The following is a 57,671-nucleotide window of genomic DNA, read 5'->3' on the forward strand; positions in this document are numbered from 1 at the left end:
CGCACGCATGAATCGGGGAACAATGCTTTTCAAACAAAAGAAAAGTATGTATCGCATTTTATCATAAAACAAAAGAAAAGCGGTAATGAAAAGTATGTATAGTTATGTGACAATTATTATGTACAGTTTCGAACGATTTAACGCTTTTCATTTTATAAAACAAGGCACGATCAAATCGCGCCTTGTTATCAACTTTATCAAAGATCATGATGTTCCTGTAACTATATTATGCAACATCTTTTCTATTTTCTACAAGAAAATCGACCGCTTTTTTAATTTTTAAATCTTCTTTTATTCCTTCTGTTGAACCGAGTGCTCTCTTAACGCTTTCAACTGGCATATTGTACATGTCAGCCATTTTTTGCAGCTCTTCATTTACTTCTTCTTCTGTCACATCAATGTTTTCAGCTTTCGCAATTGCTTCTAATGTTAAGTTATATTTCACGCGCTTTTCAGCGTCTTTTCTCATTTGTTCACGCAATTCTTCTTCGCTTTGGCCAGAGAATTGGTAATACAGTTCTAAGTTCAAGCCTTGCAATTGCAAGCGTTGTTGAAATTCATTCATCATTCTTTCAAGTTCATTGTCAATCATCACTTGCGGAATGTCCACTTCAACATTTTCTGCAGCTTTTTCAACAAGTTCATCACGAAGTTTATTTTCAGCTTGTGTGTTCTTTTGCTCTTCTAAACGCTCTCTAATTTTCGCCTTTAATTCTTCAAGTGTTTCAACCTCATCGTTTACATCTTTTGCAAATTCATCATCCAATGCAGGGAGTTCTTTCGTTTTGATTTCATGAATTTTCACTTTAAAGACAGCCGGTTTTCCAGCAAGCTTTTCCTCATGATATTCTTCAGGGAACGTTACTTCTACATCCTTTTCTTCGCCTGCTTCAAGCCCGATCAACTGATCTTCAAAACCAGGGATAAATGTGCCGGAGCCGACTTCCAAAGAATAATTCTCAGCTTTTCCGCCTTCAAACGCTTCGCCGTCAACAAAACCTTCGAAGTCGAGGACGACTGTATCTCCCTCTTCCACTTTTCCTTCTTCTTTCACAACCAATTCAGCATGCCGTTCTTGAAGCTGTTTTAATTCGTTTTCCACATCTTCATCCGTAACGGTTGTATCTTCTTTTTGGACATCCAAACCTTTATATTCGCCAAGTTTCACTTCTGGTTTGACCGTTACTTTAGCCGTAAAAATAAGCGGTTTATCTTTTTCAATTTGTTCAATATCAATTTCAGGACGGTCTACCGGTTCAATTCCAGCTTCTTCAACCGCTTTTGGATAAACTTCTGGAAGCAAAATATCAAGCGCATCTTGATATAGCGCCTCAACACCGAATCTCTTTTCAAAAATAGGGCGCGGCACTCTTCCTTTGCGGAATCCTGGAACGGCTACATTTTTTACAACTTTTTTAAATGCTCGATCCAGCGCTTCTTTAAATGTTTGTGCATCTACTTCAACGGTTAAGACTCCTTCGTTTTTCTCTAATTTTTCCCATTTAACTGACATTTGTTTCCCTCCAACAATCTATAAATATTATTCGTGAGTACACGATAAAAATTTTTTATATGCCTTGTCCGTAAAGAAACAAGCCATAAAATAAATATGTCAAAAAAGGATAACCGCACCAATAGCAAGAAAGGTGCATACAAAAAATATACATTTTACAACCATTTTATTATACCATAGGATACAATCCTTTCAATAGGACTCTACCATCTAATGTTTGAAATTTCTTCAATTTGTCTAATTTTATCGCAAACTGAAATAAACTCAGCACTTTTTATGTTGTAAATCCGCTCAACTTCCGTCAGCTTGATGACGATCCCAAAAATTTCGTAGCCAACGTAATGAAGCGCTGCTGCCCAAATATTTGCATTTTCCGGTTTAGGATGAAAAGGATACATGACATATAAATGACGAATCCATATATCTTTTACAGCTTCGAAAAGGGTTGGATTTTCATTTCCTAAAAAATCGTCCAAAAGATTGAGCACTTTTTTGGCAAACGTCATTTCTAATAAATCTTGAAGATGGATAGGATTTACAGCGGTAGTTTCCCCGAATTTCTCAACGGTCATTATTCGTGCTATTTCATGATCTCGCAATATTTGCAGCAGCATTGTTTTCACAACCGGATGGACCGTTTTTGACTGAAGCATCTCTTCAATCGTATGTAAATTTTTTTTAACATTATTATTATTTTTGATCGAATGTATGTAGGAAATTTGCTTGTCCAGCCTGCTGAAAAGATCATCGTCATTCGGTTCTGGACTGATTTGCTCTTCGCTCATCCTCCGGCTAAAATGAAGCAGCTTGTAAAACTGTTCTGCATGTGCTGCCGGAAGTTTATTTTCTTCCAAAACCGCTTCAATCGTCGTTTTTACCTCATCATATTGTCCAAGCTGTACTAAAATCGTTAAATACATCTGCAATATTTCAAAATAATTTCCTTTTGCTTCGTGAAGCATTTTTTTACAAATTTGTTTTGCTTCCTGATATTCTCCAAGCTCCATTAAGCATAAAGCAATTCCTATTTCAATATCAGGGTGATTTGAATTCCAAGATCTCGCCTCTAAAAAAAGGTCGAGCGCTTGTTCAAATTGTTTATTATGTAACGCATTCATTCCTTTTTCAATCAATCGTTCTTTAAGTCGGGGAAAGGGAATGATTTTTCCATTCGCTTTTTTCATTGTAGAAAACCTCTTTATGATTTTGCTACAAGTTTACCAGCTGGGCAACGAGAAAACAAGAATCAAAAGAAAAAGCGGAGGATGCAATATCATCATCCCCACGCTTTTGCCTTTTGTTCAAATTGGCTGATCTGCTCTTCATATAATAATGTAAATCCTATTTCGTCGCGTCCATTTAAAAGCATTTCCTTCCAATGCTCATTAATGTCAAAATGAAACTCAAATCCTTCTTGATCAAATACTTTTTGCTGTTCTAAATCAATCGTACATTCGTACACATTTCCTTCCGCTTTTTTGAGCAATGTTTCAAACACTTCTTCATTGACCCGTATCGGCAGGATTCCGTTTTTTAAACAGTTTTGATAAAAAATATCTGCGAAGCTAGGCGCGATAATTGCGCGGAAACCAAAGTCTGCTAAAGCCCATGGAGCATGCTCTCTTGATGAACCGCAACCGAAATTTTCGCCAGCCAGCAAAATTTGTGCGCCTTTGTAGACTGGCTGATTTAACTCGAATTGTGGATTTTCCTCACCATTATCTAAATATCTCCAATCAAAAAAAGCAAATCTTCCATAACCTGTCCGTTCAATTCGTTTTAAAAATTGTTTCGGAATGATTTGGTCCGTATCCACATTTGTTCTATTTAATACTGCAATATGGCTAGTTAATGTTGTAAAAGGCTGCATGCTGCTTCTTCCCTCCTCATTTTACTGCTTCAAGCTTCTCTGTCCGAATATCAACAAACTTACCATAAATTGCTGCCACTGCTGCCATTGCAGGACTCACTAAGTGAGTTCTTGCCCCTTTCCCTTGACGTCCTTCAAAGTTGCGGTTGGAAGTAGACGCACATCGTTTTCCAGGAGGCACGACATCGTTATTCATGCTTAAACACATGCTGCATCCAGAATCTCTCCATTCAAAACCAGCATTGATGAAAATTTCATGCAATCCTTCTTGTTCTGCTGCTTGTTTTACTTTTTGGGAGCCTGGAACTACGATCGCTTTCACATTTGGAGCAACCTTTCGTCCTTTAATTACATTCGCCGCTGCACGCAAATCAGTTAGTCTTGAGTTTGTACATGATCCAATGAATACATAATCGATTTCAATGTCTTGAATGTTCGTTCCCGGTTCAAGTCCCATGTACTCATACGCCCGTTTGAAGGAAGCAGCTTCATTTTCATTGCGTGCATCCTCAAGTGTCGGAATCGAATGGTCAACAGGCAGCACCATGCTTGGATTTGTACCCCAGGTAACCATCGGTGCGATGTCTTCCCCGCGGATTTCAATTGGTTTTATCAAATGTAGCTCCTGGATCAGATCTTAAAGATTTCCAGTAAGCAACTGCTTTTTCGAACTCTTCCCCTTTCGGAGCATATTTTCTTCCTTTTATATAATTAAAGGTTGTTTCATCCGGAGCTATTAAACCGGCGCGGGCACCTGCTTCGATTGACATATTGCAAATAGTCATCCGTTCATCCATTGATAAGCTTTCAATCACTTCACCCGAATATTCAATAACATAGCCTGTACCGAAATCAACACCAAATTTTCCAATAATGTAAAGGATGACGTCTTTGGCCGTGACTCCTTCTGACAAAGATCCTGTCACTTTCACTTGCAAAGTTTTCGGACGGTGCTGCCATAATGTTTGAGTGGCCAAAACGTGTTCTACTTCACTTGTTCCGATTCCAAATGCCAGCGCCCCAAAAGCGCCGTGTGTCGATGTATGGCTGTCTCCGCATACAATAGTCTTTCCTGGAAGAGTAAGCCCTAATTCCGGACCGATAACATGGACAATTCCTTGATCATCGCTGTCTAATCCTGCCAGAGTAATTCCAAATTCTTGGCAGTTTCTTTCTAAAGCACTTATTTGGTTTTTAGCTACATCATCTTCAATGACAAAGCGGTTCACGGTTGGGATATTATGATCCATTGTGGCAAAGGTGAGATCAGGACGTCTCACTTTCCGTCCGTTTTGTCTCAATCCTTCAAAAGCTTGCGGTGATGTAACTTCATGTATGAGATGAAGGTCAATATAAAGCAGATCCGGTTTTCCCTCTTCCCTTACGACCACATGATCATCCCAGATTTTTTCTATTATGTTTCGAGGCTTCATTTTCTTTTTCCCCCTATTTCCTGTTTTGTATCTATTAAGAAAACGGTGAGCTCCTCCTGCCGGAAAAGCCCACACCCCCCCATTTTATTCGTAGGAATCGATAATATTTAATAGTGCATAATCGTTCGCAAGCACTTCTTTGATTTCTTCCACCATTTCAGTTGTATGAATAAATGCACCTTCATTATTTGTTAAATCTCTCGTGCACTTTCCGGAATCCAACACATGTTTAACCGCTTTTTCAATGGCTCTAGCTTCTTCATGAAGATCAAAGGAATAGCGGAGCATGAGCGCACCAGATAAGATCATTCCGACAGGGTTTGCCAGGTTTTGGCCGGCAATGTCAGGAGCTGATCCATGCACTGGTTCATATAAGTGCAATCCACTGTTTGATAAGCTTGCTGAAGGAAGCATGCCCAACGATCCAGTGATCATGGATGCTTCATCGCTTAAAATGTCACCGAACATATTTTCCGTCACAATCACATCAAACTGGCTTGGCATGCGGATCAATTGCATGGCCGCATTATCAACAAGCATATGCTCCAATGTGACATCAGGGTATTTTGAAGCCAATTCTTCAGCAATTTCACGCCAAAGCTTGCTAGTTGTAAGCACGTTTGCCTTATCAACAGACGTTACTTTTCCTCGGCGTTTTTGCGCCATTTGAAAAGCTGTTTCTAAAATGCGTTCAATTTCTTTCCGTTTATAAAAAAGCGTGTCAACCGCTGCTTCTTCTCCGTCTGAAACGATTCTTTCACTCGGTTTCCCGAAATAAAGTCCGCTTGTCAATTCGCGTACAATCACCAAGTCAACATCTTCTATTTTTTCTCCCTTTAACGGAGATATTTCTTGAAGGGCTTTATAAGTTTGAACAGGGCGGATATTTGCAAATAAGTCCAACTCTTTTCGAATGCCTAGCAATCCTTTTTCCGGACGGAGTTCAGGAAGATTTTTATCCCATTTCGGACCGCCTACAGCTCCTAATAAAACCGCATCGCTTGAACGACATAATTCAATCGTTTCTTCAGGAAGAGGTGTCCCGCACTTATCTATCGCTTCTCCGCCAATTAAGCCGAATTCAAATTCAAAATCATGTTTGTAATATTGTCCAATAGCCTTTAAAACCTCAATAGCTCCGTTCGCTACTTCTTTTCCAATGCCGTCTCCCGGCAAAACAGCGATTTTTTTCTTCATCACGTTCCACCCCTTTCATGATTTTATACAGTCGCCTGATGTTTTTCCTTCGCTGTATGTTTGAGTAATATCGCCCTGTTGACAGCATTTAGATAGGCTTTGGCAGATGCTTCAAGCACATCCTGGGCAATGCCGCGTCCTCCCATTTCAATTCCGTCCACGTTAACTTTTACATATACTTGCGCTAACGCATCGCGTCCTCCTGAATTAGATTGGATTCGGTAGTCCAGCAAAGTGACGGACTGCTTCAAACAGCGTTCTAACGTATTGTAAATAGCTTCTACGCTTCCATTTCCTGTCGCAGCCTCTTGAATTTCCTCGTTTTCTTTCGTTTTCAGCGTCACAGTGGCAGACGGGACTCCAGTCGTACCATATGTTACCTGCAGCGCCGCAAGTTCATATGTTCCTTCTTCACCTGTTAATTGTTCTTCTAATACAAGAGCTACAAGATCATCTTCCGTCAATTCTTTTTTCTTTTCAGAAAGTTCCTTAAAAGCAGTGAATAAACGATTTGTCGCTTCTTCATCCATTGTAAAGCCTAATTCCTTGAGCTTTACCCGAAATGCGTGACGACCAGAATGTTTCCCTAATACTAAACTGTTGGACTGTACCCCAACAAGTTCAGGAGATATGATCTCATATGTTGTTTTTTCTTTCAGCACACCGTCTTGATGTATGCCAGATTCATGGGCAAAAGCGTTTTTCCCGACGATCGCTTTGTTTGGCGGAACTATCATTCCTGTCAATTTGCTCACTAAATCACTTGTTCTCTTAATTTCATTTAAGCGGATGTTTGTTTCAACTTTGTAATAGTCTTTTCGAATGTACAGAGCGACAGCCACTTCCTCTAAAGCTGAATTGCCCGCACGCTCTCCAATTCCGTTAATCGTACCTTCAATTTGCCCTGCTCCATGTTCTACAGCGCTGAGAGCGTTCGCTACTGCCATTCCTAAATCGTCGTGGCAATGAGCGGACAAAATGACTTGATCAATGTTTTTCACATTTTGTTTTAAATATTCAAATATTTTGCCATATTCAATCGGAGTGATATAGCCTACAGTATCAGGAATATTGATGACTTTCGCGCCGGCTTCAATCACTTTTTCAACAATTTCCGCCAAAAAATCGAGTTCAGTGCGGCAGGCATCCTCTGCAGACCATTGTATAATAGGAAAAAATTTCGCTGCATATTTGACGGATTCTACTGCACGCTCGATCACTTGCTCCTTCGTCATTTTCAATTTATATTCCCGATGAACAGGCGATGTTGCAATAAACGTATGAAGTCTTGGCTCCGCCCCGTCTTTCAATGCTTCCCACGCCGCATCGATATCTCCTTTAACAGATCTCGCCAATCCTGTAACAGAAGAATTTTTGATTGTTCTGGCAATTTCCTGTACTGAGCGAAAATCGCCTGGAGAGGAGGCAGGAAAGCCTGCCTCAATAATGTCCATTCCAACTCGTTCCAGCTGTTTTGCGATTTCTAATTTTTCTTTTAAGTTTAGGTTTACTCCAGCGGATTGCTCGCCATCTCTTAAGGTTGTGTCAAAAAAGTTAATTTTTCGCACCAGTTACCACCGCTTCCTTATTTTTAGGCTTTACAAACGGCATCATGTCTCTTAACACTCTTCCGACCTGTTCAATTTGATGCTCATTTTCACGATTATTGATCGCGTTAAACTGCGGTCTTCCTACTTGGTTTTCCAAAATCCATTCTTTCGCAAATTTTCCAGTTTGAATATCATTCAATACAGCTTTCATGTTTTCTTTTACATGCGCATCGATTACGCGCGGTCCAGATACAAAATCACCCCATTGAGCTGTATCGGAAATGGAGTATCTCATGTTGGAAAGCCCGCCTTCATACAGTAAATCCACAATTAATTTTAGTTCATGCAAACATTCAAAATATGCAACTTCAGGCTTGTAACCTGCTTCAACAAGCGTTTCAAATCCAGCTTTTACAAGGGATGTTAACCCGCCGCAAAGAACTGCTTGCTCACCGAAAAGATCCGTTTCTGTTTCTTCTTTAAACGTTGTTTCAAGAACGCCGGCACGTGCGGATCCGATTGCTTTTGCATATGCTAAAGCCAATTCTTTCGCTTGACCTGTTACATTTTGTTCAACAGCAATCAATGCCGGAACCCCAGCTCCTTCAGTGTAAGTTCTTCGCACAAGATGACCTGGGCCTTTAGGTGCAACTAAAAATACATCCACATCGCTTGGCGGAACAATTTGATTGAAATGAACGTTAAATCCATGTGCAAATACGAGAGCATTTCCTGCTTTTAGTCCCGGCTTCACTTCATTTTCATAAAGCTCTCTTTGCTTTTCATCCGGAACAAGCACCATGATAATGTCTGCTTCTTCAACAGCTTCACGAACTGTTTTAACTTCCAATCCATCCTCTTGAGCTTTTTCAAATGATTTACCTTTTCTAACGCCAACTACTACATCTACGCCGCTTTCTTTTAAATTTAAAGCATGCGCGTGACCTTGAGAACCATATCCTAAAATCGCTACTTTCTTCCCTTCTAATACAGCTCCGTTAATATCTCCGTTATAGTATACTTTTGTCATTTGTACATCTCCCTTTCTTAAATGTTTTACTATATTTAAAAATGTATTAGACGATTGAAAAAGTTTTTTCGGACTGCTGCAGCTTTTGTGTACCGCGAGGAAAAGCTGTCAGTCCTGTTCTGGCTATTTCCTTGATGCCGTACGGTTTCAATAAGTCAATCAGCGCTTCAATTTTGTTCGGCTCACCTGTTACCTGTACGACAACGCTGTCTCTGCTAACATCAATGATCGATGCGCGAAACGGTTCGATCACACCGTATATTTCCATTCTTGTCGATGGATTTGCAACAACTTTAATTAATGCTAGTTCTCTTGCAACAATTGATTGATTTGTGATATCCATCACTTTCAACACATCAATTTGCTTATTTAATTGCTTTGTAATTTGTTCAACTTCTTTTTCTTCTTTAACATTTACAACAAATGTAATTCGCGAAACGCCTTCTATTTCCGAATGGCCGACAGAAATGCTTTCGATATTATAGTGTCTTTTCGTAAACAGGCCAGTAATTCGGTTTAAAACTCCTGATCTATTCATGACAGTCAGCGTAATGATTCGCTTCATTTCTTTATCCCCACCATTTCATTCAGTCCTTTGCCAGGAGCAATCATTGGATATACGTTTTCTTCCGGTGCTACGACGATTTCAATCAGCTCCGGCTCTCTGTTTGCAAAGCTTTTTTCCAACACTGTCTTAAGATTTTGATGATTTTGGATTCTTACTCCTTTTATTCCAAACGCTTCTGCCAATTTAATAAAATCAGGCTGCGTTTGAAAGACGGAATGAGAATAACGTTTTTCATAAAAGAGTTCTTGCCATTGGCGAACCATACCGAGCGAATTGTTGTTCAGAACGATTACTTTGATTGGCAAATTGTGCTCTTTGATTACCGCAAGCTCTTGGAAGGTCATTTGGAACCCTCCATCACCCAATATCGCGACAACCGTTCTGTTGCGGTCAGCAAACTGCGCGCCGATAGCTGAAGGGAGTCCAAAGCCCATCGTTCCAAGTCCGCCCGATGTCACCCATCTGTTTGGCGAATTAAAGCGATAATATTGCGCAGCCCACATTTGATGCTGGCCTACATCTGTTGTAACAATTGCTTCTCCTTTTGTTTGTTTATAAATTTCTTCGATCACTTCTTGAGGTTTGATTTCATTTTCAGATTTTTCATACCATAATGGATATTCTTTTTTATATTCAGCAAGATGCTGAATCCACTCTTGATGATCGCCTTTATTTCCTTCCTGCTCGATCAAAAGCTTCAATACTTGCTTCGCGTCGCCGACAATCGGAATTTGTGTGGGAACATTTTTACCAATTTCGGCAGGATCAATGTCAATATGTGCTACAGTTGCATTAGGCGCAAAATGTTTAAGATTTCCTGTTACTCTGTCATCAAAGCGGGCTCCGATGCTAATCAATAAGTCGCATTCATAAAGAGCCATGTTAGCCGCGTATGTTCCATGCATTCCTGCCATTCCTAAAAATAGAGGATGATCCGCTGGGAAACTTCCTAATCCAAGTAGAGTGTTTGTGATCGGAATTTGCTGCTGTTCAACATATTCTCTCAGTTCATTCGCAGCATTGGCATGGAGAACGCCGGCACCAGCTAAAATCACCGGTTTTTTTGCACTGCTGACCGATTCCACCAGCCTGCGGATTTGCAAGTAATTCGGCTCTAATTTCGGCTGGTAGCCAGGCAATGACAATTCCATATCATATTCGAAATTGCCTTCCGCCTGTGAAATATCTTTTGGAATATCGATCAATACAGGTCCTGGTCTTCCAGTTGTTGCGATATGAAACGCTTCTTTAACAATTCTCGGTAAATCATTTATATCCCGAACTTGATAATTATGTTTTGTAACGGGCATGGTAATTCCGATCACATCTGCTTCTTGGAAAGCATCAGAACCGATCACAGTTGTTGCTACTTGCCCTGTAAAGACGACGAGCGGCAAAGAATCAATTAATGCATCCGCAAGCCCTGTCACTAAGTTGGTTGCACCAGGTCCTGAAGTGGCAATGACGACACCCGGTTTTCCGGATATACGTGCATATCCTTCAGCAGCATGGATTCCTCCTTGCTCGTGTCTTGTTAAGACGTGAAAGACTCCAGAATTATATAGCTTATCATATATTGGCAAAACGGCTCCACCGGGATAGCCGAAAATGACTTCTACATTTTCCCTTTTTAAGGCTTCGATGAGCATTTCCGACCCCGTCATGGTTGTTGTTGTACATTTGGTTTTCAACTCATCCAACTGTACATTCGCAGTCATGAATATATCCTCCTTTTAAACAGATGTGATAGAATTTTTAGATAATGAAAAACCTTCCCGCCCCTATGAAACCCACTTATAGCAGGCCAAAGGGGCGAGAAGGTTGAATTCCCGCGGTACCACCCTTCTTCGTGATCAAATCGATCACCTCATGAACGGAATATCCGTTCTTTTCCTAACGAGTGCATTGGGATGCACCCGGCCAATCCTACTCGCTGTCCGCTTTCGAAAAGGCACTCGGAGGCGAGTTCATCCTTGGTGATAACGCCGGTTTTCAGCTCCCCCGGCTCTCTGGAGTTATCTTAACCAAAGATTACTAATCCTCTTCATCGTTTTCATCTATAAATTTTTACATTCAATCCTTATACGAAAATTTATGTTTGAGCCTTATAATACGCTGATTTTTCAAAAGTGTCAACACCATTTTTATGAATTATTTGATTATTTTTATGAAACAGTTTTTTGGTAACGTTTACAAACTCATTATTTCAACATTTTATAATACAATGAAAATTTTTTATGCTCTAAATTGAAATAAATATCGATTCCAAACCATTAGGCAAAATGTGCGTAATATTTTATTTAAATTAATTTGAATAGCCAACGTTTTCAACAAATGCGGCAAAAGAAAAAACATCCATTTTATTCGAAATTACACCATTTTTTCTTAAAGGCTCGGCAACCCGAACACTTCAGAAAGAGGGCTGTAATCTGTTTTAAACAGTAATGCAGCATATGTATGTTCTAAAACCTTGAACGTTATTCGATTTTAAATAAAAACCCTTCACTTGAAACGAGCAATTTCGGAAGAAGGAAAAAAGACAAAGTATGTTGTATAAAAAATATTTGGAACAATATATGGTGGAGGAGATTATATGATGAACAAACAAAAGCTTGAATCTTTCTGTCTCAAACTTCCCGGTTCTGTTCATGATTACCAAATTGATTGGGAAGCAGACCGATATAAAGTGGGAGGCAAAATATTTGCGATTATAGGATGTGATTCTGAAGGAAAGCCAATCATCACGTTAAAATGTGATCCGCATCATTCTGAACAATTAAGAGAAAATTACGACGGCGTCATTCCAGGCTACTATATGAACAAAAATCATTGGATCTCAATATATTTTAACACGAACATCCCGGAGGAAATTTTGGAAAACCTGATTTTTCGTTCCTACGAACTTGTTTTTCAAAAATTGCCGAAGAAAATACAAAAGCAAATAAAACTGCAATAACTTAGGAAATAATGACATTGCTGTTTTGGGCGTCACTTATTAGATGTGAACTCCTCCTCAGTGAAAAGCCTCAAATCTTTTTAAATGGAGCTTAGAATTGGATTTGCATCCACGGATTTCGCTTATACACATGCTAGTCTTTTAATGCATAGAAACCATAGGCCTGCAGCAATAAATTTTTAAACATTGAAACGATAAAAAGCAGAGCAAGCTAAATCCTTACTCTGTCTAATAAACTGTATTAATTATTTTTTTAAATTACTAATTGTTCTAAAGCATGTTCATTGTATTTATTAAGATCTACAATATCAAACCCGATAAAATGTTCAAACTCTTTATCAGAAAAGCAAAAATTAATTCCTTTATATTGGAATTTATTTTTTACTTCTTGATTTCTGACAGACGAAACGAAAAAGTATTACCATTTTTCTTATATATTTTCTCTGCCCCAGCTAATTTAGATAATTGTTGGGCTGCAAGTCCAAAAATTCAATCCCCACAATCCTATCATGATGATCAATATCGAGCACTAAAAATTCATTGTACATTCAATATCATATGGAAAATCTGCAGGGAAAATATATAAATAGGCTAATTTAGCTTCACTGTCATACGTTATTCTAGGTTCGATTTTATCCTTTACTTCGTTATCTTTTTTCTTCGTCATAATAAAAAACAACCTCCCAATGCTAGTGATAAAAATAGTGATAAAACGGAAAGTGACCGTATCTCTGACCGTATCACTAGACGCATTAGAAGGTTGATATAACGGGCTTCATCGCCCATTTTCGTAGCGTCCCAGGAGAGATTCGAACTCCCGACCGACGGCTTAGAAGGCCGCTGCTCTATCCAGCTGAGCTACTGGGACATTGGATAATTTTTTATTATTTTTTCGAAAGACAATGTTTATTATAATTTCATGCTAAAAGTATGTCAACTACTTTTTTAAAAAAAATTTTTTGAGGGAGAAAAATTCTCCCTCAAGGAAGAGTGGTTAAGCAAATTGGAATTTAGTGGACAAGTTTGAAATTTTCTCTCCATGAAGATTGTAAAAATCTACAATTGCTTGGCCATTCATCAATTCTAGTATAGCATAAGTTTTTTCATTTCTCATCCTCGGAAGGAAAATACTTCCTGGATTAATAAACAATGTCCCGTCTACAAGCTCGACTCCGGCTATATGCGAATGGCCGAAACAAACAATGTTTGCTTGCGCTTCCTCTGCACGATATTTTAATTTCATTAAAGTCGTTTTGACAGAATATAAATGGCCATGGGTGATAAAAAAGCGATAGGTTCCAATTGTTTCAATGATTTCATTCGGGAAGTTTCCAAGGAAATCGCAATTTCCTTTCACGATCAACATATCTTGAATTTGTTCCGCTCCATCATTCAGCTCTGAATCACCGCAATGGATGATTGCTTCTACTTCGTTTATATGCCTTTTCTTAATTTCCACAAGCTCATCCGTAAGACCGTGACTATCACTTATAATTAAAACTTTCACGATTAGCCTCTCCCCAATCGCCTATTAATTTTTCTAGTTTCTTCAAAGCTTTTGCACGATGGCTGATTTCGTTTTTTTCGAACTGCTCTAGTTGAGCCATCGTTTTTTCTTTGCCGTCCACAAGAAAAATAGGATCATATCCAAAGCCATTGTCACCGCAAGGTTCAGTTGTAATTTGTCCTTCACACACACCTTCCACCGTCATCGTTTCACGGTCTGGAGCAGCAAACGCCAAAACACATATGAACCTTGCTTTTCGATTTTCAACGCCTTCCATTTTTTTTAAAACCTTTTGAATATTTTTTTGATCATCTTTTTCATTTCCTGCATATCGGGCCGAATAAACCCCCGGTTCGCCATTTAAAGCATCAATCGAAAGCCCGGAATCATCTGCAACAACGGGTTTATTAAGCAATTGGCTGATTGTCTCCGCTTTTAGAACAGCATTTTCATAAAAAGTTTGGCCGGTTTCTTCAACATCTGGCAAATTCGGATAATCCAACAGTGACTTGACCTGTATTCCTTTTTTTTCTAACATCGCGCGAAATTCTTCGATTTTCCCTTTGTTTTTGGTGGCGATCACCAATTCTTTCATGAGCATCCCTCTTCCCGCTGATCCCTGTTATTGATAATTTTTGCAGTCCATTCCCCTAATGCCGCTTTTTGTTTTTCGATTAGTTCCAAAATTCCTTTTTCAGCATATTCCAACAGTAAGTTCAGCTCTTCTTTTGAAAACGTGGATTCTTCTCCAGTTCCCTGCAATTCAACAAAATGGCGGCTTGATGTCATAACAACATTCATATCAACTTTTGCCGCTGAGTCCTCTTCATAATTCAAATCTAAAATGACTCCGTGTTCAGGAACGATCCCTACAGACGTAGCTGCTAAAAAATCTGTTACAGGATATGTATCTAGTACACCGTCATTGAATAATTTACCGAGAGCGAGATTTATTGCAACATAAGAACCTGTTATGGAAGCCGTTCTCGTTCCCCCGTCCGCTTGAATTACATCGCAATCAATCCATAATGTTCTTTCACCCAGTTTCTCCAAATCAACTACTGCACGCAAGCTTCTTCCAATCAGCCGTTGAATTTCCATTGTCCTTCCGGAGATTTTTCCTTTTGATGCCTCCCGGACCGTTCTTTGAGCCGTTGCACGCGGAAGCATGGAATATTCTGCGGTAATCCATCCTTTCCCTTCACCTCTCATAAAAGGAGGGACACGGTCTTCTACACTTGCGCTGCATATCACTTTTGTATCTCCAACCGTTATTAAAACAGACCCTTCCGGATGCTTCAAATAATCCGTTACTATTGTGACTTCTCTTAACTCATCTTGATTTCTGCCATCAAGGCGCATTGTTTTTTCCCTCCTACCAACTGCAATGTACGAAAACATGAAAGAAGAGGCAGCTATCATGCTCGCCTCTAAAGTCTCATTCTTATAGTATATCAAAAATAGATGTTTAAAAACTACCTGTGTTTACATTTTCAGGTCTTGACACTGGCTCTGACAAACTTTTTCCATCTTCATTCACAAGGTCTTGCTTGCCGTTCACTTTTAGTGCTACTTTTTCTATTCCTTCCTGCTCCGTCAATGTAAGCACAAGGGAGTTTATAACATGATTGGAAACGATCTTTTTCTCCTCATCATAGCTTCCATAAATCGCTTCGTTGAAGTTTAAAGTGACTTGACCGTCTTCATATTTTGGCTTTTCAATCAGCTTCACTTCAGACTGAAACTCGCTTAATAATCCGCTTGAACGGTCTGGACCTTCAACTAATGCGTTAACAGCAGCTACGACTTCGTCTTTTTCTTCATTGCTGATCCTCTTTGTCACGGGAACATAATATACGTTATCCCCTTCTTCCCCAATATAATACACGGTTAGAGGATGAGTATTCGTAATATCAACAGCATCGCTCGTATCAATATTGATGCCGTCTTTTCTAGTCGTTCCTTCGCCGATTGGGGTTCCGTTTACTGGCATTTCTTTCAGTTCATGGCCGTTCACCCAGAGCTTTACTTTATTAATATTTTTAAATTGGGTTAATGTCCATGTAATTGCCTGCAAAATTTTTTCTTCATCTTCCGGCTTGTAGTTAGTAAATTCATTTGAGAAATCTACAATAGCCGTTCCGTCTTTAATATCTACTCCTTTAACAACTGTATCTTCCGGCAATACCGCACGGAACCCGTTCGGGAGAATGTTTGAAACGGGCCCTCCAGCCACTAAATATTCAACGGCTTGTTTGGCTACTTCCTTCGTGTTAGGCAGCTCCAATGTTTGTGGAACGACCATTCCGTTTTTGTCAATTAAATACAGAACTCTTTTCACCGTTTCCTTTGAGGATTCCTCTTTGTCGGACGCTGATTTCGCTGAGTCTAATTGCTGATCTAGCTGATCCCCGTCCTCCAAATAGGTAATATCCTGCGGCGGATCTATTTCTTGTTTTGAACTCTTGCTTCCAAATGAAGAACACCCTGAAAGCAAAACAAAAGTAGCCAAAACTGCTGCTGTCACATTCACCCATCTGTTTTTTGGCATAACAATCCCTCCTAAGGCAGTTTGTACTACTATGTATACGAGCATTGACAAAAAATAGACCAGCTCCAACCAAAAATTCAATGGACAAAAAAACAGCTTGCTCATTTAGAGCAAACTGTTTTCGTTAAAGTTATACTTTCTACATGATCAATGTGATGACCGAACCATTTTGAAGCAATCTTTTGAAACATTTGTTTCGACCCAGTAGTTAAAAATTTGTGGTTTTTATTGCCATCCTCTTGGTTTAAACAATGATGAAAGGATAAAATAGCGCTCACTTCCCGGGCTGTTTCATCTCCCGAGGTGATTATTTTTACGTCTTTCCCGATATATTTTTGAATTAAAGGCCGTAATAGAGGATAATGTGTGCATCCTAAAATAAGCGTATCAATTCTCTTTCCTTTAAAAGGAAGTAAAGATTCTGCAACAATATATTCCGCCCGTTCACCTTCAAATTCGCCGCTTTCTACTAACGGCACAAACTCAGGGCAAGCGAGACTCTCCACAATGACGGAACTATTAATCGTTTTGAGCGCACGAACGTACGCGCCGCTCGATATAGTTCCTTTTGTTCCGATTACACCAATATGGCCTGAGCGTGTAGCATTTATGGCAGCTCTTGCCCCTGGTTGAATTACACCAATCACAGGTATATCAAGTTGTTCTTGAATTTCTTTTAATACAACTGCTGTTGCAGTATTACAAGCAATGACAAGCATTTTGATATGAAAGTTTGAAATTAAATAGTTGGTCAGCTCCCATGTAAATTGTCGAATTTCCGTTTTCGGCCTCGGGCCGTACGGACATCGGGCGGTATCACCCAAATAAATTAATTCTTCTTTTGGAAGCTGCCTCATCAACTCTTTAACAACAGTTAATCCACCAACACCTGAATCAATAACTCCAATTGGTCTATTCAAAAAATCGCCTCTATTCTTTCATTTCTTGTTGCAATTTTGCTAATAGCTTTTCCAATTGAACAATTTCTTGATCCGAGAAGTTTTTCAAAACTTCTCTTAAATATTCTTGCCGCTTCGCTAATGCAGCCTCGATAACGCGTTGTCCATTTTCAAGCAATTGAATCCTGACTAATCGACGATCCTTTTCGTCCTTCACCCATTTAACAAGATTGTTTTTTTCCATTCGATCAATTAAATCCGTGATCGTGCTGCATGCAAGATACATTTTATTTGAAAGTTCTCCAATTGTCATGTTTCCTGATTCATTCAATAACAGAAGCGCGTCAAATTGCGGAGGAGTAATCGAGTAGTTGCTTAAAATATCACGGCCCTTCTTTTTTAAGATCGCAGCTATGCAGCGGAGGGATTTTTCTATTTCTTCAACAGTATTGAAAACGTACGTCATAACGGGGAACCCTTTCTTTCAAGATTAACAGATAAGATCAAATCTATTTTCCATTTTTTTATGTAAAATTTCAAGCATAGCCGTATTTTCAAAATGTGGAAAGACGAATTTTTTCAAAAAGTCACAAGCCTTTTTAAGAAGCCAATGATTCATAGAAAAAGAGTAAAACAAACTCTTTCCTTATCAATCTAAAAAAGGCAGCCGACGGCGAAGTTCCACTAAGGCTGCCTCTACTGTTTAAAGCTTTAGTTCTCCCATACGAAGAAGTTCTACGACTGCTTGTGAGCGCCCTTTCACACCTAATTTTTGCATAGCATTTGAAATATGGTTCCGCACCGTCTTTTCACTTATGAAAAGTTCACTGGCTATTTCTCTTGTAGTCTTATCTTGCACTAATAACTCAAATACTTCTCTCTCTCTCTTTGTTAGCAGCGGCTTTGGCTGAAAATCCTTCTCATTCAAGTATTGTAACCCTCCTTGCAGATGAGAGCCAGTCGACAGGATGGATTTAAAAATTGTCACCATATAGTATGATCGCAAAAAGATGACCGTGACAAGATTCATAAAAGAAAGGTGCATTTTAGGCGAAAAGAAGCTTCTTTACGTTAAAGGGACTCGTTTGAAGGAGGAAATGTTCGAGAAAGATTCAACCGTTTCTAAAATTAGGAACACCTTGACATTGCAAGGTGTTCCTTTTTCACAATATACATCAGCTGTCAATATAGTCGCTTCCGAACATTTTACGAAATGCGTGAACAGTTGTTTCTCTATTTAATGCTGCAATCGATGTTGTAAGCGGAATTCCTTTTGGACAGGATTGAACGCAGTTTTGGGAATTTCCGCAGTTCGCAAGTCCGCCGTCGCCCATAATAGCTTCCAAGCGTTCTGATTTATGCATCGCGCCTGTCGGATGAGCGTTAAACAAACGAACTTGTGATAATGGCGCTGGACCGATGAAGTTCGATTTGCTGTTTACGTTTGGACAAGCTTCAAGGCATACGCCGCACGTCATACATTTTGAAAGCTCATATGCCCATTGGCGTTTTTTCTCAGGCATTCTTGGTCCTGGTCCTAAGTCATACGTACCGTCAATTGGTATCCATGCTTTTACTTTTTTCAAAGAGTCAAACATGCGGCTGCGGTCTACTTGAAGATCGCGAATAACCGGGAATGTGCGCATCGGCTCGAGACGAATAGGCTGTTCCAACTGATCAATAAGCGCTGTACATGATTGGCGTGGCTTCCCGTTAATGACCATTGAACAAGCACCGCATACTTCCTCTAAACAGTTCATATCCCATGTCACAGGCGTTGTTTTTTCGCCTTTGGCATTAACAGGATTACGGCGAATTTCCATTAAGGCCGAAATAACGTTCATATTCGGACGATATGGCACTTCAAATTCTTCTTGATATGGTTCCGTGTCTGGTCGATCCTGTCTAGTGATAATAAACCGCACTTTTTTTTCACTCATTGTTTACTCCCCCTTTTCTCCCAGCTTTTTTAATGTTTCTTCGTATAGTCACGCACACGAGGCTTAATGAGTGATACATCAACATCTTCGTAGTGGAATTTAGGAGCTTCCTTCAAGCCGGCAAACGTTGCCATAGTTGTTTTGAGCCACTCTTCATCATTTCGTTCCGGAAATTCTGGTTTATAGTGAGCACCTCGGCTTTCATTACGGTTATAAGCCCCAAGCGTAATAACCCGAGCCAACACAAGCATGTTTCTCAACTGGCGAGTAAAGCTTGCGCCTTGGTTGCTCCATTTCGCAGTATCGTTAATATTAATTCTTTCCCAACGTTCCATAAGCTCTTGAATTTTTTCATCTGTTTTTAGAAGTTTATCATTGTAGCGCACGACTGTAACATTATCCGTCATCCATTCACCAAGCTCTTTATGAAGAACGTAAGCATTTTCGTTTCCATCCATTTTCAGGATTTCGTCCCATTTGCTTTGTTCTTCTTTTACGCGTGCATCATATAATGTGGATGGTAAATCGTCAGCTGATTTTTCCAATCCATTCATATATTCAACAGCTTTTGGTCCTGCAACCATACCACCGTAAATTGCAGAAAGCAATGAGTTTGCTCCAAGCCGGTTCGCACCATGCTGAGAGTAATCGCATTCACCAGCTGCAAACAAACCAGGGATGTTTGTCATTTGATCGTAATCGATCCATAGACCTCCCATAGAATAATGGACGGCAGGGAAAATTTTCATCGGCACTTTTCTTGGATCTTCACCCATGAATTTTTCATAAATTTCGATAATACCGCCTAGTTTAATATCAAGCTCTTTTGGATCTTTATGAGAAAGATCAAGATATACCATGTTTTCGCCATTAATGCCTAATTTCAAGTCTACACATACATGGAATATTTCTCTCGTTGCAATATCACGAGGAACAAGGTTTCCATATGCCGGATATTTTTCTTCAAGGAAATACCATGGTTTTCCGTCTTTATATGTCCAAATTCTTCCGCCTTCGCCGCGTGCAGACTCGCTCATTAATCGAAGCTTGTCATCTCCAGGGATGGCTGTCGGATGAATTTGTATAAATTCCCCGTTTGCATAATAAGCTCCTTGCTGATAAACGATAGAAGCAGCCGATCCCGTATTAATCACAGAGTTTGTTGATTTACCAAAGATAATTCCAGGTCCTCCTGTCGCCATTATTACGGCATTCGAACGGAAAGCTTGAATCTCCATTGATTTTAAATCTTGAGCAACGATGCCGCGGCAGCGTCCTTCATCATCTTGTATGATTCCTAAAAACTCCCAGCCTTCATATTTCGTCACAAGACCTGCTACTTCGTGACGTCGAACTTGCTCGTCCAATGCATATAAAAGCTGTTGTCCAGTTGTTGCTCCGGCAAACGCTGTCCGGTGATGCTGTGTTCCTCCAAAACGACGGAAATCCAACAATCCTTCTGGTGTACGGTTAAACATAACACCCATGCGATCTAAAAGGTTAATAATTCCCGGTGCTGCTTCACACATCGCTTTAACCGGTGGCTGGTTAGCCAAAAAGTCTCCGCCATAAATCGTATCATCAAAGTGGATCCACGGAGAGTCTCCTTCTCCTTTCGTATTTACCGCCCCGTTGATCCCTCCTTGAGCACATACTGAATGGGAACGTTTTACAGGTACTAACGAGAATAAGTCAACAGACACTCCGGCTTCCGCAGCCTTTATAGTTGCCATTAAGCCAGCCAAGCCGCCGCCGACAACAATTAATTTTCCTTTACTCATTTTTTCGCCCACTCCCTTGAACGCAATTTAGTTAGATTAGACAAACGCAAAAATGGCACGAAGACCTACGATTGAAAGCAACACAAAAATACCTATTGTCACATAAGTTGAGACTAGCTGAGATTTTGGAGTAACCGTAATTCCCCAGCTGACTGCAAAAGACCATAGACCGTTGGAAAAATGGAAAATCGCTGAAAGAACGCCTACTATGTAAAACACTAAACTAACAGGATTGCTTAAAATGGATTCCATCATATCAAAATTAACTTCAGCCCCAAACATCGCGGCAATACGAGTTTCCCATACATGCCATGCAATAAAAACAAGGGTAATAATACCAGTTACACGTTGAAGCAGGAACATCCAATTGCGGAAATAGCCAAAGCGGCCTACATTGTTTTTTGCTGTGAAAGCAATATAAATCCCATAAATGGCGTGGTATAACAGAGGAAGGAAAATAATGAAAATTTCCAGAAAATAGCGGAATGGTAAATTTTCCATAAAATGCGCTGCGTTGTTAAATGCTTCTTCGCCCCTTGTGGCGAAATGGTTGACAGTCAGGTGTTGAATTAAAAATACGCCAATCGGTACAACACCTAAAAGTGAATGTAGTCTGCGGTTTGCAAATTCTCTGTTACCAGACATATGCGTTTACCCCCTAATCTTAATAATTTGAAAGATTTCTTAAAAATCTCCTGCTCCCCCTGCTTGGCATGTAAAAATCCGCCGACAAAATATGACGAAATCTTAAAATAATAGGACAAATTCATTGTACTCCCATAAAGTAGTACCGTCAAGAAAACGTCTACAAAGTATTATTCAGTAAAATCATTTTTTCTGATCGGAAAATAGAATATTTCCCGTATCCGAAATTGATTTTATAAACTCTTTCATCTTATGTGAAAGCTGATATAATATAATTGTTCGCTAGAAAGAGGGGAAACGATTGAAAGAGCTGTCATATCACGATCAATTAAAAGAATTAGAAGAAATAACCTTACATCCTTTTAGCGTTTTGCTGCTTCGCGACTATTTACTTCCTGAACTTCTAGGAAAAGAGCATCATTCCATTTTGTATTGGGCAGGCAAACAGCTAGCTCGAAAAATTCAATTATCTACGTTAGAAGAACTTATATCTTTTTTTTCATCAGCCGGATGGGGCGATCTTCATATTATTCGCCAGAAAAAAAACGAAATGGAATTTGAATTAACAGGCCAATTGATCGAAAAAAGGATGAAGCTTTTCAAAGATTTATCCTTCCAACTAGAAGCAGGATTTATCGCGCAGCAAATCGAATGTATGAACGGTGCCGTCACAGAAGCGTATGAACAGATAAACAAACGCTTAAACAAAGTTATTTTCATTGTAAAATGGGATGAAAAAGATAAAATTTAACAGAATGAAAGGGCAGTAGGAGGATTTAAAAGCTTCCTCCTATTTGTTTTATTACATCGCTATTCGCTGAAATATTGTAAAATGTTTTGTGCTGTTTTTTCAGGCATTCCTGCCTGTTTTAGCTCTTCAAGCGATGCCTTTTTAATATTTTCAACGGAACCGAACGATTTTAACAGTTGTTTTTTACGCTTAGGTCCTATGCCGGGGATTTCATCTAATACAGACTTAAACGTATTCTTTTGGCGGACTTGTCGATGAAACGTAATGGCAAAGCGGTGCACTTCATCTTGAATGCGCTGAAGCAAATAAAATTCTTGGCTGCTTCTTGACAATTGAACAGCAGCTTCCCGGTTTCCAAGAAGCAAATCGCTCGTTTTGTGCTTGTCATCTTTCACAAGCCCGGCAACAGGAACGTCAAGTCCCAGTTCGTTTTCTAATACATCCATAGCTGCTTGTACCTGTCCTTTTCCTCCATCAACAATAATAAGGTCCGGCAACGGCAGCTCCTCCTTCAGCACTCTAGTATATCGCCTGCGAATTACTTCCCTCATCGATTCATAATCATCAGGCCCGCTGACTGTTTTTATTTTAAACTTTCGATACTCTTTTCTCGCAGGTTTTCCATCTATGAAAACAACCATAGCCGAAACAGCGTCCGCGCCTTGAATATTGGAATTGTCAAAAGCTTCAATCCGATGTGGTGTAGGAATATTCAACTGCTTTCCTAAATTTTCAATTGCTTTGATCGTCCTTTCTTCATCTCGTTCAATGAGTGAAAACTTCTCTTTTAACGAAATTTTTGCATTTTGATAAGCTAGCTGTACGAGATCTTTCTTTTTTCCTTTCTTTGGTTTGCTGACCTGTACTTGTACTAAAGCTCGAACCATTTCCTCATTGACATCTTCCGGAATGACTATTTCTTTCGGAAGAAAATGGTCGTTCTTTGCGTAAAATTGACCAATAAATGTTAAAAATTCCTCCTCTGGCTCTTGGTACAGAGGGAAAATGGACACATCCCGTTCTATCAGTTTTCCTTGCCTGATAAAAAATACTTGGACGCACATCCATCCTTTATCGTAATAATAAGCAAATACATCGCGATCAATAAAATCATTGAGAACCATTTTTTGCTTTTCCATTGTTGCTTCGATATGCGCGATTTGGTCCCGATATTCTTTTGCCCTTTCAAATTCAAGATTTTCTGCACATTTCAGCATTTTTTCTGTTAATTCTTTTTTGATCTCCTTATATCCACCATTTAAAAAACGGATGATGCTTTCCACCATTTGTTTGTTCGTTTCTTCGGAAACTTCGTGAACACAAGGCGCAAGACACTGGCCCATATGATAATAGATGCAAACCCGGTCTGGAAGCGAATTGCATTTTCTCAAAGGATACATGCGGTCAAGCAGCTTTTTTGTCTCTCTCGCAGCTTGGACGTTTGCATACGGTCCAAAGTATTTTCCCTTATCTTTTTTTACTTTTCGTGTGACGATCAGCCGCGGATGGCGCTCGGAAGTAATTTTAATATACGGATAGCTTTTATCATCTTTTAGATTGACATTGTATTTCGGTTCATGTTTTTTAATTAAATTCATTTCTAATAGAAGCGCCTCAATATTCGAGGATGTTACGATATATTCAAAATCGGCAATTTCTTGAACGAGTCTTAACGTTTTTCCGTCATGTGATCCAGTAAAGTAGGAACGAACCCGGTTTTTCAATACTTTTGCCTTTCCAACATAAATGACGGTTCCGTTTTTGTCCTTCATTAAATAACAGCCAGGCTTATTCGGAAGAAGCGAAAGTTTTTCTTTTAAATGCTCATACATCGGTAAAACACTCCAACTTATTCTAATCTGTGCTGGATTTATTCAGCCGTTTTCATTTAAAAGCAAGAAGGCGCTCCAAAAGGTAACTTTCGTGAGCGCCTCTTTTTATATTTTATATTACAAATGTTTGTTAAGCAATTGCGCTAAAGCTTCTTTCGGCTGGTAACCGATCGCTTTATCCACTGCTTCACCATTTTTAAAGACGATTAACGTCGGAATGCTCATGACTCCGTATTGACCGGCAGTTTCTTGATTTTCATCCACGTTAAGCTTAACAATTTTTACTTTGTCACCAAGTTCTTGATCCAATTCTTCAAGGACTGGGGCAATCATTTTACATGGACCGCACCAAGGCGCCCAGAAATCTGCCAATACTACACCCTCGCTTGTTTCTTGGGAAAAATTCTGGTCAGTAACGTTTACAATTGCCATCTTAATTCCTCCTAATTCACTTTTTCTATGTGAAGTATACCATGTTCTTTCGCTTGAAGCGAATGTTTTGATCTGCAACTATTTTTTCATATTTTTTGTATTTTATGTACGTCGTGACCCGTCTCCACTTATACTAGGAGGAATGGATTTGTTCAAAAAAATACGAGTCCATTCAGGACACGTTAAGAGGAATGGATTTTTAATTTTTTAAATTCTTCCGTAAGCATTGGCACAACTTCAAATAAATCTCCGACAATACCGTAGTCTGCGACGTTGAAAATGTTCGCTTCCGGATCTTTATTGATTGCAACAATTACTTTAGAATTCGACATTCCCGCTAAATGCTGAATGGCTCCAGAAATTCCGCAGGCAATATATAAATCCGGTGTAACGACTTTTCCCGTTTGTCCGATTTGCAGCGAGTAGTCACAATAGTTTGCATCACAGGCACCGCGTGACGCCCCTACTGCTCCTCCGAGCACAGATGCCAATTCTTTTAACGGTTCAAACCCTTCTGCACTTTTTACCCCTCTCCCTCCGGCAACGATCACCTTTGCTTCAGATAAGTCAACGCCTTCCGCTGCATTTTGGACAACCTCACGCACGATCGTGCGCAGATCTTTTATTTCTACCGATATGGAAGCAACTTCTCCGCTCCTTGATTCATTTTTTTCGAGAGGTGGAATATTGTTCGGACGAACGGTCGCAAAAATAATCCCATCCGTTATGATTTTTTTCTCAAAAGCTTTTCCTGAATAGATCGGTCTTGTGAAAACAACGTTACCGCCCACTATTTCTACAGCGGTAGCATCAGAAATAAGACCTGCGTTTAATTTAGCCGCTATTTTTGGAGATAAATCTTTGCCTAATGCCGTATGTCCGAAAATAATAGCGTCAGGCTTTTCACTGTCAATGATCGCCATGACAGCTTGTGAATACCCGTCCGGACTATAATATTTCAATTTTTCATCTTCCACGATGACAACCCTATCCGCTCCATAATAAATCATGTCATTTGCAAGCGTTCTAACGTTCTCCTCCAATTAATCCGGCGACCACCTCTCCGCCTTCGGATATTATCTTGCCGGCTGCAAGCGCTTCAAATGATACGTTCCTTAAAAATTGATCCCTTATTTCTCCCAATACGAACACTTTTCGAGCCATTTTTTCATCCCCCTGCTATATTCGTCTCCACTAAATAACTTTTGCTTCTGATCTCAATAAAGAAACAAGTTCCTTCACTTGATCCTGCAGTTCCCCTTGCAATATTTTTCCTGCTTCTTTTTTAGGCGGCAAATAAATTTCTAACGTTTTTGTTTTCGGCATGACATCTTCTTCTTCAAGATCTAAATCATCAAGCTCCAACTCTTCAAGGGGTTTTTTCTTTGCCTTCATAATTCCCGGCAAAGACGGGTATCTCGGTTCGTTTAAACCTTGTTGGGCAGTTACTAAAAGAGGGAGTGTTGTTTCAATGATTTCCGAATCCCCTTCAACATCTCTCACAATTTTCACGTTTTTTCCATCTATTTCAATATTTGTGATCGTTGTGACATACGGAATGTCAAGAAGCTCCGCCAAACGGGGGCCTACTTGGCCAGATCCTCCGTCAATGGCAACGTTTCCAGCTAATATAATGTCCGCTTCTTTATCCTTCAAAAATTCATATAGAATTTTTGCTGTTGTAAATTGATCTCCATCTTCCAAATCTTCCTCAATATTTATTAAGACAGCTTTATCGCATCCCATCGCAAGAGCCGTTCTCAGCTCTTTTTCGCTTTCTTCTGATCCTACTGTAACAACAGTTACTTCTCCGCCATGAGCCTCCTTAAGCTGCAGCGCTTCTTCAATGGCATATTCATCATAAGGGTTTATGATGAATTCTGCATCATCCTCGGAGATTGATCCGTTTTCAATTAAAATTTTTTCTTCTGTGTCAAAAGTTCTTTTCATAAGGACAAAAATATTCACCTTTCCCATCCCCTTTTTAAAAATTGATCATTCTCTTTTTATGAATGATTGCTTTTAAATCCGTTGATTAACAGCTCAGGAATTTTTTCTGCAATTGCGAGGAGATCGTATTTTTGATCTTTCATTACCCACGTTGTCGCCGTTTCGTCCATCGTCCCAAAAATCATTTGTCTTGCCAGCCTTAAATCCAAATCTTGTCGAAACTCTCCCGTTTTTTTTCCGAATTCGATCACTTCGTCTATTACTTTCAAATATTCTTTAAAAATTTCATTTATGCGCCGGCGCAATTCTTTGTTTACTTGCCGCAATTCCAATTGAAGAACCACTGCCAAATTCCGATCATGAACTAGCATTTGAAAATGCTTTTCGATCAGCGCAAACAATTTTTCTGCAGCAGTCTGCTTTGCATCAATGCTTTTTTTCACTTCAGCGATATGATTCATCAATCTTTCTCGAAAAAGGGAGATTAAAATATCCTCCTTGTTTTTAAAATACAAATAAATCGTTCCATCTGCTACGCCCGCCTGTTTGGCAATTTTCGAAACCTGAGCGGAATGATAGCCGTTCTCCGCAATGACGACAATAGCTGCATCAATGATTTGTTTATATTTTGCCTTTTTTTCTTTCAACGTGTATCTTCCCTTCAAAATGAATGAATGGTCATTCATTTATATGATATTTAGATTAAGCCTTTTTGTCAAGCATTGAGGGAAGTTTTTATTCTCGTTCAAAACCGATAGATGTCCGTTTTATATTTTTCTTTCTTCCTCTACTAGTTTTCTTCTTAAAATTTTTCCTACTGCTGTTTTCGGAAGCTCGTCGCGAAATTCGTATTTTTTCGGCACTTTGTACGGGGCAAGATGTTTTCGGGCGAATTGGTCAAGCTCTTGCTCCGTAAGCTGTGCTCCTCCCTTTGGTACAACATAAGCTTTCACGGTCTCGCCTCTGTAAGGATCCGGAACACCTGCAACGACAACCTCTTTAACCTTTTCATTAGCATACAACACTTCTTCTATCTCGCGGGGATAAATGTTGTACCCGCCAGCAATAATCATATCTTTTTTACGATCGACAATATAAAAGAATCCGTCTTCATCCATATAGCCGATATCTCCTGTAAAAAGCCATCCGTCTTTGAAAACCGCTTCCGTTTCCTCTCGGTTGTTCCAGTAGCCTTTCATCACCTGCGGTCCTTTTACAATAAGCTCGCCGAATTCGTTGACATCTGCAAATCCTTCTTTTTCAGCCGAATAAATGGCTGCATGCGTATTGGGCCAAGGGATGCCAATGCTTCCTTTTTTCTTGACATCTGAATAAAATAAGTTTGCATGCGTAACGGGAGAAGCTTCCGAGAGCCCATATCCTTCAACAAGCTTCCCGCCTGTTTCTTTTTCAAAGCGCTCCTGAATTTCTACCGGAAGAGGAGCCGAACCGCTGATACAATATTTAACCGAGGACAAGTCGTATTTTCGCAAATCTTTATGATTTAAAAGAGCGACATAAATCGTTGGCACTCCTGGAAAAAGCGTTGGCTTTTCTTTTTCAATCGCTTTCAAAATTTCGGTTGAATCAAATTTGGGGATTAAAATCATTTTAAAACCTTCCATGATCGATAAATTCATTACAGTCGTCATGCCATATACGTGAAAAAAAGGCAAAACTCCTAGTATGGACTCTTCTCCTTTCCTGCATTTATACATCCAGGCAGCACACATTTTCGTATTGGAAATTAAGTTTTCATGCGTCAACATCACCCCTTTAGGCGTCCCTGTCGTCCCTCCTGTATATTGCAAAAGGGCAATATCTTCTTTCGGATCAATATTTACTGTCAATTCTTTAGCAGGCGATGTTTTTAAGATCTCTGTCCATACATGAACACCATTTGCTGCGTTTACCTTTATTAAAAGATTTTGCTCCTTCTTTTGAATGAGCGGGTATAGAAGATTTTTTGGGAAAGGCAAATACTCTTGGATCTTTGTTATTATGATATGTTTGATATTTGTGAGAGATTTCAATTTCGAGGCTTTTGGATAGAAAAGATCTAATGTAATGAGATGTGTAGCACTGCTGTCATTCAACTGGTACTCCAGCTCTGATTCTGTATAAAGAGGGTTCAATTGAACGACTATTCCGCCTGCCTCCAGAACTGCATAATAAGCAATAACTGCCTGTGGACAGTTTGGAAGCATAATCGCTGCCCGATCCCCTTTTTCAAACCCTGTTTGCTCCAAATAATTAGCCAATTGAAGCATCTGTTCGTATAGCTTGCGGTACGTAATGTTCTTTCCAAGAAATGAAACGGCTGTATGATTCGGAAACTGATTAGCCGTATCTTGAAAATATTTGGAAAGCGGCTTATTCTCCCAAGAGATATTATGCGGAATTTCCGAGGGATAAAAATTGAGCCAAGGTTTTTGACATTCCATTTATCTCCTCTCCTTTGAAAAATAATGATGATTTTATTTCATTATATCAAAATAAAATTCAGAAATATAATTATTTTTAGAATTTTAAACAGGAAAAAGCGGAGACCTTTTCTTTTCTCCGCTTTTTCAAGCAAAAAACACCATATAAATAATACCGATCGCAATAAACAGACCGCACAAACCAAATAAAATTTTAGCCAGCGTTTCCATGTTCCCCTCTCCTAATTTGTAATTCCTGCTCCGATTACAAAGGACAAGCCTATGGATATGACCATTGAGATAAAGCCAACTGCACGGTTATCCTTTTGAATTTCATCATCAATATTAAATTTAGGAGTCAGAAATTCAAAAATAAAATATCCGATTAAGAGCAAGGCAAATCCGTAAAAGCCCCAGCCAATCATTTCAAAGAGACCGTCATGCTGTTCAATTGAGAAGCGGAAAACGTTTGAAATCCCGAAAATTTTGCCGCCTGTTGCCATTGCAACAGCCACATTGCCTTTTTGGATTTCTTCCCAGTTTTTATATTTCGTCACCAATTCAAAAATGACTAAAAATAAAACCCCGCACAATATGACAACACTATAATTAGCAGCAGTTTGAACATATACGTTTTCCCAAAACAGATTCATGTTTACTCTCCTTAAAGAAAAGTTTATTTGAACTCCACAATCGTAACACCTGTTCCGCCTTCATTTGCTTCACCGAAACGGACGTTTTTAACAGCGCGGTGGTTTTGCAAAAATTCCCGCACCCCTTTTCTTAAAGCGCCCGTCCCTTTGCCATGAATAATGTGCGCCCGCGGATATCCTGCGAGAAGACAATCGTCAATATATTTTTCAAGACGGATGAGCGCATCTTCATATCGCTCTCCCCGCAAATCAAGTTCTAATGAAACATGAAAATCCTTCCCTTTTACTGTTGCGAGCGTTTTTTCTCCCTCTTGTTTCGGGCTGCTAATATATTCAAGATCTTCTTCTTTTACTTTCATTTTCAATATTCCAATTTGTACAAGCCATTCACTTTCATTTGCTTTTTCAAGCAGATGTCCTTTTTGATTTAAGTTGATCACTTTTACCTCATCGCCGGGGCGCAGCTGCTTTTTGCTTTTTTGTTTTTCAGATTTTTGTTCAGTATTTATAAATTCAGGCGCTGCATATTCAAGCCGCTTTTTTGCTTCTATTAATTCATGCTCTTTAATAGCTGAACTGTGCTCTTTTTGCATGTTTTTCAATTTTTGAATAATCTGATCTGCTTCTTTTTGCGCTTCTTCCAGCCTTTTTTTCACCATTTCCTCAGCTTCTTGATATAGGCGGTCTTTCTGCTTATTAAATTCAATGATTTGTTCTTGTAGTTCTTTATGAAGTTTTTCTGCATCTTTCAGCGTTTTTTCAGCTTCCATCCAATCCTCTTCAGCACGTTTTTTGCTTTCCTCAAGGGAGGCAATCATTGCATCCGTTTTGGATCTGTCAGCGCTCATGAACGATTTGGCGCGCTCAATAATTTCTTTGCTCAATCCAAGCCTTTTTGATATTTCAAACGCATTGCTTCGGCCAGGTACACCGATCAACAATTTATACGTCGGCGATAATGTGTCGACATCAAACTCAACGCTTGCATTGATCACGCCCTTACGGTTAAATCCGTATGCTTTCAATTCGGGATAGTGGGTGGTTGCAACAACTTGCGCTCCTCTGTTTAAAGCTTCATCCAAAATTGCAATGGCTAGAGCGGCACCTTCTCCAGGATCTGTACCTGCCCCAAGTTCATCAAATAGTACGAGTGAGCGATCATTAAGTTCTTGTAAAATTTTGACGATGTTCACCATATGAGAAGAAAATGTACTCAAATTTTGTTCAATTGACTGTTCATCCCCAATATCTGCGTAAACTGCCTCAAATACCGGCATTGTAGATCCTTCTTCAGCAGGGATTTGCAGACCTGATTGCGCCATTAGTGCGAGCAGTCCAATTGTCTTCAGCGTCACCGTCTTACCGCCGGTGTTTGGACCGGTGATGACAATCGATTGAAAATCTTCCCCAAGTTCAATTGTATTTGGCACAACGGTTTCAGGGTCAATAAGAGGATGGCGGGCTTTATACAGCTTCATAATGCCACGATCATTTATATTTGGTTTTGTAGCCTTTAATTTTTTAGCATACAATGCCTTGGCAAACATAAAATCGATTTCACCCATTACAGTGATATTATGAATGATTCCCTTGCTTATGTCAGCAACCATTTTCGACAATTCCGTTAAGATCCGTTCAATTTCGCGCCTTTCCTTAATCCGCGCTTCATTTAAAGAGTTGTTCGCTTCTACGATAGCCTGCGGCTCAATAAACAGAGTTGCTCCTGAGGAAGATTGATCATGGACGATTCCTCCATAAACTCCTCTATATTCTTGTTTGACAGGAATGCAATAGCGGTCATTTCGAATCGTAATAATGGCATCCGAAAGATTTTTTTGTGCAGATGGGGAGCGAATGATCGATTCCAGCTTTTCGCGAATACGAGCCTCCAGTGTACGGATTTGACCTCTTATCGCTTTTAATTTATCGCTCGCATCATCAACAATTTCCCCGTCATCGCGTATGCAACGTTGAATTTCTTTTTCTTCTTTTAAATAAATTCCGATTTCGCTGACCAATTGTTCTAAATGAGGAAGTGAAACCTCCTCTTCTTGAGTCAACTTTTCAATAAATTGCTTCATTTGTCTTGAAGCATATAACACGGCAGAAACAGCCACAAGCTCTTGCGGACCTAAAGTTCCGCCTATTTGCGCACGCTTTACACTCGGCCGTATGTCGCTTAATCCTCCGAAAGGGGCAGAGCCTTTCAATCGGAGCACTGTTAGTGCTTCATCTGTCTGCTCCTGCCTCTTCAGTACTTCGTTGATGTCTCCTGATGGCATAAGCTTTAACGCTTTCTCTTTTCCTAAAGAAGAAGAAGCATGCTCTTTCAGCAGTTCCCTTATTTTATTAAATTCCAAAACATGTAACACTCGTTCCTGCAACTTCTCAAAACCTCCTGACAGTTGAATGGTCAGTCTTTCCTTTTTAAAAATTGCTTTAATTGTTCAACATCCCACGTATTCACAACGTCATCCGGCTGAATGAAAGCTTTTCGCGCATACGCAACCCCTATCTCCATATGTTCTAGCATGTTTATGCTGTGGGCATCTGTATTAATCACAACCTTTACACCGTATTCCTTCGCTTTCTTCAAATGTTCTACACATAAGTCAAGCCTGTTCGGATTTGCGTTCAATTCTAAAATAGTATCTGTTTCCTTTGCAAGTTCTAAAAGCATTTCTATATCAACATCGTATCCTTCTCTTCGCCCAATTAACCTTCCAGTCGGATGAGCGATAATATCAACATGGTAATTATATAGGGCTGCTTTCAGCCTTTTCATAATTACACTCTGCGGCTGGGAAAAGTTCGAATGGATCGATGCAATAACTATATCTAGCTCTTTTAGACAATCGTCGTCATAATCAAGTGTACCGTCCGGCAAAATATCCATCTCGATTCCTCTGAAAATCGTAAAATCAGAATATTGTTCATTCAACATGTCAATTTCTTCTTTTTGTTCTTTCAGCTGCTCAGGAGTCAAGCCGTTGGCTACTTTTAAAAATTGCGAGTGATCTGTAATCGCGATGTACTTGTAGCCTTTTCTTTTAGCAGCCTCAGCCATTTCCTTGATTGAATGAGCGCCGTCGCTCCATGTTGAATGCATATGGAGATCTCCCTTTATTTCCTCGAGCGAAATAAGATTTCCTTTGTATTTTTCCACTTCCTCCCCATCTTCCCGAACCTCTGGCGGAATGTAGGGAAGCTGAAAGTGTGCATACAGCTCTTTTTCTGACTCAAATGTGAGCACTTTTCCGGTTTCTATAATTTCTACGCCGTATTCGCTTATTTTTTCTCCTCTTTCCTTCGCTAGCTGGCGCATTTTTACATTATGCTCTTTTGAGCCTGTAAAATGGTGCAAAGCCGAAATGAATTCCTTTGGGTGCACGATGCGAAAATCGACCTGAACCTTGACATCAAACTTAAGTTCAATCGATATTTTCGTATCGCCTTTCGCAATGATTTCAGTAATATTCGGCATTGTTAAAATGTAATCTCGCACAGCTCCTTTATTTTCCGCCGCAATAATAAAGTCAAGGTCTTTTATCGTTTCTTTCATTCTTCTTAAGCTTCCTGCGCGAGAAAAGCGAACTATTCCGTTTCCTTGTCCTTTTTCTAAAAATTTCTCTATTTTTTCTGCAATCGGCAGCATATAAGCAAGAGGCAGTCGGCCCGGTTTTTTATTCATTTCATCGATCGCAGCCAATATTTTTTCTTCCGTTACTTTTCCAAAACCTTGTAAACTTTGCACTTTATGTTCTTCACAGGCTTTTTTTAAAGAATCGATGTCCACAACACCTAAATCCTTGTACAATTTTGCAATCTTCTTTCCGCCCAGCCCTGGCAATTGAAGAAGAGGGATTAACCCTTCAGGAACTTCCTTTTGCAAGGTTTGCAGCGTTTTTGACTCGCCGGTTTTTATGAATTCTTCGATGACTGCACTCGTTCCTTTCCCAATCCCACTGATTAAAGTAAAATCGTGGATGTCTGATAGGCTTCTCGCATCCCTTTCAAGGGCATTGGCAGCTTTATAAAACGCGGAGATTTTAAAAGGGTTTTCGCCTTTTAACTCCATATATACCGCAATTTTCTTTAACAGGCTGACAACATCCTTTTTGTGAACCGTCATGTTTTACGTCACCTCTTGAATCTTAAACAATATAAAAATCACCTGCTATTGAACTATTTAATAGAAACAGAGAAGGACGATGGGGGTCTAAATAAAGATGTTTCCATCGTCCCTTTACGTCTAGCTTCCTTTACCGAAATAGCCGATCCAAAGATCGTGAATTTTATCAGATAAGACAGGGGTATGATTGACAATTAAATCAGCCAGCAGCGATTTATCGATAAGATTTTGAATTTGCTCGGCTGGAATGAGCGCTGCCAAAAAAAGCAGAATGAATAAAATGAGGTAAGTTTCCGCAAAACCTAAAACCGCACCCAGCAAGCGGTTGATTTGCTTAAGTATTGGAAGCATCGCAACAAAATCAAACATAGATCCGATGATGTGAAGCGCTATTTTTGATCCGATAAACAAAAGCACGAATGCAACTCCGCGATAGTAAGCTTCCTCCAAATGGCCCCCTGTCAATATAGATAGAGCAGCATTTGAATCTCCTATATTTGGATACGGTACCCATAATTCCAGTTTAGGAGCAAGATCGTCAAAATATGTTCTGGCAATTATGAAAGACACTATAACACTTGATAAATAAACTACTTGGAGAATAAATCCCCTTTTAAGGCCAGTGAGCAATCCGAATACTAAGAAAAATAAAATGATCAAGTCAAGCATTTTAAATTTCAATCCTTTTCTTGAAGTTGCTTTTCTAGTTCTTCAAATTTCTCCTTTAATTTGAGATAATCATGAACAGCATTAACCGCAGTTAGTACTGCCAGCTTGTTTAAATCTAGAGATGGGTTTTTTTGACTGATTTCCCGCATTTTTTCGTCAACAATTGAAGCGACAAGCTTCATATGATTTACGCTCTCATTTCCAACAATCGAATACTGCTGTCCATATATATAAACAGTCGCTTTATTTTTAGGTTGATCAGACAAAGCGAATCCTCCATCCTCTATGAAAAAATATCGCAAAATGATTCAAAATCCTAATCATAATCATAACATGTTTGTCGAAAAGATGGAAAGAAGAACAAAAGAAAGGGTACAATAATATAGCATCCATTTTAGGAAAGCGAGGCGTTTTTTATTGTCCAATATCGTCATAAAAGTTGATCATGGGGGAATTCAAACTTTGAAAGATTTTTATAATCCTTTCATTATAGACAGAACCCCTCCAGGTGCCGTCTTTTCTGCCAAATTGACAAACTGTACGATCACTGCTTACAAGTCGGGAAAAGTGCTTTTTCAAGGATCTGCCGCTCAGCAGGAAGCAAACAGATGGGAAAAAACAGCAAAAACAGCCCCTTCTCAAACAGAGGATGAGCTTCAACAGCTTCAACAGATGTCAGTCATCGGCTCTGATGAAGCAGGAACGGGGGATTATTTTGGACCGATCACGGTTGCTGCAGTATTTGTCCCTAAAGAAAAAAGAAAACTGGTTCAGCAGCTTGGAGTAAAAGATTCAAAGGCTTTGACAGACAAACAAGTTTTTTCAATCGCCAACACTTTAATAGAGACAGTTCCGTACAGCCTCTTAATTTTGCGCAATGAAAAATACAATCAATTGCAAAAATCTGGAATGAACCAAGGGAAATTGAAAGCTATCCTTCATAATCAAGCGATCCATCATTTACTCAAGAAAATTTCTCCTGATAAACCAGAAGCTGTGTTGATCGATCAGTTTGCAGAGCCGAATGTTTACTTTCAATATCTTAAAGACCGGGATGTTCCGTTTAAAGACATAACCATCTTTAAACCGAAGGCGGAGCATATACACATATCTGTCGCTGCAGCATCCATTATCGCAAGATATGCTTTTTTAAAAGAATTAAACAGCTTATCCAACGCAGCCGGATTTTATTTGCCAAAAGGAGCCAGCCATACTGTTGATGAAGCTGCTGCCAAATTAATAAAGGAAAAAGGGAAAAACACACTTGGCAAAATGGCAAAGCTTCATTTTGCCAACACCGAAAAAGCTTTGAATCTATTGAATTGAAATGACGAATCCGGAAATCTTATTTTCTGAGGTTAGCAGGACCAATTTATGATTTCAATAAAAATGAAGGTGCTATCTGCACCTTCATTTGTTAGCTGGAATTATTTTAGGGATTTATCGTCCTGCGTTAGCTGCGAAGAACTGCTGAAAATTTTTCCTCTACCGCCTTAATTACTTTTTCATGAGCTTTTGCTGCTTCCTCATCCGTCAATGTTCGTTCAGGATCGTAGTAGCGGAGTGAAAATGCGATCGATTTTTTCCCTGCTCCCAAACGTTCTCCTTCATACACATCGAAAATGGAAATCTCTTTTAACAGTTTTCCGCCCGCTTCCCGGATCGTTTCTTGAAGCTCGCCAGCATGCACATGCTGATCAACGACTAAGGCGATATCCCTTGTAATGGATGGGAACCTTGGAATCGGCGTATATATGACTGGCTTAGCTTCATATTGAATGAGATCGGCTAGCTTCAGCTCAAAAACATATGTTTCATCTAAATCATACTCTTTTTCAACTTCCGGATTTAATTCGCCGACAAATCCGATGAATGATCCGTTTAAATAAATATCTGCCGTTCTGCCGGGATGCAGCCCTTCACGTTTTGCCTGTTTATACTCAATTTCATCCAACAGTCCAAGCAGATCAAATAAACCGTCTAAAATTCCTTTCACAACATAAAAATCAACTTTTGTTTTTTCCCCTTGCCATGGGTGATAAACGTAGTGACCCGTCATGACGCCTGATAAACGTTCTTTTTCCAAAGGCTTTTCTAAAGCATCGTCCGAAATGAAAACAGAACTAATTTCATAAAGATGAATATCATCGATTTGCCGCGCTTTATTATATTTTACAGACTCAAGCAAATGAGGAAGCAGGCTTAAACGCAAAACACTCCGCTCTTCACTCATCGGCAATGCTAATTGAGTAAAGCTTGACGTCTCCAGCGTAAATTGTCCCGCCTTTTCTTTGCTCGTTAATGAATATGTGATCGCTTGATAAAGCCCGGCGCCTTCCAAAAATCTTCGCACTTTTCTTCTTTTCAATTGATAGTCTGTTAATGCTCCGGATGTTGAAGATCCTTCAGGCAATGTTGACGGAATATAGTCATATCCGTAAAGGCGGGCTACTTCTTCAATTAAATCTTCTTCTATCGCAATATCGCCTCTTCTTGTCGGAACGGTTACTGTAAAAAGACCGTTTTCTTCAACGGTTTCAAATTGCAAGCGGTCAAAAATTTCTTTTATTTCATCTACTGCAATGTTTGTCCCTAAAACGTTGTTAATTTTCTCAGCGGAAATGGTGATCACTTTTTTCTCGATTGAAAAATCATGAAATTCTGCTTCACCTTCTAAAACAGTTCCGGAGGCGTATTTTGCGATCAATTGTGCTGCCCGCTCTGCTGCAGCTTTTACCCTGTTCGGGTCAACTCCCTTTTCAAATCTCAAGCTCGCTTCACTTCTAAGTCCGAAATCCTTCGACGCTTTTCGGACAACACTGCCTTTAAAATAGGCGGCCTCAAGCAAAACGGTCGTCGTATCGTCTCTTACTTCAGAATCGGCCCCTCCCATTACACCAGCTAATGCAACAGGTACTTTGCCATTTGTGATCACAAGGTGATCGCTTGTAAGCTTTCGTTCTTGATCATCAAGGGTCACGATCGTCTCTCCGTCATGTGCGCGGCGAACGAGTATTTCCTTTGATCCGAACCGGTCATAGTCAAACGCATGAAGAGGCTGGCCGTATTCTAATAAACAATAGTTTGTAATATCGACGACGTTGTTATGCGGTCTGATTCCGGCTTTTATTAAGCGCATTTGCATCCATAACGGGGAAGGGGCAATTTTGACATTTTTAATAATTTTAGCTACATAGAATGGATTATCTTCTTTTGCTTCAACATTCACAGTAATATAATCAGTTGCTTTTTCTTCGGCAGCCTCATAATGAACTTCCGGCTTTCGAACCTCTTTCTTTAAAATTGCTGCAACTTCATAGGCAACACCGATCATGCTTAAACAGTCAGAACGGTTTGGTGTAAGACCTAATTCAAGTACATAATCGTCCATAAACAGCTGTTCAATCGCATTTTTTCCAACTTCAGCATCACTAGGGAAAACAAAAATGCCGTCAGAAAACTCTTTTGGGACAAGCTTTCCTTCAATGCCCAGCTCTTGCAAAGAACAAATCATACCGTTAGATTCTTCACCGCGCAGCTTTGCCCGTTTAATTTTGAAATTGCCCGGCAAAACCGCACCAACTTTGGCTACCGGCACTTTTTGACCTTTTTCAACGTTTTGGGCGCCGCATATAATTTGCACTGGTTCTCCTTCTCCGATGTCAACTAAACATTTGCTTAATTTTTCTGCATTTGGATGCTGTTCTTTTTCAAGCACCTGTCCAACTACAACATCTTTTATTCCTTCATTAACAGCTTGAACATTTTCAACTTCAATGCCGCTCTTCGTTATTTTTTCAGCCAGCTCCTCAGGGGAAATGTCTAGATCAACATATTCAGAGAGCCATTTGTATGAAACGAACATGAGAAAACCTCCTTTTAAGCTTGTTTAAACTGTTTCAAAAAACGCACATCGTTTGTATAAAAATGACGAATATCATCAATTCCATATTTCAACATGGCAATCCGTTCCGGTCCCATTCCAAATGCAAAACCACGGTATTTTTTCGAATCGAATCCCGCCATTTCCAAAACGTTTGGATGAACCATCCCTGCTCCTAAAATTTCAATCCAGCCTGTTCCTTTGCATACATGACAGCCTTTCATGGAGCATTTAAAACAGGATACATCGACTTCCACCGACGGTTCAGTAAACGGGAAAAAGCTCGGACGCAGACGAATTTGCCTGTCTTCACCGAACAGTTTTTTCGCAAACACTTCGAGCGTTCCTTTTAAATCGCTCATGCGAATGTTTTCATCCACAACGAGCCCTTCAATTTGCGTAAATTGATGGGAGTGCGTTGCATCATCTGTATCACGTCTGTATACTTTCCCTGGACAAATGATTTTTACAGGACCTTTCCCTTTATATTTTTCTAGCGTTCTCGCCTGAACTGGAGATGTGTGTGTGCGCAGCAAAATTTCATCAGTTATGTAAAAGGAATCTTGCATATCCCTTGCCGGATGGCCTTTCGGCAAATTGAGCGCTTCAAAATTGTAATAATCTGTTTCAACTTCTGGACCTTCCTCTACTGTGTATCCCATGCCGATAAACAAATCTTCAATTTCTTCAATGACCGCTTGGAGAGGATGATGGTTTCCTGTTCGAACCGGTCTGCCTGGAAGGGTAACGTCAATCGTTTCTTGCTGTAATTTTTTCTCGATTTCTGCTTTTTCGAGTTGTTCTTGCTTACTTGTTATTTCCCCGGCAATCACTTCCCGAATTTCATTTGCTAACGCACCTATTTTCGGCCGTTCTTCTTTCGAAAGCTTTCCCATTCCGCGAAGAACTTCGGTAATCGGTCCTTTTTTTCCAAGATATTGAACGCGAATATTTTGCAATTGTTTTAAATCCGTTGCTTCCCGTACCTTTTGCAACGCTTCATCGCGAAGCTTTGTTAATTCTTCCTGCATGTAAATTCCTCCTTTTTTAAAATAAATAAAAAAACCCATCCCAAAAAAGGGACGAGTTGAATTTCGCGGTACCACCCTTATTAACAAAGAAAGAATCTTTGTTCACTTCATTATCATAACGGCACAGCCGGAGCGCCTTTACATGCTTCCGCATGGTCCTGGCGTCAACTCTGGAGGTGAATTCGTTTGCCTCTACCATAAAAATGCTTCCAGTCTACGGCATTTTCTCCCTAAATGGCGACCTGCAAACTACTCTTCTCCGTCATCGTTATTCCTTTATTCAATTGCTTTTAATTATAAAAAAAAGAAATTAAAGGCGCAACACTATTTGCGAAGATGGTACATGAAAATAGCTGAAGCAACGGCAACATTTAATGACTCCGCTTTTCCATAAATCGGAATGTGTAAATTTTGATCCGTCATATCCAGCAGCTCTTTTGAGACCCCATTTCCCTCATTTCCTACAAGGAGGGCAAATGTTTCAGATGGAGGGATCTCTTTATAGAAAACAGCATTTTTTGTTGAAGTTCCAAATACAGGAATTTTCTCTTCCTTCAATTTGTTTATAATCTGTTTTAATGACGAATTGACCACAGGCAAATGAAAAATTGATCCTTGTGTCGCCCGGATCGTTTTACTATTGTACAAATCAACCGTCCCGTCACCTAAAATCACAACATCCATTCCAGCCGCATCTGCAGTACGAATGATCGTACCGAGATTTCCTGGGTCTTGAACCGCATCTATTAACAGCCATTTTTTGGCGTTCAAATCGATTTCCCACCTAAGCTGCTTACAAACAGCCATGACACCTTGCGGGGAATCCGTTTCAGACAGAAGCGAAAACACCTCTTTGGAAACAATCGTTGTCGGAATAGTACCTTCGAAAAAATGATTTGGCAGCTTCGCTCCGTCTAAAACAATTAACTCTTGAACAATTGATTTGTATTTGAGAGCTTCCTCGATTAAATGCAAGCCTTCAATTAAAAACAGCCCGCGCTCTTCCCGTTTTTTTCTTGATTGCAGCTTTTTCCATTCTTTTACTCTTTCATTTTTAGTTGACGCAATCCGTTTCAATGATGGTGTCTCCTTCAACTGATAGTTCATTTCATATACATATTATAGAAAACAAAAGAAAAAATAAAGAAGAATGAAGAAAAACGAGGTGAAGGATATGAATTTTGATTTGCGCAATGCAGTCATTGCCAACATATCGCAAAATTCAAAAGACGAGCTGAGAGAAACGATCGTTGATGCCATCAATAGCAAGGAAGAAAAAATGCTTCCAGGGTTAGGCGTGTTATTTGAAATTATCTGGAACCATTCAAGTCAGCGTGATCAGCAGGAAATGGTTGAAACACTTGAACAAGGATTAAAAGAGACTGGAGCTGGGAAATAACCAGCTCCTGCTTTTTAGTTGTACGTAATGTTTTCAACCGTTTTTTTGTCGAGGCGTTTAATGACTTCTGTCAATAATTGAACCGTATGTTCAAAGTCTTCGCGATGAATCATCGCAGCGTGTGTATGAATGTAGCGCGTTGCAATCGTAATGGAAAGCGTTGGAACACCATTTCCTGTTAAATGAATCGATCCGGAGTCTGTACCGCCACCCGGCATAGCATCATACTGATATGGAATGCCGCATTCTTCAGCGACCCCTACGACAAAATCGCGAAGCCCTTTATGGGAGACCATAGAAGCATCATATAAAATAATTTGCGGACCTTTCCCCATTTTTCCCATCGCTTCTTTTTCGGAAATGCCTGGAGTGTCGCCGGCTATTCCGACGTCTACGCCGAAAGCAATATCAGGCTCAATATAATGGGCTGATGTGCGGGCTCCTCTTAATCCTACTTCCTCCTGAACGGTTCCTACACCGTAAACGACGTTCGGATGGTTTACCCCTTTCAGCTTTTTCAAAACTTCGATCGCTATTGCACAACCGATGCGGTTATCCCAAGCTTTCGCCAAAAGGATTTTATCATTTTTCATAACGGTGAACTCAAAATAAGGCACAATTTGGTCGCCGGGACGAACACCAAATTCCATCGCTTCTTCTCGGCTGCTGGCGCCAATATCAATAAACATGTCTTTGATCTCTACAGGCTTTTTTCGTGCTTCTGCCGGCAAAATATGCGGCGGCTTGGAACCGATGATGCCGGTCACATCTCCTTTTTGGGTGACAATCGTCACTCTTTGTGCGAGCATAACTTGATTCCACCAGCCACCAACAGGCTGAAAGCGAATGAACCCTTTATCATCAATTTGCGTAACCATAAAGCCGACCTCATCAAGATGGCCCGCGATCATAATTTTGGGTCCGCCTGATTCTCCTTCTTTTTTGGCAATTAAACTGCCGAGTCCATCCGTTTGGATATCATCCGCATAATCTTTTATGTACCCTCTCATTACTTCTCTGACTTCCCGTTCATTGCCGGCGATGCCTTTCGCGTCTGTTAAATCTTTTAACATTTTCAATGTTTCATCCCATTTCTCCACACTGAAACCTCCTTTAATTTATATTCTTCATTTTTTCCAAACGGAATTGTTAATATCCTTGATTTTGTCTAGCATGATTGACTTCATTTTTCGCCATGTATGCTGAAATAATATCTTCCTCTGAAAAGCCCAGCGCAGAGCCGAGTGTAACATAGTCGTTAAATAAATCGATATACGCTTGGACAGACAAATATTCACTGAATTTTGCCGTTTTTTGATAAACGTTTAAAAAAAGATCGGTCAGGCTTTTATCGATTTTTCTTGCTTTCATTTCCGGCAGTTTTTCAATATACAATTCATGGCCGATCGACAATAAAAAATGAAGGCCGTCTACATACTCTTCCAAAATAACCTCTCTGTCGGAAGGCGGCTTAACGCTCCAAAATTTAAAGCAGCGCGTTTCATTAGCCAATTCGCCAATTTCGACAAGCAAGGCTAAAACTTTTCTCTCGATCAGCCTTTCTTCCTCCAAACCGTGTTTCTTTTCAATTTTTTCATCCAATTCTTTTTGCATTTTATATAACTGTTCAAAATCCATTTTCTCAACCCCTAAAATATATCTAAAAAAATTATAGCAAATGTGATCATTAATGAAACCCCTTCAATTCCTTTTTCGTAATGTATATGTATGAATATGACCTTCGGGGAGGTTTAAAGTAAATGATTGTCATCCTTCTTCGTCTTTTTATAATTGCTGCGATTATTTTCCTAATTTATTCATTCATTAAATATTTATTGAACCCGAAGCGAAAGTTAGAATTGGCTCATGAGCAAAAAAAATTTTTCTTTCTTGATGATAAAGAAAATGTCCACAAAAATTTTTTGTTAACGCATAAAGGAGTTTTATTTGAAGGGGAAAAATATTTAGGCACGACTGAAACTTCTTTTGAAGTTATCTCCGTTTTTATTTGGACATCTACTCCAAATAAGTTAAGGGGGTTTACAAAAGAAGATTTTCAATTTATAGAATCGAAAATAAAAGAAGCATATCCTTACGCCAAAATCGACTGGAAAAGTCCAATTAAAGAGTTTTTGAATCGGAACGAATCGGAATTCCCGACACTATCTTAAGACGGCAAAAAAGAAAGAGCAGCTTGACATTCCCGTTCAAAATTGACAGCGTTAAAAGACTATGCGGTTCATGACTGGACGATCATGGTGTCGCTTTTTTGATCAATCTATGCAACATTTCTGATTTAAAAAGAAAATAAGCATTCTGAAGGCAGTTCCCATTGCGGGAGCTGCTGTTAGCTTCCATTTCTATTTTTATCCCATTACCTTTTCTCTTCCTCTATGAAATTTTGTAAAACAGCTCGGTAATTGATTATAATTTTTCGAAGTCTCCTTTTTAATTGGGTTTGGTCACTTTCATTATAAAACAGAGTGCTTCGTAAATGCTTTTTTCATTTTGATGATATTCTTGATCCCAACATTTAGTATAGAACCTAAATTTTTTGCATCGGCCTAAAAAACCCTTGAACTTTTGACTTTTTTCACTGTTGAGAAACGTAAAGCCATAATCGTTTACCTTTTCAGCCATATAAAAATCCCCTCCAAATAGAAGTGCAGCATCCGCGAGTCATTGCGCAGATTTTTTACACGTCTACTTAAAGGGGATCAATAATGTGCTGTTCAATTATGTCCAGCCCAAAGGGCAATGTACGTTTATAGGTGGCTTGCTTTTTCGATTACTTATTTAATTCAGCTTTAGCTGTTTCGGCGAGTTGTGCAAATCCTTTTTCATCATTTACTGCTAAGTCAGCAAGCATTTTTCTGTTTACTTCAATGCCAGCAAGCTTTAAACCGTGCATGAACCGGTTGTAGGAAAGACCGTGAATGCGCGCAGCAGCATTGATTCTCGTAATCCAAAGCTTACGGAAATCGCGTTTTCTTTGGCGACGGTCACGGTATGCATACATTAAAGATTTCATTACTTGCTGGTTAGCAACTTTATATAAACGATGCTTCGAACCGTAATAACCTTTTGCAAGCTTAATAATTTTTTTGCGGCGTCTGCGTGTCACTGTACCGCCTTTAACACGTGCCATAATGCATTCCCTCCTAAAAAATCGAAGTTAAAAATTATTTTATATTGTCAAGCATTTGATGAATACGTTTAAAGTCACCTTTGCTTACTAATGCTGGTTTGCGAAGTTTGCGTTTTTGCTTTTGAGTTTTGTTAGCGAATAAATGACTAGTAAATGCATGAGACCGTTTCAAATTTCCGTTCCCAGTTTTTTTAAATCTTTTCGCAGAGCCGCGATGAGTTTTCATTTTAGGCATAAAAGGATCCTCCTTCTATTTCTTTTCGTTTTTCGGTGCTAGCACTAGAAACATGCTGCGCCCATCCATTTTCGGCTTCGTTTCAACAGAACTGATGTCAGCGCATGCTTCAGAAAATCTTTCTAGAACTCGTTGGCCGATTTCTTTATGGGTAATCGCTCTTCCTTTAAAGCGGATCGATGCTTTCACCTTGTCACCCTTCTCCAAAAATTTCCGAGCATTGCGAAGCTTTGTATTAAAGTCATGCTCTTCAATTGTTGGGCTTAGGCGGACTTCCTTCACATTAATAACTTTCTGCTTTTTACGCGCCTCTTTTTCTTTCTTTTGCTGCTCGAAGCGGTATTTTCCGTAATCCATGATGCGAGCAACCGGCGGTTTTGCATTCGGAGCAACAAGAACGAGATCCAAATTGGCATTTGCGGCAATATCAAGCGCTTCTTGCCGTGATTTAATGCCTAATTGATTACCGTTTTGATCGACCAGTCGAACTTCACGAGCGCGGATGCCCTCGTTTACTAACATGTCTTTGCTAATAATGAGCCACCTCCAAGATTTTATAAACAAAGTGCACGTTCGCCTTGACAGAGCTTATACATTCGTTTATGCAAATAAAAAACGCGTAGACGCACACTGCACCCACACGTTGAATACACGAACTTTTTGTCCAATGTATAAACCTGTCAACAGCAACGATGTGCGTCAATCAGGTGAGAAGCGGGTGCTTCTGCTTGTTCTCCTTGACTATAATATTCTATCATGGCAAAGCAGCTTTGTCAAAACAACATTTCTTCAAAAACGATACCATTTTAAACTATTCAAACAGAAAATGCAAGAGACTATTTGAATGAACATACATAAATCGGAATGGAGTGGACATGATAATCAATATATCATATAACTATTGGAGTGATCGAAATGGATGCAAACCGCGTAAAACAAATTTTATCCTCGCCGGCTGATATTGAAGTTCTCTATAACGGAGCTTCCGTTTGGATTGATCAGCTAAATGAAGATGGAAAAACAGCAACCGTTCATGTAAGAGGTCCGTTTAAAGAACGTACGGTTGTAAATATTTCTGAGCTTGAAGAAAAATAATTCCTCCATTGTTTTAAACTTTATTGATATAAAATAGCTCCCAATGCTCCGGTAAAAGAACCGTTTGATAAAAATATGCTTTGCAGACCTGTCATGGAATCAAAGCTTTGGATGATTTGTTGTAATGGAGGGTTTTGCGAAATTGCAGCTCCAACATAGACACACGTGTCCACTTGATGAAGCTCGGCACATTGCTTTGCCAAAAGAACGATCGTTTCACCAATCAATTGAAATAACGCTGCAGCAGCATCTTTTTTCCGTGCTCTCGATAAATCCGGATTGCCAAAATTAGCAGCGGTTAAATCTCCTAAAATTGGAGGAGCCTCTTCTCCATACAAATCTTTTACCAACAAATCAACATGGCTTCGATCACCTTTTTTCGCCAAATCAACGATTTGATAAAAATTGCTCTCCTGCAAAATGAGCCGGCTTAAACCGGAAATAACACCGCCGCCGATACCGCTACCAAGCAGACGCTCATAACGCTCGCCCTTCATAAGGAAAAAAGATGTTCCCGTTCCGATGCTGACGATTAAAAAATCGCTCTTTGGCTCCTTTCCTTCTTTTACTAAAAGCTCTCTTGTTCCTATACAAACTGAATCAAATTCTGGAATAAAGGTCACATCAGCTCCGGTCAATTTTTCTTTTACTTTTGCAGCTCTGCCTCCTGTTATTCTATAGCGGGCAGCCGGCTTCAATCTCTTCATCCAAGAAAGAGCTTGATCCATTTCATCAATTGGAAACCATTTATACCGATATCGCCCATGTTCAACATAAGCAATTTTTAATAAACTTCCCCCTGCATCAATTCCTACTATTTCCATCCGTACACCCCTCGCTTATGTTTCAAAAAAAGGAAATCAGCAAACGCCGATTTCCTTATTTTCTCCCTTCTTTTCCAACAGATACAGCAAATGTCTCCAGCGGCATGGATTCTGATTTTTGTTCTCCATACTTTCTGACATTGACCGTCTCATTTTCTGCTTCTTGATCACCGACAACGACCATGTACGGGATTTTTTGCATTTGTGCCTCACGAATTTTATAGCCGATTTTTTCATCCCGAATATCGACTTCAACGCGCAAGCCTTCTTGCTGAAGACGCTGTTCTACTGTTTTGGCATAATCAAGATGCACTTCCGGCGAAACAGGGATGACTTTCACTTGCACAGGTGCAAGCCAAGTTGGGAAGGCGCCTTTATATTCCTCAATTAAGAAGGCAACAAACCGTTCCATCGTTGAAACAACTCCGCGGTGAATAACAACTGGCCGATGATGTTTGCCGTCTTCGCCAACATATGTTAAATCAAGCCGTTCCGGAAGGAGAAAATCTAGCTGAACAGTCGATAATGTTTCATCTTTTCCTAAAGCCGTCCGCACTTGTACATCCAATTTCGGTCCGTAAAATGCCGCTTCACCTTCCGCTTCATAATAATCCAGCCCGAGTTCGTCCATTGCGGCTTTCAGCATCGACTGGGCCTTTTCCCACATTTCATCATCATCATAATATTTTTCTTTATCCTCAGGATCGCGGTAAGATAATCGGAACGAATAATCTTTTATACCAAAATCCTCGTATACCTCTTCAATAAGGCGGACAACTCGGATGAATTCGTCTTTAATTTGATCCGGCCGCACGAAAATATGCGCATCGTTCAACGTCATCCCGCGAACACGCTGCAGCCCTGTCAATGCCCCTGACATTTCGTATCTGTGCATTGTTCCAAGTTCTGCAATGCGGATCGGCAATTCCCGATAGCTGTGAATTTCATTTTTGTAAATCATCATATGATGCGGGCAGTTCATCGGACGCAATACAAGCTCTTCGTTATCCATCTTCATTGGCGGAAACATATCATCTTGATAATGGTCCCAATGGCCGGAAGCTTTATAAAGATCGACGCTGCCGAGAACAGGTGTGTATACATGCTGGTATCCGAGTTTAATTTCTTTATCAACAATATAGCGTTCGATAATCCGGCGGATAGTTGCACCTTTTGGCAGCCAAAGCGGCAAGCCTTGTCCAACCTTTTGAGAAGTGGTAAACAGGTTTAATTCTTTTCCAAGCTTGCGATGATCCCGCTCTTTCGCTTCTTCAAGCATGCGGAGATGTTCTTTAAGCTCTTCTTTTGTAAAAAATGCTGTACCGTATATGCGTTGAAGCATTTTGTTTTTGCTGTCTCCACGCCAGTAGGCGCCGGCTACGCTGAGCAATTTAAATTCCTTTATTTTTCCGGTAGAAGGAACGTGGACTCCTCGGCATAGATCGAAAAATTCTCCTTGCTCATATATGGAAATGATTTCGCCTTCCGGAATATCATCGATAAGCTCAAGCTTTAAATGGTCGCCGATTTCCTCATACATTTTTTTTGCTTCATCGCGGCTTACTTCTTTACGAATAACCGGCAAATTTTCGCCGACAATTTTTTTCATTTCTTTTTCGATTTTAGGCAAATCTTCGTGTGAGATCGTTTCATCCATATCGATATCATAATAAAAACCGTTTTCAATGACGGGCCCAACTCCCAATTTTACATTTGGGTAAAGCCGTTTAATCGCTTGCGCCATTAAATGTGCTGTACTATGTCGTAAAATTTCTAACGCTTCTTTTGTATCAGGCGTCAAAATTTCAATCTGGCCGTCTTGTTCAATCGGGGTTTTTAAGTCAATAAGCTTTCCATTTATTTTACCTGCAATGGCTTTTTTCTTTAATCCAGGGCTGATGGATGCAGCGATTTCTTCCGTTGTTGTTCCGTACGGAAATTCTTTTACAGAACCGTCTGGAAAAGTAATTTTAATGGCTTCTTTCATCTTCTTTCCTCCTTTGTTTTTTCTTGCAAAAATAAACACCCGTCCCTAAAAGAAGGGACGAGTGTTGTATGTAAAACCCGTGGTTCCACCCTAGTTCCCGCTCAAAACTTTGCGCGGCTCATTTTGATAACGGAACAATCCGCCAGCTATTACTTGGCAAAAGCCGTTCACAGCTGAAGTTTAGAGGTGGTAAGAGCATTACACGAGTTAGGAAGGTTTCAGCCTGTGCCTTCCCTCTCTTTGAACTGTGATAATACTCCCGTGTCCTCATCATAACCTTTTCGTGATGAATGATTTCAACCGTATTATAGACTGATTCGCCACCAAAAATCAAGGAGTACTGAAAGAAACTTATCGTTTTTGAAAGCTAGCCCTTGAAAAAAATCGAACCCGTTCCTGAAAGATGTTTTGGATCGTTTGAATCATTGCTTCCTCCTGTTGATCGGAGTATATATAAATTTCTAAAGGAGCAATGGATACAAGCGGGGCCAGCAAATGGGAATCAATATACATCGGGTGGCGATAAATAAATTCCCGATCAATCCACTTTTTCAATTCCAGCTCTTTTATTTCGATGAACTTTTCATTAAACACTTGAAAGGAAGTATCATGCAAAATATGAATCGTTGATAATTTCGGTTTTTTATTGAGAACATATTCCCGCAAGCTTTGAATAAAATTTTGGTATTCCTGCTCCATTTTATACTCTTCAATGGAGAGACCGACATATTCCGAAAGTCTTGATAAATAATCAGACAAGCGGAATTGAATAAATGATTCTATAGAAAAAGATTGGTTTGGCCGAAGGAAATTCGTTAAAGCAGAAATAATTAAGTTTTCTCTCGGCTCAAAATGTTTGATCATTGGAATTTCCGCCCGCTCTCCTTCCAAGATCGATTGAGCAATATGTAAAATTTGCTGTTTTTCATCTTCATCCTCAAAATAAAATTGTTTTTCAATTATAAAAAGAAGGAGACGGGGCTCTTTCACATTTAGAAAAAAGTCAACAAATGATGGTACGAGCACATCAGATATAAATGTTTCCCAATCATCTGTTTCACATGTTAATACTGTGCCGTTCAGCAAGGCTGCTTGGAAATCAAAGTTTTCCTTCTCTGTATTAAGCAATTGATGCAGATAAGAAGCTTCTTTTTCCGTTTGAAAAGTTATTTCCAGCAAAAAAAGATCCCCCCCTTTATATAGCAAGTCCTGTTTCTATATATATGGGGGGATGGCATTATTTAGAAGTGTTTGCTGTCCAGCGGTTATTCTTGTCTGCGATTTTTTCCTTTCAATTCCACGGGAATGGCCAAAAAACGAATCCTTTCCATAATTCTTTTTGCCTTTAGCTGTTCTATTTCGCCTTTTTGTGAATAAGTCAGGTGGTGTTCCAATTCGCTAAAATTAAAGTTGGATGTAAAAAAGGTCGGTAAATTTTCAAGCATGCGGAATTGGAGAATCGAGCCTAAAATGTCGTCTCTCATCCAGCTTGACATCGATTCAGCACCAATATCATCAAGCATTAATACCGGAATTTTTTTAACCGCATCAATCTTTTCATTCAGTGAATGATCTTGAAGAGCGCTTTTTAACTCCCTGACAAACTCCGGAACATATACAAGCATGGAAGGAACGCCTTTTTCCGCCAGCTCATTCGCGATCGCTCCAAGAATAAATGTCTTTCCCACGCCGAAGGAACCGTATAAATACAATCCTTTTAACCGATCATTTTGACCGTATTGCTCAACAAAATCTTGCACGAGAGACACTGCCTTCAGACGGTTCGGTTCGTTTAAATCAATATCCTCAAGGTGTGCATTGAGGATTTCCTTTGGTACATACATGCATTTAATGAGCGATTCTTGTTTTTTTCGAGCATCATATGCTTCTTTTCTCGGGCATTTATCATATTTCAGGTCGATTGTTTTTCTTTCAATAATTAATGTAGGGTGATATCCTTTTAAAATATTTTTGCACTCATCTAAATTTCGGCATTCACGGCAAAACTTGCTCTGCGTTACAAATTCATATAGTTTGCCTAAGCTGCGGTCAATCATATGTTCATCGATTTGATTTTTATGCTTTTCTAAAAATAACCTGACATCTTTGTCCGATTTTATTTGCTGTTTCAAGTTCAAATACGTTTCCCGAAACCCTTTGCTGTTCATGAATTGTTTTAAATGATTTTGCAGGGATTCCATCTTCCTCCCTCCTTTCACCTAGTCCTTCTGTTTATTTTTATATTTTTTAATCCGCTCCTGCAGCTTTTGTTTTTCTTTTTCAAACGCTTCCGGATCGATGTTTTCTACCTGTTGATTTTCGTTTTCCAAAAGCCATGAAGGGAGTTTTTCTTTTCGAACGATTTTTTTGCTGACAGTCTTCTTATCCTTTGTTTCCGCCCAGGTTAAATATTTCTTATGTTCTTTTTTCGCCACATCCACTGCATCCTTCACAGTTTTAATTCCTAATCGAGCCCAGTGGCTGGCAATTTTCTCAACATACGCTCTTGACAATCTCATATTTGTTTTTAGCAGGACATAATAAATTAAAACATTGACAACTCCGGGAAGCAGCTTTTGCTGAAACATGACATCTTCAATAATTTTCAAATCCGCTGCGGACGGTTCAATCCCGCCTGAAATATCTTTTAGAAACTGTCTTGGAGAGATGGATTCAAGCTGTCGAATTAATTCCTTATCTTTTGACTGTTCAATTTCTTCGTCTTTCACCCGCTGATTCAAAGGCTGAAGCCTATCAACAAGCTCTGGAAGACGGTTACCGTGATTCAGCTTATACCAATCCCTCGCCCATTTTCGCAGCTCGTCTAAATTAATTTGCTCATCATGATCCAAAGAACGGATGACCAGATTTTTCATTTCAATTGGATCAATTCCATAAACATATGCTAATTTCTCAACAGCTTCCTTAACCGCAGGCGTGATCGCTTTTTTGGGCACAATATGCTCTGATAAACCGGCATAAAACAATTGAAAATCAAAGGACTGGTTTTGAATCGAAATCGGTTTCCCAGGCGCATGATCAAAAAGCTCCTGATCGTTTTCCTCAGGTTCCATTGCAATATTGGCTGAAAGCTCAGATGGGTGGATCGATTGGTATACTTCATGAAATGATCTTGTCACATCTTTGGCGTTGCTATCAACCGATTTATCGGAAAAATAGCTTTTCAATCTTTGGTACACCGTTTTTCCAACTCTGTTATATAAATATATGTTCAACATTCCATCATAAAAAAATTGTTTGGGGGAAAGAGGTCGTTGAAGTTCATAAATATATTTTTTCGGTTCGCTTTCATCGACAAGGTATGTTTTTAAAAGACCTATTCCTTCTAATTTCAAACGGTCATGATAAATTTCATTTAATGGGGATTGAGTAACAGCCATTAAAAAATGGTGGGTCGATTCCGTCCCCCAAAGACGGTTTTGTTCAAGCTCGCTCCAAAGCGTCATGTATAAGTTTAACGTTCTTGGCCCGATTAAGGGCTGGTACAGTAATGTAAGAACTTTTCGGTCAAATTCATGAATCAAACTGCTCGTACATTTCACAACGTAGCGATCAACAGGCAGCAGCTCTTTCCAGTGATGATGTCCAATCATTTTTTCAAAACCTTCCCAAATAGCATGTCATAATCTCGCAGCTCTTTTATGAACGTTCTTTTTTGATCAGTTCTTTCAATTCCTCAATAAAGACATTTATATCTTTAAATTGCCTGTAAACAGAAGCAAATCGAACGTATGCGACTTCATCAATTTCGGCTAGTCTGTCCATCACCATTTCGCCGATCGTTTCGCTTGATATTTCCGATGTACCTAGATTTCTTAGTTCTTTTTCAATATCATGCGCAGCATCTTCCAATTTTTTTAAAGAAACCGGTCTTTTCTCACAAGCTTTAATCATCCCGCGCAAAACTTTTTCCCTGCTGAACTCTTCTCGTGTTCCTTCCTTTTTCACAACGATGAGCGGAATTTCTTCCACTTTTTCAAACGTTGTGAACCGATATTGACATTCCTCACATTCCCTTCGCCTCCGAATTGATCTCCCTTCATCGACTGGACGCGAATCTAAAACACGTGTTCCAAAATGGTGGCAGGAAGGGCATTTCATATCACCAGCTCCAATCTTTTTAACTAAATCAAAAAAGCTCTACCTACATCTTATTAAATAGCATTGGATCAGACAAGAAACTTTCAAGTTCTTGTATTTTTGTTATAGATAATTCGACTGAATGAAATGGATTTCTGTCAGTCCGGTCCAATCAAATGATGTTCGAACCGCCAAACAGTGATGGCAGCCATGCCAATAAAAGATTTTTTATTTTTGCATCACTACCATGAATGATTTTAAAAACATCAAAGCCTCTTTTTCATAACGGCTTTGCAGGGGGTAGAATAACTCGGTCCTTTGAGGCCGCAAATAAGATGCCTCTAAATACCATTCAATATGAAATATTATTCTTTATTATAATATAAAAAGAGGTGCAGTAAAAAGCTGACACCTCTTTGCATTTCCATTCAAATTTTATTCTGTTTTCACTTTAAAGTGCTTTTGCTTGACCCTGTTTGATTTGAACAGGACCCATACCGCGAGGAATTTCAATATTTTCGCGCGTTTGAGCACCTAAAGCTTCAGAAATGTAATCCGCTGCAATATTTGGATTTAAATCACCGCAAGTGTACACATCAATGCTAGCATATCCATGCTCTGGAAAACTATGAATTGTTAGGTGTGACTCTGAAATGATCACAACTCCGCTTACACCTTGAGGCGCAAACTTATGAAACGCAACCTCCCGGATTTCAGCACCTGATTTTAATGCTGCATTTACAAACGTTTTTTCAATAAATTCCAAGTCATTCAACTTATCAAAGTCGCATCCCCACAGCTCAGAGATAACGTGACGTCCCATTGTTTCCATAGCCATGGATCCCCCTTTATAAATTTTTATGAATTCTTCGCACTCTGGTATGTTTAACTACCACGGGGGAAAGTTAGTCCAAAGAGGTCCTAACCCTTTAAGTAGCCACATTACCTTGCGTTTAAGAAGTTCACGAAAAATAGTATATATGGTTTGATTTGTTTTTGCAACATACTTTGTCAAAAATTTTGCGCTGAAAAAAGTATCCAAACAAAAAGAAGAAGAGGGTCAATCTTTGTAAAGATCAACCCTCCCATCATTTTATACAGCTGCGGCCAATTTATTCAATTTGCTTGCTACAAGTTTTGCTAAATCCACAACGCGGCAAGAGTAGCCCCATTCATTATCATACCATGCAAGCACTTTTACCTTTCTTGTTCCCATAACCATTGTCGTTAAACCGTCGACAATAGCAGAGTGCGGGTTTGTGTTGTAGTCAACTGATACGAGCGGTTCTGAAGAAAAATCTAATATCCCCTTCAGCTTTCCTTGAGAAGCTTGGATAAACGCTTCATTTACCTCTTCAACGGTCACATCGCGTTTTAGATCTACAACAAAGTCTACGAGGGAGACGTTTGGTGTAGGCACTCTTAATGCAAGACCGTGCAATTTTCCTTTTAATTGCGGTAAAACTAAACCGATCGCTTTTGCTGCACCGGTAGTTGTCGGAATGATTGATTGGGCGCACGCTCGCGCTCTTCTTAAATCTTTATGCGGATTATCAATATTTCTTTGATCGTTCGTATATGCGTGGACAGTAGTCATTAAACCATATTCAATGCCAAACTGTTCATCAAGAACTTTTGCAACAGGCGCTAGACAGTTTGTTGTGCAAGAAGCATTCGAAATAATGACATGGTTGTCAGGATCATATTGTTCTTCGTTTACACCGATAACAATCGTTACATCTTCATTTTTTCCAGGTGCTGTTAAAATAACTTTCTTCGCCCCTGCCTCAACATGCATCATCGCTTTTTCACGGGAGTTGAATTTTCCTGTCGCTTCAATCACTATGTCCACATCTAGATCTTTCCAGGGAAGTTCAATAGGATTTCGATTGTTCAAAAGAAGCACTTTATGGCCATTTACAATTAAATGATCTTCTTTTGGAATGACTTCTCCTTCAAATTTCCCATGGTTTGTATCGTATTTAATTAAATGAGCCAATGTTTCTGCTGGATAGCTTGCATTGATTGCTACGATATTCAAATCTCCTTCTAAAATTGCTTTTCTGAATACCATTCGGCCAATTCGGCCGAAACCGTTAATGGCAACCTTAGCACTCATGTGAATATCCCCTTCCGGCATTATGTTACACTTTTTATCTCCTATTCTGTTAATTAGTATATCATATTTATAAAATAACGAAACAATTATTTTAATCGTTTCTTAAAAAAATATATACTAAAAATAAAAAAAACCGCTCTATTTGCGAGCGGATTAACCAATTCCCCAATTCATGAGAATGTTTTCCAATTGCTGTTCCGTTTCTTCTAATGTTCCATCATTGTTGATCACTGCATCGGCAAATTTTACTTTTTCTTTCAAAGGCATTTGTGCATTGATGCGTGATAAAGCTTCTTTCTTCGAAAAATTATTCCTTTTCATTAATCGTTCCAGTTGATTTTTTTCTCCCGTATAAACAACAATCACTTTATCCACTAAATGCTTCAAATTGCTTTCAAATAGAAGGGGAATATCAAGAACTACTGCTTTCGCACCTTCTGAGATCAATTGTTCCTGTCGCCTTTTCATTTCCAGCCTGACCTCAGGATGTACAATACTGTTTAGCTTCTCCCGCTTATCTTCGTTTTGAAATACAATGGAGCCTAATCGAGCTCGGTTGATCGTTAAGTCTTCGTTTAATATTTCCTTTCCGAAAGCATTTACGATCTCTGTATATGCTTTTTTGCCGACTTCTACCACTTCTCTTGCAATTAGATCTGCGTCAATAACTGGAATGCCTCTTTTTTTAAGCATTTCAGACACAGTGCTTTTTCCACTTGCTATGCCTCCAGTTAATCCAATAATCATTGTCATATCATCATTCTCCTTTATCCTTACATGGCCCAAACACCGATCATTATTAATAATAAACCCGGGATAAATGAAAACTTTTCAAAAAACGAATAGGATGAAGCAAATCGGCCGGATTTCATTCCAATATAAACAAACATCGTGCTCATACAAGTGACGAAAATAGCTGTTAAAAAAGGTTCATACCCTGCTAAAGCCGCACCGATTCCTGCTCCGAATGAATCGAGCGAAAGAGCGATCCCAAGCAGCAAAGCTTCCACGCCTGTAATCTCGCCAGATCGATCCATATCAACTGCAGCAGGCTTTTTCAATATATGAATGACAATGCCTAACGATTTTAATTCCATATTTAAAATCGTTTTTTCACTCTTTTCCTCATCTTTCTCATCCTCTGATTCATTGTTGCGGAAAAAGGAATATAACACAAACATGCCAAGCAAAATGAAAATAGCTCCGCCAAGCCTATCCGTAAAATAGGGAGGAAGAACACTTTGAGCTATTTGTCCGGCCATCATCGCAGCGAGCAACACAATCGCCGAACAGCATGAAATAGTGATAATCGATTTAATTGGAATTTTTACTTTACGCAAACCGAACGCTAAGCCAACAGAAAAACTATCAAGACTGACTGCCAACGCCAATATTAAAACCGATCCGATTTCCGTCATTTTATCAAATGCCCCTTCTTTCCTTTTATTGCTAACATAGTAATATGAAAACCGCCTAAAATGTGTTCGCTTCAGAAGGTGGCATAAATCTTTCTACACTTGGCAAGATGAACAAAAATGTGTGCCTCTTCCCCCAATTTTTATTTTTTGGATAGGGCTTCCGCAAATTTTACATTGTTCTTTTTCTCTTGCATAGACAAATAAGTCCAGTTGAAACATCCCGATTTGCCCTTGTGAATTGACGTAGGATCGGACAGTACTTCCTCCTTTTTCAACTGCTTCCTTCAGCGTTTGAATAATTTCCCGATGCAATATTTTCACTTTTTCCGCTGTCAAATCTTTTGCCAGCCGCTCCGGATGAATGCCTGATCGAAACAATACTTCATCAACGTAAATGTTTCCTAATCCCGCCACTATTTTTTGGTCAAGCAAAACCGTCTTGATGTTTCTAGAGGTAGACTGAAGCTTGCTCATAAGTCTTTCAGCAGTAAATTGTTCCGAAAAAGGCTCCATCCCTAACTGGGACAAAGGAGGATGCTTCTCCTCCTCGCCCTTTTGATACAGATGCATAGTGCCAAATTTGCGAACATCCCGATATCTTAATTCCGTTTCATCTTGAAAGCGAAAAATGACATGTGTGTGAGGTTCAATGGGCTTTATTTTTGGATACAGTCCATATCTTCCTTCCATTCGTAAATGTGATACAAGAACATATCGATCTAAATAAAATTTTAAAAATTTCCCTCTTCTTCCGATTTCATTGATTGTTTCCCCTTTCAAAACGCGGCAAAACTGCTCTGCGTCTTCGGGACGTTTGATGATTTTCGGCCATGATACGATAACTTCATCGATGACTTTTCCTATGACAAGCTCCCTTAATGTTTTTCGAATCGTTTCTACTTCAGGAAGCTCAGGCATTATGTTCACCCCTTATCTCCACTCGAAAAAGGCGGGGGAGCTTCCCTTTCCGCCTTTTTCAAATTATTTCGCTTCATACCACGTAGAACCGTAAGAATAATCAACCTTTAACGGCACTTTTAGCTGAATGGCATTTTCCATTACTTCCGGAACAAGCTTTTCTAAAATTTCAATTTCATCCTTTGGCGCTTCAAACACCAATTCGTCATGAACTTGAAGCAGCAGCCTCGTTTGCAAATTTCGTTTTTCAATTTCTTGCGCCATATCGATCATCGCTTTTTTGATAATATCCGCTGCACTTCCTTGAATCGGAGTATTCATGGCTGTTCGCTCGGCGAAGCTTCTGATATTGAAATTTCTGCTCGTAATTTCCGGAATATATCTCCGACGCTGCATTAGTGTCGTTACATAGCCTTTTTGCTTCGCCTCTTGGATTATGCCATCCATATATTCTTTAACGCCTTTATAAATTTCAAAATATTTTTTAATAAATTCACCAGCTTCTTTTCGGGTAATTCCTAAGTTTTGCGACAATCCGTAATCGCTGATTCCGTAAACAATCCCGAAATTAACTGCTTTTGCCTGTCTTCTCATGTTGGAGGTCACTTTATCTTCTTCAACATGGAACACATCGATCGCCGTTTTTGTATGAATATCAAGATCTTGTTGAAACGCTTCAATCAATTTTTCATCTCCAGATATATGCGCAAGCACTCGCAGTTCAATCTGGGAATAGTCCGCAGCAAAAATGACCCAATCTTTTTCAGAAGGGATAAATGCTTGACGAATTTTGCGGCCTTCCTCAAGGCGAATCGGAATGTTTTGCAAATTCGGGTCTGTGGAGCTTAATCTTCCGGTTTGCGTTAATGCTTGATTAAATCGGGTGTGGATTTTATGCGTATCACGATGGACAACCTTCAGCAGCCCTTCAATATACGTCGATTGAAGCTTTCCGAGCTGCCGGTAATGCAAAATTTTCTCCACAATTTCGTGCTGTCCTCTCAATTTTTCTAAAACGTCCGCAGAGGTCGAATACCCCGTTTTGGTCTTTTTCAAAACCGGTAGATTGAGCTTTTCAAATAAAATCGGCCCAAGCTGCTTCGGAGAATTAATGTTAAATGACACTCCAGCTAGACGATGAATATCCTTTTCTAATTGCTTCAGCTGTTCATCAAGCTCTTTTCCCATTTCTTTCAGACGGTTGACGTCTATCTTTACTCCTGTTGTTTCC

General features: G+C 39.5%; 55 protein-coding genes, 1 tRNA gene, 2 pseudogenes and 3 other annotated features (1 of these 61 only partly in view). Of the genes and pseudogenes, 6 read left to right on the forward strand and 52 right to left on the reverse strand.

Annotation, left to right across the window (positions count from 1 at the left end; all coding sequences use genetic code 11):
• Positions 1-226: 226 nt before the first annotated feature.
• From tig to ilvB, 9 genes and pseudogenes are all read right to left on the reverse strand, one after another.
• A complete protein-coding gene (tig, locus tag ACVIJU_RS14710; protein ID WP_063387461.1) occupies positions 227-1,513 on the reverse strand; it encodes a trigger factor in 1,287 nt (428 codons plus the stop codon).
• Positions 1,514-1,716: 203 nt separating this feature from the next.
• On the reverse strand, positions 1,717-2,697 hold the full coding sequence (locus tag ACVIJU_RS14715) for a tetratricopeptide repeat protein (protein ID WP_063387460.1): 981 nt from the start codon (positions 2,695-2,697) through the stop codon (positions 1,717-1,719).
• A 92-nt stretch (positions 2,698-2,789) separates the two neighbouring features.
• Positions 2,790-3,383: a 3-isopropylmalate dehydratase small subunit gene (leuD, locus tag ACVIJU_RS14720; RefSeq protein ID WP_063387459.1), complete on the reverse strand. Its 594-nt coding sequence runs from the start codon at positions 3,381-3,383 to the stop codon at positions 2,790-2,792.
• 16 nt (positions 3,384-3,399) lie between these two features.
• Positions 3,400-4,816 (reverse strand): annotated as a pseudogene (leuC, locus tag ACVIJU_RS14725) (3-isopropylmalate dehydratase large subunit).
• A gap of 84 nt (positions 4,817-4,900) precedes the next feature.
• Positions 4,901-6,013, reverse strand: coding sequence for a 3-isopropylmalate dehydrogenase (gene leuB / locus ACVIJU_RS14730; RefSeq protein ID WP_063387457.1), 1,113 nt, complete (start codon positions 6,011-6,013; stop codon positions 4,901-4,903).
• Between the two features lie 23 nt (positions 6,014-6,036).
• Positions 6,037-7,581, reverse strand: coding sequence for a 2-isopropylmalate synthase (locus tag ACVIJU_RS14735; protein WP_063387456.1), 1,545 nt, complete (start codon positions 7,579-7,581; stop codon positions 6,037-6,039).
• Entirely contained in the window at positions 7,568-8,626 is a 1,059-nt protein-coding gene (ilvC, locus tag ACVIJU_RS14740; protein WP_257790183.1) for a ketol-acid reductoisomerase, read from the reverse strand. The genes ACVIJU_RS14735 and ilvC overlap by 14 nt, the downstream gene beginning before the upstream one ends.
• Before the next feature lie 13 nt (positions 8,627-8,639).
• Positions 8,640-9,158 carry an acetolactate synthase small subunit gene (gene ilvN / locus ACVIJU_RS14745; protein ID WP_063387454.1) on the reverse strand — a complete coding sequence of 173 codons (519 nt, stop codon included), beginning with the start codon at positions 9,156-9,158 and terminating at the stop codon, positions 8,640-8,642.
• The gene (ilvB, locus tag ACVIJU_RS14750) at positions 9,155-10,879 is read right to left on the reverse strand and encodes an acetolactate synthase large subunit (protein ID WP_063387453.1); all 1,725 of its coding nucleotides are present in this window, start codon (positions 10,877-10,879) and stop codon (positions 9,155-9,157) included. The genes ilvN and ilvB overlap by 4 nt, the downstream gene beginning before the upstream one ends.
• Positions 10,880-10,966: 87 nt before the next feature.
• Positions 10,967-11,218: a binding site (T-box leader), on the reverse strand.
• A gap of 539 nt (positions 11,219-11,757) precedes the next feature.
• Here ilvB and ACVIJU_RS14755 point away from each other — a divergent pair.
• A complete protein-coding gene (locus ACVIJU_RS14755; RefSeq protein ID WP_063387491.1) occupies positions 11,758-12,117 on the forward strand; it encodes an MmcQ/YjbR family DNA-binding protein in 360 nt (119 codons plus the stop codon).
• 794 nt (positions 12,118-12,911) lie between these two features.
• Here ACVIJU_RS14755 and ACVIJU_RS14760 read toward each other — a convergent pair.
• From ACVIJU_RS14760 to ACVIJU_RS14810, 11 genes are all read right to left on the reverse strand, one after another.
• Positions 12,912-12,985: transfer RNA gene (locus tag ACVIJU_RS14760), tRNA-Arg, on the reverse strand.
• A 126-nt stretch (positions 12,986-13,111) separates the two neighbouring features.
• A complete protein-coding gene (locus tag ACVIJU_RS14765; protein WP_063387452.1) occupies positions 13,112-13,624 on the reverse strand; it encodes a metallophosphoesterase family protein in 513 nt (170 codons plus the stop codon).
• Positions 13,602-14,219 (reverse strand): XTP/dITP diphosphatase, encoded by a 618-nt coding sequence (locus tag ACVIJU_RS14770; protein ID WP_327847818.1) that lies wholly within the window; start codon positions 14,217-14,219, stop codon positions 13,602-13,604. The genes ACVIJU_RS14765 and ACVIJU_RS14770 overlap by 23 nt, the downstream gene beginning before the upstream one ends.
• The gene (gene rph / locus ACVIJU_RS14775) at positions 14,216-14,986 is read right to left on the reverse strand and encodes a ribonuclease PH (protein WP_063387450.1); all 771 of its coding nucleotides are present in this window, start codon (positions 14,984-14,986) and stop codon (positions 14,216-14,218) included. Before rph ends, ACVIJU_RS14770 begins: the two co-directional genes overlap by 4 nt.
• A gap of 106 nt (positions 14,987-15,092) precedes the next feature.
• Complete coding sequence (locus tag ACVIJU_RS14780) at positions 15,093-16,175, reverse strand: GerMN domain-containing protein (protein ID WP_456687714.1); 1,083 nt, start codon at positions 16,173-16,175, stop codon at positions 15,093-15,095.
• 101 nt (positions 16,176-16,276) lie between these two features.
• The gene (gene racE / locus ACVIJU_RS14785) at positions 16,277-17,095 is read right to left on the reverse strand and encodes a glutamate racemase (RefSeq protein WP_066252185.1); all 819 of its coding nucleotides are present in this window, start codon (positions 17,093-17,095) and stop codon (positions 16,277-16,279) included.
• A gap of 10 nt (positions 17,096-17,105) precedes the next feature.
• Positions 17,106-17,540, reverse strand: a complete 435-nt coding sequence (locus ACVIJU_RS14790; RefSeq protein ID WP_456687715.1) for a MarR family winged helix-turn-helix transcriptional regulator — start codon at positions 17,538-17,540, stop codon at positions 17,106-17,108.
• Between the two features lie 237 nt (positions 17,541-17,777).
• Entirely contained in the window at positions 17,778-18,002 is a 225-nt protein-coding gene (locus tag ACVIJU_RS14795) for a helix-turn-helix domain-containing protein (protein ID WP_063387446.1), read from the reverse strand.
• Positions 18,003-18,249: 247 nt separating this feature from the next.
• Complete coding sequence (sdhB, locus tag ACVIJU_RS14800; protein WP_063387445.1) at positions 18,250-19,014, reverse strand: succinate dehydrogenase iron-sulfur subunit; 765 nt, start codon at positions 19,012-19,014, stop codon at positions 18,250-18,252.
• Positions 19,015-19,043: 29 nt separating this feature from the next.
• Entirely contained in the window at positions 19,044-20,795 is a 1,752-nt protein-coding gene (gene sdhA, locus ACVIJU_RS14805; RefSeq protein WP_066247775.1) for a succinate dehydrogenase flavoprotein subunit, read from the reverse strand.
• A gap of 36 nt (positions 20,796-20,831) precedes the next feature.
• On the reverse strand, positions 20,832-21,440 hold the full coding sequence (locus ACVIJU_RS14810; protein WP_063387443.1) for a succinate dehydrogenase cytochrome b558 subunit: 609 nt from the start codon (positions 21,438-21,440) through the stop codon (positions 20,832-20,834).
• A gap of 301 nt (positions 21,441-21,741) precedes the next feature.
• Here ACVIJU_RS14810 and ACVIJU_RS14815 point away from each other — a divergent pair, with 301 nt between their 5' ends.
• A complete protein-coding gene (locus ACVIJU_RS14815) occupies positions 21,742-22,191 on the forward strand; it encodes a YslB family protein (protein ID WP_456687716.1) in 450 nt (149 codons plus the stop codon).
• 59 nt (positions 22,192-22,250) lie between these two features.
• Here the strand turns inward: ACVIJU_RS14815 and uvrC are convergent, their stop codons facing one another.
• The 11 genes and pseudogenes from uvrC to zapA form a co-directional block, all read right to left on the reverse strand.
• Positions 22,251-24,023 (reverse strand): excinuclease ABC subunit UvrC, encoded by a 1,773-nt coding sequence (uvrC, locus tag ACVIJU_RS14820; RefSeq protein WP_094246311.1) that lies wholly within the window; start codon positions 24,021-24,023, stop codon positions 22,251-22,253.
• Between the two features lie 117 nt (positions 24,024-24,140).
• Positions 24,141-24,455 (reverse strand): thioredoxin, encoded by a 315-nt coding sequence (gene trxA, locus ACVIJU_RS14825; protein WP_063387440.1) that lies wholly within the window; start codon positions 24,453-24,455, stop codon positions 24,141-24,143.
• A 182-nt stretch (positions 24,456-24,637) separates the two neighbouring features.
• Positions 24,638-25,619: pseudogene (locus tag ACVIJU_RS14830) on the reverse strand (electron transfer flavoprotein subunit alpha/FixB family protein).
• Between the two features lie 30 nt (positions 25,620-25,649).
• Positions 25,650-26,423, reverse strand: coding sequence for an electron transfer flavoprotein subunit beta/FixA family protein (locus ACVIJU_RS14835; RefSeq protein ID WP_063387438.1), 774 nt, complete (start codon positions 26,421-26,423; stop codon positions 25,650-25,652).
• 38 nt (positions 26,424-26,461) lie between these two features.
• A complete protein-coding gene (locus tag ACVIJU_RS14840; protein WP_063387437.1) occupies positions 26,462-27,052 on the reverse strand; it encodes a TetR/AcrR family transcriptional regulator in 591 nt (196 codons plus the stop codon).
• Positions 27,053-27,172: 120 nt separating this feature from the next.
• Positions 27,173-28,849 carry a long-chain-fatty-acid--CoA ligase gene (locus ACVIJU_RS14845; RefSeq protein WP_094246314.1) on the reverse strand — a complete coding sequence of 559 codons (1,677 nt, stop codon included), beginning with the start codon at positions 28,847-28,849 and terminating at the stop codon, positions 27,173-27,175.
• Between the two features lie 221 nt (positions 28,850-29,070).
• Positions 29,071-29,481 (reverse strand): DUF350 domain-containing protein, encoded by a 411-nt coding sequence (locus ACVIJU_RS14850; protein ID WP_063387435.1) that lies wholly within the window; start codon positions 29,479-29,481, stop codon positions 29,071-29,073.
• A 23-nt stretch (positions 29,482-29,504) separates the two neighbouring features.
• Entirely contained in the window at positions 29,505-31,865 is a 2,361-nt protein-coding gene (locus tag ACVIJU_RS14855) for an endonuclease MutS2 (RefSeq protein ID WP_063387434.1), read from the reverse strand.
• Positions 31,866-31,894: 29 nt separating this feature from the next.
• Complete coding sequence (gene polX, locus ACVIJU_RS14860; protein ID WP_063387433.1) at positions 31,895-33,613, reverse strand: DNA polymerase/3'-5' exonuclease PolX; 1,719 nt, start codon at positions 33,611-33,613, stop codon at positions 31,895-31,897.
• A gap of 120 nt (positions 33,614-33,733) precedes the next feature.
• On the reverse strand, positions 33,734-34,282 hold the full coding sequence (locus ACVIJU_RS14865; protein WP_063387432.1) for a CvpA family protein: 549 nt from the start codon (positions 34,280-34,282) through the stop codon (positions 33,734-33,736).
• Between the two features lie 8 nt (positions 34,283-34,290).
• Positions 34,291-34,548: a cell division protein ZapA gene (zapA, locus tag ACVIJU_RS14870; protein WP_063387431.1), complete on the reverse strand. Its 258-nt coding sequence runs from the start codon at positions 34,546-34,548 to the stop codon at positions 34,291-34,293.
• Between the two features lie 151 nt (positions 34,549-34,699).
• Here zapA and rnhC point away from each other — a divergent pair, with 151 nt between their 5' ends.
• Positions 34,700-35,608 carry a ribonuclease HIII gene (rnhC, locus tag ACVIJU_RS14875; RefSeq protein ID WP_094246316.1) on the forward strand — a complete coding sequence of 303 codons (909 nt, stop codon included), beginning with the start codon at positions 34,700-34,702 and terminating at the stop codon, positions 35,606-35,608.
• Positions 35,609-35,735: 127 nt separating this feature from the next.
• On the opposite strand, the gene pheT is transcribed toward rnhC, so the two are convergent.
• From pheT to ACVIJU_RS14890, 3 genes are all read right to left on the reverse strand, one after another.
• A complete protein-coding gene (gene pheT, locus ACVIJU_RS14880) occupies positions 35,736-38,147 on the reverse strand; it encodes a phenylalanine--tRNA ligase subunit beta (protein WP_456687717.1) in 2,412 nt (803 codons plus the stop codon).
• A 14-nt stretch (positions 38,148-38,161) separates the two neighbouring features.
• The gene (gene pheS, locus ACVIJU_RS14885) at positions 38,162-39,196 is read right to left on the reverse strand and encodes a phenylalanine--tRNA ligase subunit alpha (protein ID WP_063387428.1); all 1,035 of its coding nucleotides are present in this window, start codon (positions 39,194-39,196) and stop codon (positions 38,162-38,164) included.
• Positions 39,197-39,240: 44 nt separating this feature from the next.
• Positions 39,241-39,471, reverse strand: a binding site (T-box leader).
• Positions 39,472-39,520: 49 nt separating this feature from the next.
• Positions 39,521-40,303 (reverse strand): TrmH family RNA methyltransferase, encoded by a 783-nt coding sequence (locus tag ACVIJU_RS14890; protein ID WP_375338756.1) that lies wholly within the window; start codon positions 40,301-40,303, stop codon positions 39,521-39,523.
• A gap of 67 nt (positions 40,304-40,370) precedes the next feature.
• On the opposite strand from ACVIJU_RS14890, the gene sspI reads away from it, so the two are divergent.
• Complete coding sequence (gene sspI, locus ACVIJU_RS14895; RefSeq protein WP_063387425.1) at positions 40,371-40,595, forward strand: small acid-soluble spore protein SspI; 225 nt, start codon at positions 40,371-40,373, stop codon at positions 40,593-40,595.
• Positions 40,596-40,609: 14 nt separating this feature from the next.
• Here the strand turns inward: sspI and ACVIJU_RS14900 are convergent, their stop codons facing one another.
• Together ACVIJU_RS14900 and ACVIJU_RS14905 are read right to left on the reverse strand one after the other, a co-directional pair.
• Positions 40,610-41,695: a M42 family metallopeptidase gene (locus ACVIJU_RS14900; protein ID WP_063387424.1), complete on the reverse strand. Its 1,086-nt coding sequence runs from the start codon at positions 41,693-41,695 to the stop codon at positions 40,610-40,612.
• Positions 41,696-41,744: 49 nt separating this feature from the next.
• Complete coding sequence (locus ACVIJU_RS14905; protein ID WP_063387423.1) at positions 41,745-42,233, reverse strand: dUTP diphosphatase; 489 nt, start codon at positions 42,231-42,233, stop codon at positions 41,745-41,747.
• Between the two features lie 122 nt (positions 42,234-42,355).
• Here ACVIJU_RS14905 and ACVIJU_RS14910 point away from each other — a divergent pair, with 122 nt between their 5' ends.
• Positions 42,356-42,766 (forward strand): hypothetical protein, encoded by a 411-nt coding sequence (locus ACVIJU_RS14910; RefSeq protein ID WP_063387422.1) that lies wholly within the window; start codon positions 42,356-42,358, stop codon positions 42,764-42,766.
• A 277-nt stretch (positions 42,767-43,043) separates the two neighbouring features.
• Here ACVIJU_RS14910 and ACVIJU_RS14915 read toward each other — a convergent pair whose 3' ends face one another.
• The 4 genes from ACVIJU_RS14915 to infC form a co-directional block, all read right to left on the reverse strand.
• On the reverse strand, positions 43,044-43,235 hold the full coding sequence (locus ACVIJU_RS14915) for a hypothetical protein (RefSeq protein ID WP_130156128.1): 192 nt from the start codon (positions 43,233-43,235) through the stop codon (positions 43,044-43,046).
• Positions 43,236-43,383: 148 nt separating this feature from the next.
• The gene (rplT, locus tag ACVIJU_RS14920; RefSeq protein WP_063387420.1) at positions 43,384-43,743 is read right to left on the reverse strand and encodes a 50S ribosomal protein L20; all 360 of its coding nucleotides are present in this window, start codon (positions 43,741-43,743) and stop codon (positions 43,384-43,386) included.
• A 34-nt stretch (positions 43,744-43,777) separates the two neighbouring features.
• The gene (gene rpmI, locus ACVIJU_RS14925; protein ID WP_063387419.1) at positions 43,778-43,978 is read right to left on the reverse strand and encodes a 50S ribosomal protein L35; all 201 of its coding nucleotides are present in this window, start codon (positions 43,976-43,978) and stop codon (positions 43,778-43,780) included.
• 15 nt (positions 43,979-43,993) lie between these two features.
• Positions 43,994-44,515 carry a translation initiation factor IF-3 gene (infC, locus tag ACVIJU_RS14930; RefSeq protein ID WP_222422773.1) on the reverse strand — a complete coding sequence of 174 codons (522 nt, stop codon included), beginning with the start codon at positions 44,513-44,515 and terminating at the stop codon, positions 43,994-43,996.
• A gap of 68 nt (positions 44,516-44,583) precedes the next feature.
• Positions 44,584-44,714: a sequence feature (ribosomal protein L20 leader region), on the reverse strand.
• A 179-nt stretch (positions 44,715-44,893) separates the two neighbouring features.
• Here infC and ACVIJU_RS14935 point away from each other — a divergent pair.
• Positions 44,894-45,073, forward strand: a complete 180-nt coding sequence (locus ACVIJU_RS14935; RefSeq protein WP_094246321.1) for an H-type small acid-soluble spore protein — start codon at positions 44,894-44,896, stop codon at positions 45,071-45,073.
• 20 nt (positions 45,074-45,093) lie between these two features.
• Here the strand turns inward: ACVIJU_RS14935 and coaW are convergent, their stop codons facing one another.
• From coaW to polA, 12 genes are all read right to left on the reverse strand, one after another.
• Complete coding sequence (gene coaW / locus ACVIJU_RS14940; RefSeq protein WP_144597650.1) at positions 45,094-45,897, reverse strand: type II pantothenate kinase; 804 nt, start codon at positions 45,895-45,897, stop codon at positions 45,094-45,096.
• Positions 45,898-45,952: 55 nt separating this feature from the next.
• Positions 45,953-47,884, reverse strand: a complete 1,932-nt coding sequence (gene thrS / locus ACVIJU_RS14945; RefSeq protein WP_066247800.1) for a threonine--tRNA ligase — start codon at positions 47,882-47,884, stop codon at positions 45,953-45,955.
• 351 nt (positions 47,885-48,235) lie between these two features.
• The gene (gene ytxC, locus ACVIJU_RS14950) at positions 48,236-49,063 is read right to left on the reverse strand and encodes a putative sporulation protein YtxC (protein ID WP_063387414.1); all 828 of its coding nucleotides are present in this window, start codon (positions 49,061-49,063) and stop codon (positions 48,236-48,238) included.
• Between the two features lie 86 nt (positions 49,064-49,149).
• A complete protein-coding gene (gene dnaI / locus ACVIJU_RS14955; RefSeq protein WP_063387413.1) occupies positions 49,150-50,085 on the reverse strand; it encodes a primosomal protein DnaI in 936 nt (311 codons plus the stop codon).
• An 18-nt stretch (positions 50,086-50,103) separates the two neighbouring features.
• Positions 50,104-51,498, reverse strand: a complete 1,395-nt coding sequence (locus tag ACVIJU_RS14960; RefSeq protein WP_063387412.1) for a replication initiation and membrane attachment family protein — start codon at positions 51,496-51,498, stop codon at positions 50,104-50,106.
• Positions 51,499-51,544: 46 nt separating this feature from the next.
• The gene (gene nrdR, locus ACVIJU_RS14965) at positions 51,545-52,006 is read right to left on the reverse strand and encodes a transcriptional regulator NrdR (RefSeq protein WP_063387411.1); all 462 of its coding nucleotides are present in this window, start codon (positions 52,004-52,006) and stop codon (positions 51,545-51,547) included.
• Positions 52,007-52,436: 430 nt separating this feature from the next.
• The gene (speD, locus tag ACVIJU_RS14970; protein WP_063387410.1) at positions 52,437-52,817 is read right to left on the reverse strand and encodes an adenosylmethionine decarboxylase; all 381 of its coding nucleotides are present in this window, start codon (positions 52,815-52,817) and stop codon (positions 52,437-52,439) included.
• Positions 52,818-53,078: 261 nt separating this feature from the next.
• The gene (locus ACVIJU_RS14975) at positions 53,079-54,104 is read right to left on the reverse strand and encodes a glyceraldehyde-3-phosphate dehydrogenase (protein WP_063387490.1); all 1,026 of its coding nucleotides are present in this window, start codon (positions 54,102-54,104) and stop codon (positions 53,079-53,081) included.
• A gap of 153 nt (positions 54,105-54,257) precedes the next feature.
• Positions 54,258-54,857, reverse strand: a complete 600-nt coding sequence (coaE, locus tag ACVIJU_RS14980) for a dephospho-CoA kinase (protein ID WP_063387409.1) — start codon at positions 54,855-54,857, stop codon at positions 54,258-54,260.
• 20 nt (positions 54,858-54,877) lie between these two features.
• Positions 54,878-55,597: a sporulation membrane protein YtaF gene (gene ytaF, locus ACVIJU_RS14985; RefSeq protein ID WP_261308730.1), complete on the reverse strand. Its 720-nt coding sequence runs from the start codon at positions 55,595-55,597 to the stop codon at positions 54,878-54,880.
• 18 nt (positions 55,598-55,615) lie between these two features.
• Positions 55,616-56,440 (reverse strand): DNA-formamidopyrimidine glycosylase, encoded by an 825-nt coding sequence (gene mutM, locus ACVIJU_RS14990; RefSeq protein WP_063387407.1) that lies wholly within the window; start codon positions 56,438-56,440, stop codon positions 55,616-55,618.
• A gap of 63 nt (positions 56,441-56,503) precedes the next feature.
• Positions 56,504-57,671, reverse strand: partial view of a DNA polymerase I gene (gene polA, locus ACVIJU_RS14995; RefSeq protein WP_456687718.1) — the end only. Its footprint extends 1,463 nt past the window's final position; 1,168 of the gene's 2,631 nt are visible here — the last part of the coding sequence; its start codon lies beyond the right edge, outside the window; it ends in the stop codon at positions 56,504-56,506.

It is taken from the genome of Aeribacillus sp. SP014 (assembly GCF_054055575.1).

Coding starts and splice junctions, on each gene's coding strand:
- tig (WP_063387461.1), bottom strand. CDS start 1,513: ATGTCAGTTAAATGGGAAAAATTAGAGAAAAACGAAGGAGTCTTAACC.
- ACVIJU_RS14715 (WP_063387460.1), bottom strand. CDS start 2,697: ATGAAAAAAGCGAATGGAAAAATCATTCCCTTTCCCCGACTTAAAGAA.
- leuD (WP_063387459.1), bottom strand. CDS start 3,383: ATGCAGCCTTTTACAACATTAACTAGCCATATTGCAGTATTAAATAGA.
- leuB (WP_063387457.1), bottom strand. CDS start 6,013: ATGAAGAAAAAAATCGCTGTTTTGCCGGGAGACGGCATTGGAAAAGAA.
- ilvN (WP_063387454.1), bottom strand. CDS start 9,158: ATGAAGCGAATCATTACGCTGACTGTCATGAATAGATCAGGAGTTTTA.
- ilvB (WP_063387453.1), bottom strand. CDS start 10,879: ATGACTGCGAATGTACAGTTGGATGAGTTGAAAACCAAATGTACAACA.
- ACVIJU_RS14755 (WP_063387491.1), top strand. CDS start 11,758: ATGAACAAACAAAAGCTTGAATCTTTCTGTCTCAAACTTCCCGGTTCT.
- ACVIJU_RS14770 (WP_327847818.1), bottom strand. CDS start 14,219: ATGAAAGAATTGGTGATCGCCACCAAAAACAAAGGGAAAATCGAAGAA.
- rph (WP_063387450.1), bottom strand. CDS start 14,986: ATGCGCCTTGATGGCAGAAATCAAGATGAGTTAAGAGAAGTCACAATA.
- ACVIJU_RS14780 (WP_456687714.1), bottom strand. CDS start 16,175: ATGCCAAAAAACAGATGGGTGAATGTGACAGCAGCAGTTTTGGCTACT.
- ACVIJU_RS14790 (WP_456687715.1), bottom strand. CDS start 17,540: ATGACGTACGTTTTCAATACTGTTGAAGAAATAGAAAAATCCCTCCGC.
- sdhB (WP_063387445.1), bottom strand. CDS start 19,014: ATGAGTGAAAAAAAAGTGCGGTTTATTATCACTAGACAGGATCGACCA.
- sdhA (WP_066247775.1), bottom strand. CDS start 20,795: ATGAGTAAAGGAAAATTAATTGTTGTCGGCGGCGGCTTGGCTGGCTTA.
- ACVIJU_RS14810 (WP_063387443.1), bottom strand. CDS start 21,440: ATGTCTGGTAACAGAGAATTTGCAAACCGCAGACTACATTCACTTTTA.
- uvrC (WP_094246311.1), bottom strand. CDS start 24,023: ATGTATGAGCATTTAAAAGAAAAACTTTCGCTTCTTCCGAATAAGCCT.
- trxA (WP_063387440.1), bottom strand. CDS start 24,455: ATGGCAATTGTAAACGTTACTGACCAGAATTTTTCCCAAGAAACAAGC.
- ACVIJU_RS14845 (WP_094246314.1), bottom strand. CDS start 28,849: ATGGAATGTCAAAAACCTTGGCTCAATTTTTATCCCTCGGAAATTCCG.
- ACVIJU_RS14850 (WP_063387435.1), bottom strand. CDS start 29,481: ATGAATCTGTTTTGGGAAAACGTATATGTTCAAACTGCTGCTAATTAT.
- polX (WP_063387433.1), bottom strand. CDS start 33,613: ATGACGGTTCACAAAAAGGATGTTGTCAGCCTGTTAAAGAAAATTGCG.
- ACVIJU_RS14865 (WP_063387432.1), bottom strand. CDS start 34,282: ATGCTTGACTTGATCATTTTATTTTTCTTAGTATTCGGATTGCTCACT.
- pheT (WP_456687717.1), bottom strand. CDS start 38,147: ATGTTCGTTTCATACAAATGGCTCTCTGAATATGTTGATCTAGACATT.
- pheS (WP_063387428.1), bottom strand. CDS start 39,196: ATGCAGGAAGAATTAACAAAGCTTCGCGATGAAGCGTTGCAAAAGGTA.
- ACVIJU_RS14890 (WP_375338756.1), bottom strand. CDS start 40,303: ATGAACTATCAGTTGAAGGAGACACCATCATTGAAACGGATTGCGTCA.
- sspI (WP_063387425.1), top strand. CDS start 40,371: ATGAATTTTGATTTGCGCAATGCAGTCATTGCCAACATATCGCAAAAT.
- ACVIJU_RS14905 (WP_063387423.1), bottom strand. CDS start 42,233: ATGGATTTTGAACAGTTATATAAAATGCAAAAAGAATTGGATGAAAAA.
- ACVIJU_RS14910 (WP_063387422.1), top strand. CDS start 42,356: ATGATTGTCATCCTTCTTCGTCTTTTTATAATTGCTGCGATTATTTTC.
- ACVIJU_RS14915 (WP_130156128.1), bottom strand. CDS start 43,235: ATGGCTGAAAAGGTAAACGATTATGGCTTTACGTTTCTCAACAGTGAA.
- rplT (WP_063387420.1), bottom strand. CDS start 43,743: ATGGCACGTGTTAAAGGCGGTACAGTGACACGCAGACGCCGCAAAAAA.
- rpmI (WP_063387419.1), bottom strand. CDS start 43,978: ATGCCTAAAATGAAAACTCATCGCGGCTCTGCGAAAAGATTTAAAAAA.
- ACVIJU_RS14935 (WP_094246321.1), top strand. CDS start 44,894: ATGGATGCAAACCGCGTAAAACAAATTTTATCCTCGCCGGCTGATATT.
- coaW (WP_144597650.1), bottom strand. CDS start 45,897: ATGGAAATAGTAGGAATTGATGCAGGGGGAAGTTTATTAAAAATTGCT.
- thrS (WP_066247800.1), bottom strand. CDS start 47,884: ATGAAAGAAGCCATTAAAATTACTTTTCCAGACGGTTCTGTAAAAGAA.
- dnaI (WP_063387413.1), bottom strand. CDS start 50,085: ATGGAATCCCTGCAAAATCATTTAAAACAATTCATGAACAGCAAAGGG.
- ACVIJU_RS14960 (WP_063387412.1), bottom strand. CDS start 51,498: ATGATTGGACATCATCACTGGAAAGAGCTGCTGCCTGTTGATCGCTAC.
- nrdR (WP_063387411.1), bottom strand. CDS start 52,006: ATGAAATGCCCTTCCTGCCACCATTTTGGAACACGTGTTTTAGATTCG.
- speD (WP_063387410.1), bottom strand. CDS start 52,817: ATGGAAACAATGGGACGTCACGTTATCTCTGAGCTGTGGGGATGCGAC.
- ACVIJU_RS14975 (WP_063387490.1), bottom strand. CDS start 54,104: ATGAGTGCTAAGGTTGCCATTAACGGTTTCGGCCGAATTGGCCGAATG.
- coaE (WP_063387409.1), bottom strand. CDS start 54,857: ATGACAATGATTATTGGATTAACTGGAGGCATAGCAAGTGGAAAAAGC.
- mutM (WP_063387407.1), bottom strand. CDS start 56,440: ATGCCTGAGCTTCCTGAAGTAGAAACGATTCGAAAAACATTAAGGGAG.